We start from the raw sequence: 51,179 nt of genomic DNA, 5'->3' as shown, positions 1-51,179 counted from the left end.
CCATTTATACATTTTCATGCCTTTCTAGTTGTTTTGTCGTTATTATAATTATAAAGCATGAAATGGAAAACGAGCAAATCCTAATTGGAATTGCTCGTTTTTTTATATGTGAGCGGCTAGTTTTTGCCCAGCCTCATCCCCTGACTGTTTTAATCCACTCCACTGGACCTCGACGCAGTAGGCGTCATCAAATCACTCTTCGCATGGCTTGAGTTCTTTGGACGCCCTTGCGAGGGAAAGACGACGAAATCAAATCAACTTTGTTGATTACTGATTTCTGTCTTTTTCTAACTGTAAACTGACTACCGTCAGTTCCTATTTCCAACTAACAACAGTCCCCCGGACTGTTGTTACATCTTCTCTTCCAACTCCACATCCGGATACTTGTCCGCGAACCAGCGGAGGGCGAAGTCGTTTTCAAAGAGGAAGACGGGTTGGTCAAAGCGGTCTTTGGCTAGGATATTGCGGCTTGAGGACATGCGTTCGTCCAAGTCTTCTGGCTTGATCCAGCGGACTGTCTTTTTACCCATTGGGGTCATGACTACCTCGGCATTGTACTCGCCTTCCATGCGGTGTTTGAAAACTTCAAACTGGAGCTGACCAACAGCACCCAGCATATACTCGCCTGTCTGGTAGTTCTTGTAGAGCTGGATTGCACCTTCTTGCACCAGTTGCTCGATACCCTTGTGGAAGGATTTTTGTTTCATGACGTTTTTAGCAGAAACTTTCATGAAAATTTCAGGGGTAAAGGTCGGTAGCGGTTCGAATTCAAACTTGTTCTTGCCTACGGTCAAGGTATCCCCTACCTGATAGGTCCCTGTATCGTAAACCCCGATAATGTCACCCGCCACTGCATTTTCCACATTCTCACGGGCCTCAGCCATGAACTGGGTCACGTTGGATAACTTGGCTCCCTTACCTGTACGAGGCAGGTTAACCGCCATGCCGCGTTCAAATTCGCCCGAAACCACACGTACAAAGGCGATACGGTCGCGGTGACGAGGGTCCATGTTGGCTTGGATTTTGAAAACAAAACCTGAAAAGTCTTTGTTGAGCGGGTCAATGACGTCACCAGTCGTCGTTTTGTGACCATGTGGCTCTGGAGCAAATTCCAAGAAGGTGTCAAGGAAGGTCTGCACACCAAAGTTTGTCAGGGCTGAGCCGAAGAAGACAGGTGTCAAATCGCCGTCCAGAATCGCCTGCTCTGAAAATTCATTTCCAGCTTCCGCCAAAAGTTCAATATCATCCAGAACTTGTGCATAAAAAGGGTTAGAACCAAAGAGCTTGTCACCCTCGTCCAAGCTTGCAAAACGTTCCTCGCTTCGGTAGAGTTCCAAGCGTTTGTTATGAAGGTCATAGAGACCCTCGAAAGATTTCCCCATACCGATTGGCCAGTTCATCGGGTAGCTGGCAATGCCCAAGACTTCTTCCAACTCCTGCAACAAGTCCAGTGGCTCACGACCGTCACGGTCCAACTTGTTGATAAAAGTAAAAACAGGAATGTTGCGGTGTTTCACAACCTCAAAAAGTTTTTTGGTCTGGGCCTCGATACCCTTGGCAGAGTCCACCACCATGACAGCCGCATCCACCGCCATCAAGGTCCGATAGGTATCCTCAGAGAAGTCCTCGTGCCCTGGTGTATCTAGGATATTGACCCGCTTGCCTGCATAGTCAAACTGCATAACAGAGGAGGTAACAGAGATACCACGTTGCTTCTCGATATCCATCCAGTCAGACTTGGCAAAGTTACCAGTCTTTTTCCCTTTGACCGTCCCAGCCTCACGAATCTCCCCACCAAAGTAGAGCAGTTGCTCGGTAATAGTAGTCTTACCCGCGTCCGGGTGAGAGATGATGGCAAAGGTGCGGCGTTTCTTGATTTCTTCTTGTAGTGACATGATGTTTATTCCTTTTTCTTTGGTCCATAGCAGAGCTGACTTCAACTTTTTCCTATCATAAAATGAGACAAAAGAAAAAGAGAGTGACTACTGCAACTCTCTTATTATATCGGAAACACGGGAATTTTTCAAACGCTTGAAAAATCAATCTTGGAGTAGGTAAACTCTTTTTTTCCAGTAGACTTGAAAGCCAGCCTGAATAGAACCAATCAAAAAAGATAAAACAAGTGTTAATAAGAAAAAGTTAAACCAGATTAGCTGACTATTAACAATCGGCAAACGAGTTAGAAAACCATAATTTCCCTCTGTCAGCCAGTTAACTACCAGCATGACCAGATGAAGCATGACTGTCAGTGACAAACGCTCCCGTCTTGAAAGACTGAATTGATGTCCCTCTGTCAAAATATAAGACAAACTCAACACTGCTAAAGCATAATGACCAACCACAAAGGTAAAGAAGGTCAGATGTGGAAAAGGAAAGGGATCGAAGACTGGGTAAATGAAAGCCACCAAGGAACCAATAAAACCAAGATAGGAAAAATAGAGTTTCAATTTTCCCTTTCTACCAAAGAGTAAAAATAATATGGCTAGTCGACAATGATAAAAGGGTAAACTTTCAGATAAGGGAAAATCAGCCCAAACATACCAAGTATATAGACTAACCACTTGAAAAAGTAAAATTGTCCAAAACAAACGGTTAAACCAAGTTTTAGTATAATATCGCGTGGTCAAGTAAAGCAAGATAAAAAGCAGTAGCAACAAGCCAAGGTGAGTCAATAACCCTAGATGCGGGCCATGCGAAACTTGATTAGTAAAAAAATCATTCATACTTTCTCCCCCTAAATCCTTTCTAACCATTCAAACCAAAGATAGTATATCAAATTTTATAAATGTTTACAAGCTGGATTAAAAAATTAGGATGTCAACTAGTAGGATAATAATGATCATAACCTGTAAATTCTAATTTCCATGTCTGGCCATCTTTCTATGTTATTAGAAAATACCTTAGGTTCTTGACGAAAAATAAAATATGGCGGAACTTCCCCCTATAAAAAGTAGGAGAAATTCAATCATATTCACTATTTTGCTAATTCTTCCACCACTTTGCCAAGATTCATGGAGTTGGAGCCTTTGAAGAGGATTTGGTCGTCTTTTCCTAGACATTCCCTAACCTGTTTAACCAGTTCTTCAAATTGGTCCTGCTCTGCATTTTTCCTAAAGAAATAGACTTTTCCAATCGGAAACATCTGACTAGCCAGCTGGGCCAGACCTTCAATGTCCTGACCGTAGAAGATGACGGTGTCCAGCACATCAGGCGACAGGGACAGAATTATTTGATTATGAAGATCAACCGACTGGCTGCCCAGTTCTTTCATATCTGCCAAAACCGCGATTTTCTTGCCGCCGTCGTTTGCGGGAATACTAGAAAAAGTTTCCAAAATCAATCGCATAGCGGTTGGATTGGCATTGTATACATCGCTGAGAATATCGGCTCCGTTAGCTGCCTTTTTCCACTCGGTGCGGTTGCGGGTCAAGTTAAGACTGGCTAGGGCTGAGGTGATTGCCTCATCAGACACACCCAAGGTCTTGCCCACATAGCTTGCTACCATGGCATTGGTGGCATTGTACTTGCCTGTTACAGGCAGGAAAATATCGCTGTCCATAAAATTGACGGTGAAAGTCAGGCTGTCCTTGCTCTCAACCAGACTAGTCACCTGCAAATCAGCCTGCTCACCGAAGCGAATGAGTTCTACATGGCTAGGCAAGAGCTTATCCGCAATTGGATCTGCTGGGATCAAGAGTTTACTACCTGGCTCCATTCCATCTGCAATCTGTAATTTTCCCTTGGCAATCTCTTCTCGTGAGCCAAAAAATTCCAGATGGGCTTCTCCAAAAAGGGTAACAACTGATAGGCTTGGTTTAGCAATTTCAGACAAGAGGTGAATATCGCCCAAGTGATCCTGCCCCATTTCCAAGACCAGTTTTTCTGTATCGTCAGGCATATGGAGGACGGTGTATGGCAGACCGATTTCGTTGTTGTAGTTGCCTTGGGTCTTGTAAGTCTTGTAAGTCGTTGCTAGAACATCGTGAATCATGTCCTTGGTGGTCGTTTTACCGTTTGATCCTGTCACGGCAATGACTTCTACCCCTGTTTTCTCTAGGTAGTAGGCCGCTAATTGTTGAAGCGCAGCCAAGCAGTCATCTACTAGGATATGAGGAACATCAAGGCTGACTTCAGACAGGGTTACTGCGCAGCCATTTTCAAAAGCCACAGGAATAAAGTCATGACCGTCACGCGCTCCTTTGAGGGGAACAAAAAGATCCCCTTCTGTAATCAGGCGACTGTCGAACTCCACCTTGTTGAGTGCTCTATCAGGATAAAGACTAATATCATTTTTTGCGCCCAAGACCTGAGCGACTTCGTGTAGGGTTAATTTCATTATTTTCTCCAATATAGTCTTTTAGTTTACTTTTAGTACTCGCTCCAACTATCTGGGAGATAGTTGGAGGTTGGAAATAAAGCGAACAAAGTTCGCATCAACAGCCGCAGGCATAACTCAATGCTTTCTAATTTCTAGGCATTGACTTGAAACAGTCCCCCAGACTGTTTCAATCAGGCAAGGCGAGTTCAAACACTCCAGTGGAGTGTTTGAAGTTGGAAATAAGGAAACAAAGTTTCCTCATTCGTCGACGTAATAAAAGATAAACTAAATGACGATAAACTAAAAAGAGCTTTCGCTCTCTCTATTATATCACTTTTTAGCTCGTGTGGATAAAAGTTCAGCCTCATCTAACAGGTCAAACGCGATATGGTAGCTGATATCATCACGCAAGAGGGCTTTGACCCTGCACTTTTGGTCCACATAGGCCAAGATTGCCGCCTGCTTCTCAGCTGAAACCTGCTCGGCCACGGCAATGCGTAGTTCAAATCTTCTATCCTCCAGCTGACAAGCCACTTGAACTGGCATGGTGTTATTGCCTTCTTGACTGGCATAGTAGCCCTGCACACACATGGTCACACAGGCTGCCAAACCGATATTCACTAGACTAACAGGTGTTTCTCCCTTCTCCGTCACCCCAAAGGTACGAACTGGTTCACCATAGCCTTTAGAGATAGCTTGAAATAGACTTTCTCCACTTACTATCGTTTGATACATAGACACCTCCTGATACTTGTCCTCATTCTATTCCTATTTGACCCCCTTTGCAAGAAAAAGATTGGATTTTCTCCAACCTTTTTCAAACGACTTAAATCAAATGGCTTTCGCGTTTTTCAAACATTTCCTTAGCCAAGCTGACTAACTCTTCAATCAGGTCTGGGTAAGCCAGTCCCATGTTGTCCCAAAGAAGTGGGTACATAGACCACTGGGTAAAACCTGGCATGGTATTGAGCTCGTTGAGGAAGATATCGCCCTCGTCTGTTAAGAAGAAATCACAGCGAGATAGACCACAACCACCGATAGCACGGAAGGCCTTGGCAGCATTGTCACGCATGATATCCATAATCGCCTCGTCAATCTTAGCTGGGATTTCCATAGTAATCTTGTTGTCGATGTATTTGGCGTCGTAGTCATAAAAAGCAACGTCTTTGACTACTTCACCCGGAAGCGTTGTTTTCACGTCAGCATTTCCCAAAAGACCAACCTCAATCTCACGCGCGTTAACCCCTTGCTCAACAAGAACACGGCTGTCATACTTGAAGGCCACATCAAGCGCCGCCTGCAAGCCTGCCAAGTCTTCTGCCTTGGAGATGCCAACGCTGGAGCCCATATTGGCCGGCTTAACAAAGACTGGGTAGGTCAATTTGTTTTCAATTTCAGCAATTTTTGCCTCAATATTCTCGCCCTCAATAACCGCCACATAAGGCACTTGGGCAATGCCAGCTGATTCCAACACACGCTTGGTTGTAATCTTATCCATGGCCACACTAGATGACAAGATATTGGTACCAACGTAAGGCATACGAAGGACTTCCAAGAAACCTTGGATTGAGCCATCTTCCCCCATTGGTCCGTGAAGGACAGCGAAGACAACTGCATTTTCTTCGTAAATATCACTTGGACGCACTTGTTGGTCTACAACAATAGTCGCATTAGTCATCAGTTTTTCATCAGCAGACGGTGTTTGAGAAAATTCCTGCGTCTTGATGAAGTCACCAGTTTGTGTAATGAAATAGGTTTTGACAAAAAATTTATCATAATTGATGGCACGCATGACACTTTCTGCAGACAATACAGACACTTCGCGCTCTGCCGAACGCCCACCATAAAGTAAAATAAGGGTTTCTTTTGACATATACATTCCTCTTCTAATTAGATAATCTACACTTAGTATAGCATAATTTTGAGTTTGAAGCCTTCTCTAATGGATAAAAACTACAATTCTGTCCTGTTCTCAATGGCACGAAGGAGGGTGACTTCATCTGCGTATTCAATGTCACTTCCGACTGCCAATCCTCGTGCCAAGCGAGTAACCTTGATTCCCGCTGGCTTTAGGACACGTGAGATGTACATGGATGTCGCTTCACCATCTGCTGTTGCATTTGTCGCAACAATGACTTCTGTCACTTCGTTTTCCATCAGACGAGTTAGCAAGGTCTTTAAGTTAATATCGTCTGGTCCAATACCATTCATCGGGGAAATCAAGCCATGCAAGACATGGTAAAGACCGTGGTATTCTTGGATATTTTCCAAGGCTGTCACATCTCGACTGTCTTCTACAATTAAAATAGTCGACTGGTCACGACTGCTATCTTGACAAATACCGCAAGGGTCCTGGTCTGTCAGATTGCCACAAACCGAACAATAGGTCAAATCCCTCTTAGCAGCCAATAGATTTTTAGCAAATTCATTGACCACATCATCTTCCATACCGATCGTATAGAAGGCCAGCCGCGTAGCTGTCTTAATACCGATTCCTGGTAATTTGGAGTAACTGTCAATCAACTTGGCAATGGGTGTAGGATATAGCATAATTCTCCTTAGTTCATTGGGTAAAGTGAATTGTATAAATTAATGATTTCTGTTGTAATTGCTTTTGTTGTAGAATTTTCGTTAGTCAAGTTTGGAAGTACGACTGCAACTGCGATTTGTGGATTATCACTAGGTGCATAGGCAACAACGTTGGTATTTACTGCAGTTACTACTTCACCTGAAGGAGTTGTAGTATAAGTTTCGGCAGTACCAGTCTTGGCACTGATGGTCACGGCCGCACCACGACCGATAGCACTACCTGTATTAAATCGTCCTCCACCATTTACAAGTTGATAAAATCCTTGACGAAGGAGAGCCATTTCATCAGCTGAAATATTGACTTGATTCATCTCTTTACCAGAAACTGTTTCAATCAAATCTCCCAATCCACCTTGGGGATTATTTCCATAGATACCTTCTACAAGATGAGGAGAAATCCTTTTTCCATTATTTGCTACTGTCGCTACATATTGAGCCATCTGCATCGGTGTATAGTTATCAAACTGTCCAAATGCATTCATAATAAAGTTTGCGGTGGAATATTCTTCTGGTAAGAAACCTGTTGATTCAAGTGGTAAGTCAATTCCTGTTGACGCACCTAAACCATACTCTGCAAAAGTCGAACGAAGCTTAGTCATGGCATTTGTCAATGTATCGCCATCATTCAAATACATGTTAGCTGAGTAGGTCTGACCAAGTAGTCCCAAAGCAATCTTAACCATGTAGACGTTAGAAGAATATTCCAGAGCCTCTGTCGCATCAATATTAAAACTACCATAGGCCCACCAAGATGTAATTGGTGCTGAACCTGCAAAATAAATCGGTTCATCTAATAATACCTGATTTCCTGAGATAATGCCATTCTCCCAACCAGATGAAATAGTTGCACCCTTGACAATAGAACCTGGTGTAAAGACGCTTGTGATGGTGCCAAGAGCATCTTCGGTAATGGTACTTGAGCCTTTTTCGTGACTATATCCTGACATAGCAAGCACTGCACCTGTAGAAGGATTTAATGCAACTGCATAAACACCTTCTGAATAAAGTGCACTTCCTGTTGACAACTCACTCTCAAAATATTTTTTTAGAATCGCATTGACACCATCTTGAAAGGCCAAATCAATGGTTAGTTTAATATTGTTTCCTTGCTGACCCTCTTGGATGGTCTTAATACTCTCCACATTACCATTTCGGTCCAGATTGATTTCCTTTTTCTCACGTTGTCCTTGTAGGACTTCTTCATACTGCTTTTCGAGGTAGGCAGTTCCCACTCGGTCATTTGGCGAATAGCCTTTAGACAAATAATACTCTGCATCTTCGGCTGGCAAACCTGCCTGTTCACTTGTTACCGTTCCAATAACCGAACTCAAGGAGGTCGGTAGGATATTCCGCTGCCAGTTATTGGTCGTAGAAATACCAGGCAGTTGAGATTCGTTGGCAACAATATGAGCCACCTGCTCTGCGGACAAGGAGTCTGTTACCAGGTTTACTGTTGCGAAGTAAGCAGCACCATTCATTTGCTTAAATAGTTCTATGGCCTGATTTTCCTGTTCCGAATAATTCAACACATCTTCAGACAAACTTTCAACAGCATTGGCATAGATAGTTGCTTCTTCCAGATAATTGCCATCCGAATCATAGAGTTTATCTTTTGGCAGCTTCTCTACAACCTGCTTATAGACCTCTGTATCTGCCAAATAATAATCTGCCTTGTCCCGTTCCGTTACCGAAACATCAGACACCTTGACCCATTGCAAGAGCTTATTTGCTACTTCCTTCATTTCCTGGGCTGACATCTTATTGGAACGGGTAAAGGAAACGACCTGTTGAATCTGATTTTCCACAAGCGGCTTACCTTGCGCATCATAAATCTGCCCACGAACCGATCCATTGCTGATAATCTTTTGGCTAGCAGTTGATAACTTATTGCTATAAAAATCATGATTGACAATCTGCATGTCTGCCAAACGCAAAATCAAGACCAAAAATAAGAAAATAACGATAGAAAATAAAATATTCAAGCGGATGGAAATAAAATTCCCATTATTCTCCACCAAATGTTCCTGTCTTTTTTTCAATTCACCGACCTCATTCTAGAAATATCCTTCTTATTATACCACAGGAAAAAAATATTTTTTAGACCTAGCTTCCTTTTGAGAAATTTTTTCTAGTCTATTAAGCTACCATCCTTTATCCACCACTTACTTCTTGCGACCTTGTCCACAAAGTCTTGATCATGAGAGATTACCAAGACACTTCCCTGATATTCCGTCAAAAATCTTTCCAGAGCTTCAATAGCTGTCAGATCTAAAAAATTTGTCGGCTCATCTAAAATCAAGAGATTAGCATCAGTCAATAATACTTTGGCCAAGGAAAGCCGAACACGTTCACCACCAGATAAATTTGCCATCTTCTGCTGGGCCTTATCATAAGAAAGTCCCAACATGCCTAATAAATTGAGAACCGTTACCCTATCTTGAAGCGACGTCGAGCTAGCATTCACAAAGGCTGTTTCCTCTTCATTGAGACTGGTCAAATCCTGAGAGAAATAGGCAATTTTTAATTTTGGATTGTAATAGCCTTCTAATTCTTTTGAAATCAATTTCCGAACAAAACTTGTTTTCCCACAACCATTTGACCCAACCAAAGCTAGTTTATCCCCAAAAGTCATGCCAAGTTGAGGAAAATCAAATAAATAGGTTTCCTCAATCCAGAGCTGACCAGCCTGCAAGCGAAAGAGACTGTGAAGACCCGTATCCAAGGCACCTTTCGCTTCCATCTTTACCCACCTTTCCTTTCTAGGTTGTTCAACCTTGTCCAAACGCTCTATCCGTTTTTCCAAATGCTTGGCAGTCTTGGCCATAGACTTGGCTTGACTATCATAGGAACCCATCATAGCATTAACCTTCCACTCAGACGATGAAACACCTTTCTTTCTCCTCTCCATCTTCTGAGCCTTTGCCTGACGTTCATGTTGGGCTTTTTTCAGTTGGGCAACTTTTTTCTGATAGGATTCATAGGCCTCCTGCTGCCCTTCTCGCCTAGCCCGGCGACTTTCTACAAACGCCTCGTAATTTCCTAGATAAACCCGAACCTTTCCTTCTTCTAAATGCCAAATATGACTGGCTATTTGATTGAGAAAATGGCGATCATGACTAACAACTAGTAGACTACCTCGATAGCGTTTGATTTGTTTGATTAGCTTTTCCTGGTGTTCTTGATCCAGATTGGCAGTCGGTTCATCCATGATTAACAACTGTGGTCTTTGGGCAAAAGCCTCTTGAATAGACTTCCAAACCTGTTCCCCACCTGAAAGCGAGCTCCTTTCCTGTAACTGGGGTACATAGGCCCAGTCTGCTTTTACCTCAATCTGACCAGCAAAATCCCTATCCAGTCCCAATAAGATTTTCAAAAAAGTAGACTTACCAACACCGTTATTTCCAACCAAACCAACCTTTTGACCAGCTTGAAGGCTCAACTGCTTGATTGTAAACAATCTACGCCCTGCAATTTCCTTCTCTAATTGAATACATTTTATCATTTCCATATAGACCTCTTTTCTTCACAAAAAGGGCTTCTATTCTTCAAAAAATGACACAAGAAAAAAGCCATGCAAAACATGACCTTTTCCAATGGAAAAAGTCACACGAATAGTAAGCCCTTATGAGCAGTCTTATCTCTTGTATCATCGGTTAATACAACCTCCTACAAGTTTTAAGAACGACTAATAAGCATCTTAATTATTCATGTAACTTCACCTCACGTATTTTATATATTTATTCTAAACAAGTTCAATGAATTTGTCAAATCTTGGTCAATGGTGTCGCTGTATCTGGCGAGGTATCATAGACCTGGAAATCCACTCCAACTCCTAAATCAGCCTGCGCCAACTGATTGACCATGGTCATGTGGGCCAATTCCTTGATATTGTTTTCCTTTGACAAATGCCCTAGGTAAATCTTTTTAGTCCGATTTCCCAGCGAGCGAATCATGGCATCTGCACCATCCTCGTTACAAAGGTGCCCCTTATCAGACAAAATCCGTTGCTTGAGGTTCCAAGAATAAGAGCCCGCACGCAAGATTTCAACATCATGATTAGACTCAATCAAATAGGCATCTGCATTGGCTACAATCCCTGCCATCCGATCGCTGACATAGCCAGTATCCGTTAACATAACAAAGGATTTATCATCCTTCATAAAACGATAAAATTGAGGACAGGCCGCATCATGACTGACACCAAATGACTCAATATCTAGGTCACCAAAAGTCTTCATAGCCCCCAATTCGAAGATATGTTTTTGCGCCACATCAATCTTACCCAATTTGCTCTCCATAGCCTGCCAGGTCAATTCATTGGCATAAATATCCATTCCATACTTACGAGCTAACACACCAATACCATGGATGTGATCACTATGTTCATGCGTTACCAGAATGGCATCAATGTCTTCTGGTTTGCGGTCAATTTCAGCCAAAAGACTGGTAATTTTTTTACCTGACAAGCCTGCATCCACCAAGATTTTCTTTTTATCCGTTTCCAGATAAAAGCAATTTCCGCTGGAACCAGAAGCTAAAATACTGTAATTAAAACCTTTTCCGATCATATTCTCCTATTCTTCCCCGTCAGCCTCATCCCACTCATCCATTGTAATATCTTTAGTATATGGCAAAACAATGGTAAAGGTTGAGCCATGCTCATACTCACTTTTAGCCCAGATGAAGCCTTTGTGTTGCTTGACAATTTCCTTAGCAATAGCCAAACCTAAACCAGTGCCCCCTTGAGCACGTGAACGCGCCTTGTCCACACGGTAAAAACGGTCAAAAATCTTAGGTAGGTCAGCCTTTGGAATACCCAGACCCTCATCTGAAATGGAGACAATGAGCTGACTATCCGTCGTTTTCATACTAAAAGTAATAGTTCCACCATCTGGCGAATACTTGATAGCATTGTTTAAGATGTTGTCTAGTACCTGGGTCATCTTATCGGTGTCAATCTCTACCCAAATAGGACTGATTTGATAATCGCGAACAATGGTATAAACCTTGTCCGATTCCGCATTTTTCATCTGGTCAAAACGGTTGAGGATAAAGGTTACAAAGGCTGTAAAGTTAATCAGCTCCACATCTATTTGACCAACCTGGTTATCGATCCTAGACAGACTGAGCAAGTCCGTAATCATCCGCATCATACGGTTGGTTTCATCCAGCGATACCTTGACAAAACTTGGAGCAACCGATTCTGTCAAAGCTCCCTCATCCAAGGCTTCTAAGTAGGATTTGACAGAAGTCAAAGGCGTGCGCAACTCATGGCTAACATTGGACACAAAGAGACGGCGTTCCCGCTCTTCTTTGGCTTGTTCGGTCATATCATGTAAGACAACCACCAGACCCGAAATCAAGCCACTCTCGCTTCGAATAGTCGCAAAATTGGCCCGAAGGGTCAGGAATTCTTGGTTCTCATTGGTATGGTCCAAGACAATTTCAGGTGTTTGTGCCAACAAATCACGGAGACTATAACGATCCTTAATATCCAAAACATCTAATATCTGCAAGGGCTCCTGTTTCTTACCAGACAGCCCCAACTGTTTCTGAGCCATATCATTGATCATGATAATCCGCCCAACCCGATCCGTCGCTATCACACCATCACTCATATAGGAAAGGATAGAACTCAGACGTGTTTTTTCCTGTTCTAAACTATCATGGGTCAGACGGATAACTTCCGAAAGATCATTGAGCGAATTGGCCATGTCCGTAATTTCAGGACTTCCTCGCATATCCAAAATATCTGCATAATTCCCCTCAATCAAGGCCTTGACCCTCTGATTGAGTTGTTTGATTTGCTTATTATCCCTATGGTTTTCAATTAAGAGCACCGTCAAGGCAATCAAGAAACCGATTAAAATAACAACAAACCAAAACTCTACTGTTGTAATTAAATAACGTAATTGATTAATCATTTCCCTTGATAAAGTATCCTACACCACGACGGGTCAAAATATATTCCGGTCGGCTCGGTGTATCTTCAATCTTTTCACGCAAACGGCGAATGGTCACGTCCACCGTACGCACATCTCCAAAATAATCATAGCCCCAAACCGTTTCCAGCAAATGCTCCCGTGTCATCACCTGGCCCAAATGCTTGGCTAAATGATGGAGCAATTCAAACTCACGGTGGGTCAGTTCCAACTCTTTCCCATGCTTCTTCGCAACAAAGGCATCTGGAAGAATGACCAAATCACCAATCACTAGCTCTGGACTGCCAGTATTCTCAACGGACATCTGTGTTTCTGACAACTCACTTCTACGCAATAACGCCTTAACACGGGCCTGTAATTCACGGTTAGAGAAAGGTTTGGTCACATAGTCATCTGCACCGATTTCAAGTCCGATTACCTTATCAAACTCACTATCCTTGGCAGACAACATGATGATAGGAACGTTGCTGGTCTTACGAATAGTCCGGGCCACTTCCAAACCATCCAGCTCTGGCAGCATCAAATCCAAAATGACAATATCTGGAAATTCAGCTTCAAAAACTGCCAAGGCCTCACGACCATCAAAAGCCGTCACGACCTCATAGCCCTCACGGGTCATGTTAAATTTTATAATATCTGAGATTGGTTTCTCATCATCTACAATCAAAATTTTTCTCATGGATTTCTTACCTTATTTATCTTTATTTCTTCTATTATATCAAACTTACTTAAAAAATTCATAACTAGAGCAAGCTAACACTGATATGTTATAACTTCTGACATATACCTCTTTAAATTGTCTGAATTTACTTGACTTTTAATGTTTAGGGTGGTATCATGCTAATATCTTACACCAAAAAAGGAGAATTACTATGGCATTAGTAGAATTTAAAGATGTAAACAAATACTATGGCGACTACCACGCCCTTCGCAATATCAACTTGGAATTCGAACCTGGACAGGTTGTCGTTCTCCTTGGACCATCTGGATCTGGTAAATCAACCCTCATTCGCACCATCAATGGACTTGAAACTGTTGACCAAGGAACACTTGTTGTCAATGGACATACTGTCTCAGGTTCTTCTATTAAAGAATTAGTAGCCCTACGCAAGGAAGTGGGCATGGTCTTCCAGCACTTCAACCTCTATCCACACAAGACTGTGTTAGAAAATGTCACCTTGGCACCTATCAAAGTTTTGGGAATTGATAAGGCTACTGCTGAAAAAACAGCCCAGAAATACCTGGAATTCGTTAACCTCTGGGACCGTAAAGATTCCTACCCAGCCATGTTATCTGGCGGACAGAAACAACGTGTAGCCATCGCCCGCGGTCTGGCTATGCACCCAGAATTGCTCCTATTTGACGAACCAACTTCTGCCCTTGACCCAGAAACCATCGGTGATGTCTTGGCTGTTATGCAAAAATTGGCACGTGACGGGATGAACATGATTGTCGTGACCCACGAAATGGGCTTTGCCCGTGAAGTTGCTGACCGTATCATCTTCATGGCTGAAGGTGAAGTATTGGTTGACACAACCGATGTCAATGGCTTCTTCGACAATCCAACTGAACCTCGCGCCAAACAATTCCTCAGCAAGATTATCAACCACGAATCAGACAAGGTAAAACTCTAGGAGGTTGCTTATGACAGATAAAAAAGTCAATCTATTTTTAGCCGTCAGGCTAGCCATCATCAGCATCTTAACGCTATTCTTTATCCACATGAACCAAACTGTTGTTCAAACAGAAACACCTGCTCCCATCACCAATAGTGATCAGGTTCAAGCCATCATTGATAGGGGCGTGCTCCGCGTCGGAGTGAAACAGGACGTTCCTAACTTTGGCTTTAAAAATCCTGATACAGGTGAATTTGAGGGGATGGAAATCGAGATTGCTCGGAAAATCGCTGATGAATTAGGTGTAGCTATTGAATTTACCCCTGTAACAGCCCAAACCCGAGGTCCTCTCTTGGATAATGGACAAGTGGATATGGTCATCGCTACCTTTACCATTACTGAAGAACGCAAACTCCTCTACAACTTCACAACGCCTTACTACACAGATGCTGTTGGGCTCTTGGTCAACAAAGACAGTGGCATTGAAACCTTTGCCGATTTGGATGGAAAAACAGTTGGGGTTGCACAAGGTTCTATCACCCGCAAATTGATTACTGATTTAGCTGATAAGTATGGTATCGCCGTTTCATTTGCTGAATTGGGTTCCTATCCAGAGCTTTCTGTATCGCTTCGTGCTCATCGTATCGATACCTTCTCTGTAGACCAATCCATTTTATCTGGCTATATTGGTTCCAAGTCTAAGTTGCTAGATTTTAGCTTCTCCGCTTCTGACTATGGTATCGTCACTAAATTATCCAACAAAGACCTGAATGCCTACTTAAACTCTCTCGTTGAAAAATGGCAGGCTGATGGTAGTCTACAGGCTATCTATGATGCCAATGGCTTGAAGCCAGTTACAGAAACTGACGAATAGAAAGGGAATACTTTATGACTATCTTGACTACAAGTCCTTATGCTTGGGAAAACTGGGTTAGTTATTTCAATGACTTCCCTCTCTTCTTCCAAGGCTTCCTCTTTACCCTAGCGATTGCTATCGGTGCTTTTATCTCAGCCATGTTACTAGGCATTCTCTTTGGTAGCCTATCTTCCAGTAAGAACAAGCTCTTAAAGGTACTAGCCCGTGTCTATGTGGAATACTTCCAAAACACTCCGCTCTTGGTTCAGTTCATGATTGTGTATTATGGACTTCCTCTGATTTCTAACTATCTCATCATGCCGTCTATCTACTGGACAGCAGTCATCTGTGTAGGTCTTTACCATGGCGCCTATATCGCAGAGGTCATTCGTGCAGGGATTGAGGCTGTTCCAACTGGTCAAACCGAAGCCGCACTTTCACAAGGTTTTACCCAGGCCGAAACCATGCGGATTATCATCTTGCCACAGGCCATTCCAACAATCTTGCCACCATTGACCAACCAAGTGGTGAACTTGATTAAGAATACGGCGACTGTTGCCATCATTTCTGGCGCTGACATCATGTTTATGACCAAATCTTGGTCTGCCATGAATGCCAACTACATTCCAGCCTTTGCTGGTGCTGCCTTCCTCTACTTCTGTATGTGCTTCCCTGTTGCAAGCTGGGGCCGCCGTATCGAAGAGAAAAACAAGGCTACCTTTTCACACTAAGGAGGTTGAATGATGAATTATGTATTAGAATTACTAAAACCCTCAACCTTCCAACTCTTGTGGAATGGTTTGAAACTGACACTCTATATTTCTAGCATTGCGGTTGTCCTCTCCGTCCTCTTCGGAATGGTCCTAGCCATTATGCGAAACGGAAAAAATCCAATTTTCAAGTGGATTGCAACCATCTATATCGAGTTTGTTCGTAATGTACCTAACTTGCTTTGGATTTTCACAGTCTTCTTGGTTTTCCAAATGAAGTCAACGCCTGCTGGTATCACTGCTTTTACCATTTTTACCACGGCAGCCATGGCCGAGATTATCCGTGGTGGTCTCAACGCCATCGGACCGGGACAGACCGAGGCTGGTTTGTCACAGGGTTTTACCCCAGTACAAATCATGGTCTACATCATCATGCCACAGGCCATTCGTAAGATGCTACCAGCTATCATCTCGCAGATTGTGACGGTTATCAAGGATACCAGCTTCCTCTACTCCGTTATCGCTTTGCAAGAGCTTTTCGGTGCTAGCCAAATCCTCATGGGACGCCATTTTGAAGCTGAACAAGTCTTTGCCCTCTATCTCATGGTTGCTCTCATCTACTTTGTCATCAACTTTGCTATCTCAAGCCTGTCACGTTATGTGGCCAAGTCTTGGGCGAGCAGTATTGAATAATACTCTTCGAAAATCAAACTCAGTCGTTGTTGACTTGATTTTGATTTTCATTGAGTACTACCTAACCTCCCAGCCAATCGGTTGGGAGTTTTTGTGTTTGCAAGAACTATTTTAAGAATGAATGACGATGATCTTTTACCTTGATTGTTACGAAAAAACTTGTCGACTGCACTCCAGGTCTACGAAAACCAATTCTGTAGGTTCCGTCTTCCACATTAGAATAGTCAAATGTTTCGACTTTCTGTTTTAAATCAGCTAGTAATTTATCTTCCTCTAGTAAGTCATTTTCTAAACCAAGGTCCTTCTTATTAAAAAATTCAACTTCAATTACCGCCATTTCTTCCTCCATGAGCCAGTCCAAATTTATATCATAAAAACCTGCAAAAGCCCGACCATTATAGCGATTTTCCTCTACCTTTTTATAAAACTTTATCAGTTTTTCATCCTGAGTTTCAAGCCTACCATCCACTTCAAACAAAGTGAAATCTTTTTCTTCCATCAATTTAAATATCTGCTGTGCCTGATTCAGTAAATATTTACCTCTCGGCTGATGCCACATAGCTTGATCAACGATACCATCAAATTGATACAACATTCCGCTTGGACTATCATCAAAATAGACCGTCATATTTAGTAATCCATTTAATGCCTCCTGTCCTTCAATTCGGTTATTGACCAAAGTATCAGAGGATTGAAGTGTAATTGACTGACCATCTATAACCTCAGTATAATCATACTCTAGAACATCCCATGGGTTACCAATGGTTATAGGACGAAATTTTGTCAACTCCACCTTACCAGTGAAACCATATGACTCCATACCCTGTTCAAGCATCGTCTGATACGATATCAATTCCTCTCGAGTAGCCACTTTGGGACTAAAGAGCAACAATAGACAAAGCAACAAAATGCCAAAGAAACCAATAATTCCTAATATAAGACCTACAATAAACTTCATTATCCTTTTCATTTAAGCACCTCTTTCCTTGACTATTATACCAAAAAAGAAGCCCTTTCGGACTTCTCCTTATAATTATTATTCAGCTGTTTCAGCTGGTCTAGACTTACGGGCAATATCTGCTAGGATATGGTCCACAAATTCTGCCACAGACTGAGTTTGTGTTGCCTTGCTTCCGTAGCGACGAACGTTGACAGCATTATCTTCCATTTCCTTGTCACCAACGATGAGCTGGTATGGAATCTTGCTGGTCTGGCTCTGACGGATCTTGTATTGCATCTTCTCGTTCCGCTCATCCACGTGTACGCGAACGCCACGGTCTTGCAATTCTTTGGCAACCTTCCAAGCGTAGTCCAAATGAGCTTCCACAGAGATCGGAATCATAGTCACTTGGGTTGGAGCCAACCAAGTTGGGAAGGCACCCTTGTAGGTTTCAATCAAGATGGCTGTGAAGCGTTCCATGGTTGAGATAACACCACGGTGAATCATAACTGGGCGATGCTCCTCGCCATCAGCACCGATATAGGTCAAGCCAAAGCGTTCTGGCAAGAGGAAGTCCAACTGAATGGTTGACAGGGTTTCTTCGTTACCAAGGGCAGTTTTCACCTGGATATCCAATTTCGGACCGTAGAAGGCAGCTTCACCCTCTGCTTCGAAGTAGTCCACGCCCATTTCATCCATGGCACCTTTCAACATGCGCTGGGCATTCTCCCACATCTCATCGTTATCATAGTACTTCTCTTTGTCCTCTGGGTCACGATAAGACAGGCGGAAACGGTAGTCGTTGAGGTTGAAATCTGCGTACACATCGATAATCAACTGGAGAGCTTTTTTGAACTCTTCTTGGATTTGCTCAGGTGTCACGAAAATATGACCGTCGTTAAGAGTCATCTCACGCACACGCTGCAAACCAGTAAGAGCACCAGATTTTTCATAGCGGTGCATCATACCAAGTTCAGCAATACGGACTGGCAACTCACGGTATGAACGCACATGGTTTTTGTAAACTTGAATGTGGTGTGGACAGTTCATCGGACGAAGCACGAACTCCTCACCGTCCCCCATGTCCATGGTTGGGAACATATCTTCTGAGTAATGCTCCCAGTGACCTGAAGTCTTGTAGAGCTCAACTGAAGCCAACGGTGGCGTATAGACGTGCTGGTAACCTGAAGCCAATTCTTTGTCTGTGATGTAACGCTCCAAGGTACGACGGATAGTCGCTCCATTTGGCAACCAGAATGGCAAACCTTGACCAACTTCTTGGCTGATCATGAAGAGATCCAATTCCTTACCAAGTTTACGGTGATCACGCTCTTTGGCTTCCTCACGCATTTGAAGGTAAGCCTTGAGGTCTTTCTTGTCAAACCAAGCTGTACCATAAACACGTTGCATCATCGGATTTTCGCTCTTACCACGCCAGTAAGCACCTGCCACATTGAGCAATTCAAAAATCTGGATACGGCCTGTTGATGGAACGTGTGGACCACGGCAGAGGTCAACGTATTCACCCTGAGTATAGATGGTCAAACCGCCTTCATCATCAGAATGTTCTTGAATGAGTTCCAACTTGTAGGGATCATTTTTGAAAATTTCAAGAGCTTCTTCCTTAGTCACCTCACGACGTTCTGAAGGGAAGTTTTCCTTGACAATTTTAGCCATTTCTTCCTGAATACGTGGCAGGTCTTCATTTGAAATCTGACCAGCAGCATTGTCCGTATCATAGTAGAAACCATCCTGAATGGCTGGACCAACGCCCAACTTGATGTCTGGGAAAAGGCGACGAGCCGCTTGGGCAAACAAGTGGGCAGCTGAATGACGCAAGATTGGCAAGGCATCCTCGTGGTCAGGCGTTACGATTTCAAGCGTCCCATCCTCTTCAATGGCACGAGTAGTATCAATCAATTTACCATTAAACTTACCAGCAAGCGCCTTTTTCGCCAAAGACTTGCTGATGCTCTCCGCAATTTCAAAAGTTGTCACACCAGCTTGGTACTCACGAACAGTACCATCTGGGAAAGTAATTTTAATCATAATATAAGATATAAAGGGCGTTAAGCGGACACAGACAAAATAGGAAACAGAACGACGACGCAAGCGTCTAGTTCTCGTTTATCTTTTTGGCCCAGTCCGTAGCCCGTATTCAGTTCAACCAAATACGGAGACCCTAGTCCTTTCTATTTTTTCTTTATTTTTTAATCCCCAATAACTCTTCTTTTTGAGCTAAAAAGGTTTCCATTTCTTTTTGAATATCAATATCCAGGCGGTCGGCCAATTCAATCAACCACCAGATATTTTCAGCCATTTTATGCTCCAAGCTATAAGGTGTTTCATCATAGTAGCGACCCTGTTTGGTCATAATCAGGCGGTTCATATTGCCAATATCGTTAGTCAAAGCTAAGAGGTCCTCTTCAATAGACCATTCTTTATCATGGTGCTTGACTTCCAACTCTCTGTAAGCACGACGCACATCTTGACACCGTCTTAATAAGTCATCAGGTAGCATCATTCCTCCTCTAAAAGAAAACACGACGCCCTCGCAAAAGGACGTCGTAACGTGGTTCCACCTTCATTCGCAGTCACACCGAAAAGCCTGACTACCTCAGATTGGCGATAAGGGAACCACCCTTTTATGTTTGCATAAAATCATACCGAGTAGTGTCAATCCTATCCTCTATGTGCTTGCACCGACCGCACACTCTCTCAAAGATTTCCTAGAATTGATAAATCTCTAAGTGCTATTATACCACCTTTTTCCATTTTTTCAAAGACTTTTATTTTTTATGTGGCATAGCAGAGCACCTAACAACCATCCTACCACCGCACACAGACTATAGATGACCTGATAGTGCCAGATCCACTCTCCAAAACTAAAAATAGTAAGAGGAAAGAGGAGAAAGGCTAGGACAGGAACCCTTATGGAAAAACCATGACCACGACCATCAATCAGGCCTAAGATGAATAAGCCTAGTGGAGTATAAAAAAGAATATTGTTGACAATCAAGGCCTTGGCAAGATAAGTATCCAAAAAAGAAGCAAGACCATAGATACCAACATAAAAGAATAAAATAATCAACGTATAAAGCAAGCCTATTTTCATCTTTTTATTCATAAGAAACCTCTTTTTGACTAGCAAATGAAGGATGGAACTACCCAGGTAATCTCTTTAGAATAAACTATCCCAAGCATCCAATCAGTCAAAGAAATTCCGAATGGATTTGACCTGTTCAACAGATTTTTTCAAGATTTTGACAGTCGTATCCGTTGACTTGACAACAATTTTTTGGGGTAAATATATAGTTTCCTTCAAAATTGCTTCTGCTACTGTATCCTGATTGGTATGCTCCCTACGGAAATCATAGGAAATTTTCAAATCTAAATAATATTCGTAGACACGACGACCAAAATTTGTTGAGGAAATTTCATATAACTTCTTATTCAAAACATGCGCATTCATTGGCGGTGTTGCAACAATGGCTTCTACTACTGCATCAGCCAATTCCTGCTCACGAACAAAGAGGGTTCCAAACATCTTATCCGTTACCACATTCTTCAAATAGGGATTGACATGGGCTAAAATCGGAGTTCCTGAAGCCAGGCTTTCCAAGAAGGTCAAGCCCTGTGTTTCACTAGTCGAGGCGGAGATAAAGAAATCTGCAGCCTTGTAGTAAAGGGCTGTATCACTTGGCGCAATCATCCCTGTTAACTGAACATGTTCTTCCAAAGCCAGTTCAGCAATCAAGTCCTCCAAAGTAGCTGCATAGGGCCCACCACCAACAATGACCAATTTGACCTTGGGATTTTCCGAAAGAATTTTCGGCATAGCCTTAATAATGGCCTGAATATTTTTTTCATGGGAAATCCGCGACAGACTGAGCAACATAGTTTCATCGGTCTCAATTCCCAGTTGTGACCGCAATTCAGCCGTATCCTCTTCCGAAATCTCTGGTCGTTCAAACTTAGCCAAATCAATGCCCGTAGGAATGACCCGTTTGGAGATAGGAATATCATAGCCCGTCAGCAAATCCTCTACAATTTCACTGGGACAGATGACCCCATCCAAATCACGCAAATAGGCTCTCGCAAAATACTTAATCATACTCGGACGAATAATCCGCCCCTTAGCAATATAATGGACATAGTCTTCATACTGAGTATGGTAGGTATGGACAACTGGAATGCCCAGCTCCCTCGCCACCATCTTCCCCAAAATCCCCAAGGCAAACTCTGTATGGGTGTGAATCATGTCCAATTTGTAACGACTAGCAATCTTCAAGGCATCCGTAAAGCCAGCATAGGCTACTCGACGGTCCTTAAACGCAAAGAAAGGAACGCTAGGAATACGAATAATATCCCAATCTTCGTAGCGATTGACATCTTCATCTGTCGTTGTAAAAATAAATACCGTGTGCCCTAACTTTTCCAGCTCCGTTTTCAAGGTACGAATAGAAGTCGCAACTCCTGAAACCTGTGGAAAATAGGTATCTGTAAATAGTCCAATCCTCATCTACATCTCCAATACTTGACGATAGGCCTCTACCAACTGATGACCAACTTGGTCAATGGAACGACTGACAGCGACTTGATAACCCGCCTCTCGTTTATCTACTTTCTTATCTAATATTTTTTGAATGGAGGCAACAAAATCATCTACCGTATGCCCTAGCTCTGCACTGCTTTCGTCAATCCATCCCTCATAGACAGGAATATCTCGCAGAACGACATGCTGGTGACTGGCAAGAGCCTCTAAAACCACAATTCCTTCCGTTTCTTCATAGGAAGGGAAGAAAAAGGCATCCGCTCCGCTCATTGCTCCCTGAAAAACAGCCCCCTTAAAATAGCCAGGAAAGGCAACATTGGCTGGATGATCCCCCTCTACAATCTTGCGGATATAAGATGGAATAATCCATTTATTGATGGAACCCAGCCAAATAAAGCGAACGTGGGGCATTTTTTCGGCAACTTTCACAAAATCCTCAATCCCTTTTCTGCGGAAATAAAGTCCTGCACAGACAACAACAGGTTGCCCCTCCTCTATGCCAAAATACTCCCTAAATACAGCTTCTTTTCTTTCGTCTTTTTTGTACTTTGCCAAATCTATGCCGTTTGAAACAGCAATGATAGGCGTTGTGACACCGTAACCTTGTATGAGTTTCTTCGAATATTCTGAGGGTGTTATGACAAAATCTGCTTTTTGATACATGGAAGCCAGGTATTTTCCTACAAATGGTGCAAAGAAATTGGAACCAATAAAGGAATTTTGAAAATCTTCCTTGGTCGAATGTCCATGCAGGATCACCTTTTTCCCCCTACGCTTAGCTGCGTGCAGAAGCAACCAGGAGCGAGGACCGTAGGTATTGATATGGACAACATCATAGTCACCCAGTAAATCTGTCGTATAGGGAATACCGGCCATATCCAAAGCCTCCATCTGATGATGCAGAGCACGGCCGATTCCTGATTTTTCTAAAACTGTTTTTCCTTCAAGATACAATAGAACTTTCATACTCTATATTATATCCCTTTTTACCTGTTTTTCCTATACAAAACTGAATATTAGGAAAAAAGACCATCAAACTGGATGGATGGCTAGGCCGTCACTCCAGAATGATTGTCTTTCGTCTGTTTATTACTTGGTCGATTGACGGACCTTAATGCCGTGGTTGAGAATGACCTCACGGTTCTCCAAGTCTTCCTTGTGCATGATTTTGGTCAACATCCGCATGGCAATGGCGCCAATATCATAGAGGGGTTGGTTGATAGAAGTCAGATTTGGACGAGTAAATTTGGTCACCAGAGAATCATCACTGGTCACAATTTCAAATTCCTCTGGCACCTTGATTCCCTTATCGCTGATACCATTTAACAAACCAGCCGCAATCTCATCTTCTGCTACGTATGCAGCCGTAGCTCCTGCATTCAATAAACGTTCAGCTAGTGCATAGCCTTCTTCGTATTTATATTTAGACTCGAAAACAAGACCTTCGTTAAATTCGATACCATTATCCTTCAAGCCTTGCTTGTAGCCCGCCAGACGAACCTTCCCATTGATGTCATCCACCAATGGACCTGAAACAAAGGCAATTTTTTTGTTGTTCTTAGCCAGCAGATTCACAGCATCTACACTGGCTGCAGCGTAATCAATGTTGACACTTGGCAATTGGTGTTCTAAATCCACTGTACCTGCTAAAACGATCGGTGTCCGAGAACGTGAAAACTCAGCACGAATCTTGTCTGTCAAATGATAGCCCATGAAAATGATACCATCCACCTGTTTAGAGAAGAGGGTATTGACTACGTTAATCTCCTTCTCATCATTTTCATCGCTATTGGCAAGGACAATATTGTACTTATACATATCCGCAATATCATCAATACCTTTAGCCAAGGTCGCAAAATAAGCATTAGCAATATTTGGAATGACAACCCCCACTGTTGTCGTTTTCTTACTTGCTAATCCTCTAGCTACCGCATTTGGACGATAGTCCAAGCGGTCAATCACTTCCAATACTTTCTTACGAGTATTTTCCTTGACATTTTTATTCCCATTCACAACACGCGATACTGTTGCCATGGATACGCCTGCTTCACGGGCCACGTCATAAATCGTTACCGTATCATCAGTATTCATCATAGACGTTACTTCCTTTCTTTTTCTTTTCTATTTTATGAAAATTACGCTTTCACCCAATTCTAGTGTATCACTTTTTGAAACCACTTTCAAGAGAAAAAGGGGATTTTTTTGATAATACTTGCAATTTTTTTCATTTTTTGAAACAATAGTCTATATAGTAAACGAAAATTTCAACACAATTTCCCAAAAATAGAAAGGTGCCCACATGTCAAAACTCAATCATGTAACATCCTACCTTGAAACCAACAAATTGGACCTGGCTATCTTTTCAGATCCAGTCAGCATCTACTACCTGACTGGCTACCACAGTGATCCACATGAACGCCACATGATGCTCTTTGTCATGCCCGACCACGACCCTCTCCTCTTCCTTCCAGCCTTGGATGTGGAGCGTGCAGTAGCGACCGTTGACTTCCCTGTGGCTGGCTATATGGATTCTGAAAATCCGTGGCAGGTTATCAAGAGCAAGCTACCGCAGAAAACATTCTCTGCCATCGGTTCTGAGTTTGACAATTTGAACCTGACCCGTTACCACGGTTTGCAGTCCATTTTCAATCAAGCCTTTACGGACATTACTCCGCTTATCAATACCATGAAATTGATCAAGTCCCGTGATGAGATTGAAAAAATGTTGGTGGCTGGTGAGTTTGCGGACAAGGCCATGCAGGTTGGTTTTAACAATATTTCCCTCGATGTGACGGAAACAGACATCATTGCTCAGATTGAATTTGAGATGAAAAAACAGGGCATTTCAAAGATGAGTTTTGATACCATGGTCTTGACAGGTAACAATGCTGCAAACCCACACGGTATTCCATCGACAAATAAAATCGAAAATAACGCTCTGCTATTGTTCGACCTAGGTGTCGAAACCCTCGGCTATACCTCTGATATGACACGGACAGTAGCTGTCGGTCAACCTGACCAGTTTAAAAAAGATATTTATAACTTGACACTTGAAGCCCACATGGCTGCGGTCAATATGATCAAGCCGGGTGTGACGGCTGGCGAGATTGACTACGCTGCTCGTTCAGTCATTGAAAAGGCTGGTTATGGTGACTACTTCAACCACCGTCTTGGACATGGTTTGGGCATGAGTGTCCACGAGTTCCCATCTATTATGGAAGGAAATGACTTGGTTATCGAAGAAGGCATGTGCTTCTCTGTTGAGCCTGGTATCTATATTCCTGGAAAAGTCGGTGTACGCATTGAAGACTGTGGCTATGTGACTAAAAACGGCTTCGAAGTCTTTACCAAGACGCCGAAAGAACTTTTGTATTTTGTTTAGAAATTTCGACCGTTTTTCCCATAACCGTACCGTTCCATAAAGTCTTGACGGAACTCTAGCAGGTTATCATCCATGATGGCCTGACGGACATTTTTCATCAGGTTGATTAGGAAGAAGAGGTTGTGGTAGCTGGTCAAACGGATACCAAAGGTTTCATCTGCCTTGAGCAAGTGACGGAGATAGGCACGAGTGTAGTTTTTACATGTGTAGCAATCACAGTTTGGATCAAGCGGTGTAAAGTCTTCTGCAAACTGGGCATTTTTCACTACCAAACGACCTTGGCTGGTCATGCAGGTACCGTTACGTGCGATACGGGTTGGCAAAACACAGTCAAACATATCGACACCACGGATGACAGCATCAATCAAACTGTCTGGTGCTCCCACTCCCATCAAATAACGAGGCTTGTTCTCAGGCAGAAGCGGGGTTGTGAAGTCCAGTACGGCATTCATTTCGTCATGGGTTTCACCAACAGCTAGACCACCGATTGAATAACCTGGGAAATCCATGCTGACCAAATCATGGGCTGATTGGCGACGAAGGTCTTCAAAGCCTGCACCTTGCACGATACCAAATAATCCTTGGTCATGCGGACGACGGTGGGCCTTAAGTCCACGCTCTGCCCAACGGCTAGTACGTTCGATGGATTTTTTCACATAATCATAAGGCTGATAGAACTGCGGACACTCATCAAAACTCATCATGATGTCTGAACCCAAATTGTTTTGAATAGAAATAGCCTTCTCAGGCGATAGGAACATCTTGCTGCCGTTGAGGTGGTTTTTGAAGGTCACCCCTTCTTCAGAGATATTGCGGCTGTCTGCCAGGGAATAAACCTGGAAACCACCTGAGTCTGTCAGGATTGGCTGGTCCCAGTTCATGAACTTGTGCAGACCACCTGCCTGGGCAATCAATTCATCGCCTGGGCGGAGCCAAAGATGATAGGTATTTGATAAGATAATGCCTGAGCCCATTTCTTTCAACTCCTCAGGTGACATGGTTTTAACCGTTGCCTGAGTTCCTACGGGCATAAACATAGGGGTTGGGAAGGTCCCGTGGGGTGTGATAATCTCCCCTAAACGAGCACCTGTGTGCTTTTCTTTCTTAATCAAGCGGTACTTGATTGGTACATCTGTCATGCTTACCTCCAACTAGGAAAAACAGTCCTAGGAATTTAATCTTGTATGGTCAATCAGTCAAACTTCCATAAAGTTCGCCAATTTCCACAGCACTTTCCAGTCTATCAAAAAAATACTTTCTTGTCACTTAGAATTATGTTACAATATTCAGCAAGGAGGTTATGTAGATGTTTACAGTTTCTGAGATTCGGGAAAAGGCGAGGCATACTTTAAATGATACAACAGGCATTTATCAAGTAGCAGCAATTCCCGTCGCCATATCTGTTATCGTTCAATTATTTTCTGCTTCTCGCAATAGTCTTGCAGGCCTGACACCTGAGGAAATCCTTAGTCCAGGTTACCTTATTTCTACCTCCTTGTTTCCTTTATTCTATGGTTTATTACTAGGCTTGCTTCAGTTATCGGTCATTTGGACCTTGTTTCAAGTCGCAAAAAATACCAAGCAAGCAGTGTCATATAAGGACTGCGTCAGTATCTTTTACCACAAGGATTTTGGAAAGATCATTAGGACCTATATCTTAAAGAGTTTCCTTATCTTTCTTTGGGGGTTTCTCTTCTATTTTGGGATTGGTCTAGTGATTGGAGCTACCATTGTTTCAGCCAGCATAGTCGTTTCAACAGGTCTAACCGACCCAAACCTTATTCCTCAGGATATTCTAGCCCTACTAGGGAGTTTCCTGATTGTCGGTCTTTTCCTCACCATCATTGGATTTGCTATTTATATTCCACAAATCTATGCCTACTCTCAGGTAGAATTTATCTTATTTGAGCAATTAGAGCGTGAGGAATATACCGGTGCCTATTCGATTATCAAGAGCAGCCGAAAATTGATGAAAGGCTATAAGTTCAAACGCTTCACCTTGGATTTGTCCTTTGTCGGTTGGTATGTGCTGAGCATCATCACCTTTGGTCTAGCCGGTCTGTATGTTTTGCCCTACCACTACCTAGCACAGTCTTACTTCCATGAGGGAATTTTAGACGATCAAGCTAAAAAAATGAACTACGTTTATGAATAATCCAACGATAACATAATCTATTTTCGTATAATATTCATCTATATGTGGAAAGAGTTTACTATTCTTTTTCTATAAAAAAATATTTTATGAATACTAGTGAAGAAGTTGACTGAAATCAGCTTCTTTTCTTTTATTCAAAAAATGCATAAAATCGACCTTTTTTCAATTTGTGTCGATATTTAAAATAAAATAATAGTTAATAATTGAAATTCTATATAGTTTTATGTTATACTATCAACTGAGGAATGGTAAATGTATATTCTTACATCTTTAGAATTGAAATAGGTTTCTTCCTTTCTATTTTTTACGCCATGTGTAGTAGCTTATTCCAATTCTAACATTCCTCTTCTTCAGTCACCACAGGGTCCAACGTCAAACGCTGGGCTTTTTTTGTCCATAAAAAAAGTCAGTTTCAATAGAAACCAACTTTAACAGGGTAGGTGGAAGAGGTTTAGCATCAGTCAGCTAGAAGCATTACCATCCAAATTCTTCATAGAAAATATGCGTCTTTGGTACTCCGTTTTTGGCCAAGGTCTTGATCCAGTGACGGGCCATTGCCGGAGGTCCTGACACCAAGACTGTCAATGCATCAAAGTCATGTGGCAGTGCAGACAAGACTTCTGCTTCTTCAAAGGCACCGATTTTGCGGATAGCTCTAAAATTATCCCTTTCTGCTTCCCAAGATGTGAATTTTTCTTCGTAAATCAAGGCTGCCTCAGTTGTGGCACCGTGAAAGACCGTGGTATCAATTTCTGGGAATTGATCAATGAGCGAAAGTAAGGGCGTAATACCGATACCACCTGAAATCATGATAATGTTCTTTGGTTGCTGGTCCTCTACGACCGTTTGGAACATTCCATAGCCACCATCCACTCGGACACGGGCTGGAGCTGACACTGTTTGTAGGGTGCGGGTAAAATCACCATCTCCACGAATGGCCAAGGTAATCTGGTCATTTCGGTCAGGAGCATTGACAAGGGAGAAGGGATGAGGCTCTGACAAGCCCTTGACACCCGGGAAGGAAATGAAGACAAAATCTCCTGCTCTCAGCTTAGCCGACTTACCTTTAGGTAATTGAATGTGCAATTCATAAATATTGTCAGCAATTTCACGATTTTCGACTAATTTAGCTGCATACCCCTTTGCATTTGGCTTGAACTTGGCCCATAAATACGATAGAAAAACAAAACCAGACGCTAGGTAAAAAACGACCATAAAGCCAGTATTTGCCCGAATATACTCAATCAACTGAACATGGATAAAGATTAAGAAGGTCGCCAAAAGGTTCAAACGATGGAGCCAAACAGACACTTCATGTTTGAATGTTGTCTCCAGTTTGCGCTTCAAGATCGCTAGGAAACGAATTCTCGATGTCAACCAACCTGCCATAAACACCATTGAATAAATGGCTAAGGATAGGAAGATGAGAAAAGCAATATCCCCTGTCTGCTCAATCAAGCCATAAGATGGCAGGAGATTCTTATGCATAAATGAAAAATAGATGGCCACCAGGCTGAGAATTCCATGAATCATATAGGCTGCTGGCAAGCCAATCAATCGATCCAACCACTTGGGCTTGGTTCCAATATAAATCGCTAGGAGCATCCATACGTATGCCACAATCCCTAAAGCGATACTAACCTTCATTTGACCGTAGCCCGCAGGCATTCCCGTCACGAAGGTATAGATAAATGGAAATGGTAGGATGAATAGGGCAACCATCCAGGCCAATCCTAAAGCATAGTTATTTTTCTTAATCACGAAATAAATTCTCCTTTTTGAAAAAATTGTAGCTGTTGCGGTTTGATATACAAACCACTGAGTTGGTGGTGAGCGATGGCTTGGACCAATTTGTTTTCTGGCATGCTTAATCCAGCTGTAGCCCATACATCGGCTCTTGTTAGACTAGTGTCCATAAAGGTTATCTGTTGGAGGTCATTCTTGGATTGAATATGTTGCCCTCGTTTGCTATAACCAGATGTGGCGATGGCTCCATTCTTGGCTGTAAAGACGGCCAGCATTTCCTGGAGGTTTTCAGGATTTTCAATACCGATTTTCCAGACAAAAGCACTTGCTTCCTTGGTCGCAAACTGCATATCTCCACCACCATTTAGGCAGACTACTTCAACATCTGGGTGTTGAAGATAGGGAAGCAATGTTGTTTTAAAAAGCTCTTCAATCACCCAACCCTTGACCAGACCTATCGGATCATAGACCCCCTTGTAGTAGGGATCAAATGCGCCATCTGTTTCTTGATAGGCCATCTCTGCCAAGGCAAAAACTGCTTGGAATTCATTGTCTAGTAAGACGCTTTTATCCCCATTTTGAAACCGACAGACCATCGATGTCGAGCGAAAGGCTGAAAATTTTTCCTCCAAACGCTCTAGCTCGCTCAGTATTGTCGAACTCAGTCCTTCCAACTCATCTTCTAGTTGACGGGTTTGGGTCGTTGCCAGGCTAATAGTAAAGGGCAGGGTCATGGCTTCAACTGTTCGGCTGATAATCTGTATCATGAGGCTTGGTTAAGGGCATCTTGCAAGGAACCTGTAAAGCCTTTATAGGCTTCTGTTGCACCCGAAATTTGGTTGACTTGGGCTGATTGATTAGAGATAGCTTCTGCAACATAGGTTGGTAGGGCACCGTCATTGATTTCTTGAGATTGTGGGTTATCATTTGGATATTGCAAGATGCTAATATCGCTGATACTTCCACCTGAAACGGTTAACTGAACCTGGTAGTCTCCTCGATTGGTCGATGTTACCGCACCTGTATAGGTACCGTCTGTCAAGCCTGTTGATTGACTGGATGCAGTTGCAGAGCTGGATTCACCAGTTCCTGTCGCTTGACTACTTGAGCTAACTTGACTAGTACTACTTGCCAGCTGGCTGGTAGTGGTTTCTGTTGCTGTATCCTTTTGGAAAAAGAGCAAGAAGCCATTATAGGCTGCTGCCGCCAAGGCAAGTAGGGCAATCAAGGCTGCTGTTAGTTTTTTCTTCATGATTTCCTCATTTCTAATTTTAAAAACATACGTTTTCAATTAATTTTCAAATAGTGATTTCCAATTATAGCATGCTAAAACTTGGAAAGGCAAGTAAAAAATCTCCAATTATGGCTATTTTAAAAATGGTTTAAGAAAACGTTAAGAAAAGGCCCCAGAACATTCTGGGTGCCTATTTTATTTATTGAAACAATTGCCAATTCAAACTATCTTGAATGGCGCTACTTCTGTCTGGCAAAAGTTCTGGTCCATCAGAAGTAACTAGACCCGTTTGGGTGTGTAAGCGAAAAGTGCCAACGGTATAGACCTGACTGCCATCCCCAGCAATTCTATAAATACTGCCTTCACTGTCTGGTCGATAGCCATCCAAGAAGAAACTGCTGATTAAGCCATTCTCGAAAATATCTACATATACCCGTACATTTTCTGATGAAACCAAGCGGGTTGGATAGGCTTCATTTCCCCAGATGGAAAATACAAACATGTGCTCCCCACCAGTCGCAAGCAAGAGTTCTGCCTGACCATTTCCATCAATATCATAGAGGGCATAGTAAAATGAAGCCTGGGGATTTATATTCTTTAAATAGCCTTCTTCCACAGTCGGATCGTCAAAGGTTCCGCCGCTTCTCAAAACGTTTATCCACTTGCTGTAGGTATTCAAGATAGCTTGGTAATTGGGATGTAGCGCTGGTTGGCTAGGAACAAGAACCTGGCTATTCTCCTCTGACTGACTAGTCTGGGTTTGACTGGAACTCTCATCAGCCAGGCTTGAGCTAGGGCTACTACTTGTACTTGAAACCGTGGATGATGAGCCAGTCGTCTCTACCTGCTTGTTCGTTGAAGTGCTGCTTGAGGAACTGGTTTTGGTAGAACTGCTCGAACTTGTTGAACTCCTATCTACTGATGAGGTCTGGCTAGAACAGGCTAGTAGTATGACCAACATGATAGCAGATAGGCTCAAATACATAAGATATTTGGCAAGCAATTTCATCAATACCACCTCGACTATCCGATCATGAAGCTTCCTGCATATCTAAGTATTCAATCTTGATACACTTGTTCATGACAAGGTCATTGCGACCAGCCTGACGCAATATTTCTTCTGCTTCTTGGCTTTCCAATCCAAGCTGAGACCAGAAAACCTTGGCTTCTGTCTGGACAAACTCACGCGCCACATCTGCCAAAAACTCAGAGCGACGGAAAACATTGACAATATCAATCGGCTGGTCAATGTCCAAAAGGCTAGCATAAACCTTTTCTCCGAGGATGGTCTCACCTGCTGCTCTTGGGTTGACTGGAATGATTTTGTAGCCTGCTTCTTGCATGAGCTTGGACACCCGATAGGCTGCTGTTTCTTCACGGCTAGATAAGCCAACGACTGCAATGGTCTTGGCATTCTTCAGGTAAGTAAAAATTTGTTCTTGACTGGGATTTTGAAATGAATAAGTCATAGGTTCCTCCATTAGGATAGTTCAAATCGAAAGACAACTAGAAATAAAACAAGTGCAAGGATGGCAACCAAGCGGACGGTCTTTTCTTCTTTATCTGTCAACCGTTTCCGGTTAGGTATTTTTGGAAAAGCTAATATCAATAAAGCATAAGAGGCACAGCCGAGGTTTGCCAAATAATTGATTTTGGTCAGCCAAGCTAAAAACATACTTAGTAGGACACAAGTAAACCCTAACCAAAACTGCTCCCCATAGCTTCTTGTCTTCAACCAGTCTATCATTTGCTCCTCTTTCTAATTAGATTTATTTTTTAGAAATATTGTAGAGAACATCCTTGAGCTGACCGATGGTCTGCTTAAGGTTAGTCCGATCCTTATCTAATCCTGGATCCAGAGAATAATAGACCGATCCTACTACAACAGAATCATCATAAGCACCTGTTGATTCCATGCGATAGAAGGTAATGCGTCCCATTTTTCTATCTGTCATCAATTGACGACCGACCTGCCATTCTTGACCATTTATGGTAACAATCGTTTTTTCAATGAAAGAGTGATTGGTTTCAGCCATGCGAGCTTCCAATTCCTCGGGGGTCATATTGCGACCTTCTTCAAGGGGTGATTTATTGAAGGCATTGATGTTATAAAGCTGAACCATAAAATTGCTAGAATCAACTTTAACATCGTAGACTGCAGCTACCGTCTCATCTTCCGTGTTCTCTGTATTGATAGTCCAGTTGGTCGGCACATCATAATAACGAAAATTTTCCTTGATATTGCCTGCCTCATCCTTTTCTGCAACACCATTGTTAGCCGCGTGGATTTTGTGGCCTTTTTGTGTCTCATCTGCTGGTGGGTTGGCATTAACAACCACCACAGGTGCATTAGCAAGAACGTTCATCGATTCATTGATCGTGTCTTGCTTTTCTTTTAAAATCGGCAATGTTGTAGAAAAATCATCTCCAGAAGGATTGGTGCCCTTATTTTCTGTCTTTTCTCCACAGCCTACCAAAAAACAGGAAGCCAGTCCTAGCATGATTAGTGTCTTCTTCATTATTTCATCCTTTATCTTTTAATTAAAATATAGCAAATTCTTCTCTATTTTTCACCGATAAAATTGGTTCATCCCGTTCAAATAGCAAAACTTTGACAGGATACCGCTGGTAAAAATGACTTTGCCATAGTACTTTTCCCGCTTCATAGAGTAGCCCTACTAGTAAAAACGTTAGTAAAGCTAGGACACCCATTAAGAATGGTACTATTTCTTCAATTCCTCCAGATAATTGGTACAAGGTATTTTCCTGAGAGGAGACTGGAAAACCTTCTTCTCCTATATAAACCAAGAAGGAGAGAAACACAAACAAAAAGGAGAAGTAACATGTTCGATAAATAATCTTATAGGTATTGTACATTATTTGATATTTTAGCGACTGTTGCTGGCGAATCTGTTTATATTCCTCTGTATTTTTTGTAAATACAGGCAAGTGAATTCCACCTTTTGGTCCTCTTTGATATCGCCGCTCTGGTAAGGGATGATAGCCCATACGATACCATAGTTTGTATAAGAAAAGTCTAATTGAAAAATAGAGATGGGGTAAAGCAAAAACTAAAAAAGTGTTGATTTTACTCAAAGGAGTAAAGGCGAAAAAGCAGAAAAGAAAATTAGAAAAGTTACATATGTAAAATAGCCAAGTGGCTAGCCTCTGCTCCTCACCTTTCAACACGTTTTCTGCCTTTACAGGTATCCGTGTAGCTCTCTTCCTATTTGGCTTCATACCAAGTCTCACCTGCATTTTCATCCGCAATCAATGGGACAGACAGGGAAATGGCTGATTCCATTGTTTCTTTTACTAATTTTTTTACCGTTTCCAATTCTGCTTTTGGTACTTCCAGAACTATCTCATCGTGTACCTGCAAGAGCATGCGAGTAGATAAGCCAGCTTCTTCAATGGCCTTGTCCAAGTTAATCATAGCCACTTTGAGAATATCTGCGGCCGAACCCTGAATAGGAGAGTTGATGGCTGTCCGTTCCGCAAAATTACGGATATTGAAATTACGGGAATTGATTTCTGGCAATTCACGGCGGCGTTTGTAAATAGTTTCTACATAGCCCTTATCACGCGCCTCACGAACAATGGTTTCCATGTAGTTCTTAATACCTGGGAAACGTTCAAAGTAGGTGTCAATGTAGTCCTTGGCTTCCTTACGGCTAATGCACAAGTTATTGGACAAGCCAAAGTCTGAAATCCCGTAAACCACTCCAAAGTTGACTGCCTTGGCATTGCGGCGGTCATTTGCTGTCACATCTTCTGCTTTTTCAATACCAAAGACCCGCATGGCTGTAGAGGTATGGATGTCTACACCTTTCTGAAAGGCTTCAATCAAATGCTCATCCTTAGAAATATGGGCCAAGACCCGCAATTCAATCTGTGAATAATCCGATGCCAAGAGAACACTGTCCTCAAGCGATGGGACAAAGGCCTTGCGAATCAGGCGACCTTGTTCCAGACGGACTGGGATATTTTGCAGGTTCGGATCTGTAGAAGACAGACGACCTGTCTGAGTCAAATCCTGAACATAACGGGTATGAATCTTGCCGTCTTCCAAAATCGCATCCTGCAAGCCGATCACATAAGTTGACTGGAGCTTGGTAATCTGACGGTAGTCCAAAATCTTGGAAACAACTGGGGCAATTGGGGCCAAGCGTTCTAGAACATCCACTGCAGTTGAGTAGCCTGTCTTGGTTTTCTTGGTGTATTCCAAAGGCAAGCCCATGTCTTCAAAAAGAATAGTTCCCAGTTGTTTCGGCGAATTGATATTAAACTCCTGACCTGCCAACTCATAGATTTCCTTGGTTAGCTGTTCAATCAAGACTTCATTTTCAGCCTGCATGGTCTGCAAGGTTTCTTTTTGAACCTTGATTCCTGTGATTTCCATCTTGGCTAGGACATTTGCCAGAGGCAATTCCATGTCAAAAAGAAGGGAAATTTGCTGGTTTTCTTCCAGTTTTTCGAGCATGACTGCTTCGGTTTCAATAAGGACTTGTAGTTTATTGGCAAGATGAGGGAAGAAATCTTCTCGGGCAGGCAGAGCCAATTTTGCCCCCTTGCCATAGACTACTTCGTCGGGAACTAAACGAGTTTGACCATAAAGGTTGGCAATAGTGGTGATGGCATTGTCTTCGACTGTTGACAGGAGGTACTTTGCCAGACGGCTGTCAAAGCTAGCCAATGGCAAGTCCAAACCCTGGCGGGCTAAGAGGACTTTTCCACGCTTGAAGTCATAGGTCTTGATAGTCTGTTTTTCCAAGAACTGGCGTAAAATTGGGTTATCGAGGAGTTCTGGTCCTCCAACATAAATCTGCTCCTTATCTCCCCAGGCCAGTCCCACCAAGTCTTCTCGGTGGTAGTTTTCGCCCAAGATTTCAAAATAGAAAAATTGATCCGCGCGCAGCATATCCTCAGTCAATTCGGTGACTGTTTGAAACTCGACTGCAGAAACTTCTTCCTCAGCGCTAGTTCCCAACTGAGCCCGCAACTGCTTGAAGCCCATGTCATCGTAGAATTGACCCAGTTCTTCTACCTTGGGACCTTCATAAATCAGGTCATCCAGACCGATTTCAATAGGGGCATTGGTGTCAATGGTGGCAAGGGTTCGAGAGAGAAAGGCCTGTTCCTTATCCGCAATCAGGTTTTCCTTCATCTTGGATGCCTTCATGCTGTCGATGTTTTCGTAAATGCCGTCTAGTGACCCGTGTTCCATCAGGAGTTTGAGACCTGTTTTCTCACCAATCTTGGTCACTCCAGGGATGTTATCGGACTTATCCCCCATGAGAGCCTTGAGGTCGATAAACTGAGCAGGAGTGATACCCATTTTTTCCATGAGGTAGGCTGGGGTGAATTCTTCGAATTCTGCAACGCCTTTCTTGGAAATCTCGACTACGGTGTTCTCATCAGTCAGCTGGATCAAGTCCTTGTCACCGCTGACAATGGTCACATCGAAAGGAATGTCTGTCCGCTCTGCCATTTTGTCCAAGGTACCAATAATATCGTCTGCCTCGTACTGAGCTAGCTCATAGTGCTTGACCCCCATAGCATCCAGCATCTGACGGATGAAAGGAAACTGCTCGCGGAACTCGTCGGGGGTCTTGGCACGGCCTGCCTTGTAATCGGCGTACATCTCGGTACGGAAGGTGGTCTTGCCGGCGTCAAAAGCCACCAGGATGTGGGTCGGCTCAATCCGCTTCATCATGTGGTCCAGCATGAGGTTGAAGCCGTAAATGGCGTTGGTATGCAGACCGTTGGCATTCTTGAATCGGTCAATTTGGTTATAAAGTGCAAAGAAGGCACGGAAGGCTACCGAAGAGCCATCAATGAGTAATAATTTATTTTTTTTCATGACTCTATTATAGCATGCTTTATCTGTTTTGGTATCCGAGAGTATTGGGAATGAAAAAAGAGCAGGAAATTTCCTACTCTTTGATAGAATTTTCTCGTCTTTCATGCCACAGTCGTGCTGCATTGAAAAGAAATGAAATCGTCGCCACTACTAAAAAGAGAATAATTGACCCGATGACATGATAGGTAATGTAAAGAGGCAAGGCGTGGGTATCTCCAGTAAAATCCGTTCGCCCTCTCAGAGGAAGACCGTCTGCCAGAGCAACTTGGAGAAAATAAACTGCTGGACAAGCTGATAAATAAGAAAGGCAGAGGATAATCCATTTTTTTGTAGAAAACATCACCCCTCCAACAAAGGGTAGAAAAAATGCAATCAAGGGAATTCCAAATAATACTATCGTGATAAACGCTATCATTCTCCCTTCCCACTCTAAAAAAGCAAAAAGGACTAAAACATAGGATACATAATACAGTATCATCAATATAGTGTTCAATAGTGTAAATAGTGTATTATTTTTCATTTTGTCCTTTCTATTCGTTAGACTTGAGTGCTTCTAGCATATCCACCTTTCTTAGATGATGGTTGACATAGATGCCAAGGGCTGCCAAAATACCAACAATAGCTATCACTGGAATGGCATAAACTTCCAGACCGACTGCTGGATTGAAACGAATGCTATCCGAACCAATCATGGCAAGAAGAATCTTGTGAAGGTAGATTCCTCCAATCAGTCCAACCCCCATACCAATCAAGGAAAGGACAATAGTTTCCCGATAAATATAGAGGGTCACTTCCTTATTATGAAAGCCCAGAACTTTTATGGTCGAAAGTTCTCGAATCCGTTCTGACATATTGATAATGGTCAGGTTGTAGAGGATAACCAGACCGAGCAGGATAGACAGGACCACCAAGATAGTCATAATGGTCTGTAGTGAGCCTGCAATAGTGGTCAGCATGGACATGAGGGAGGTATTTTGCACCAGACTTCTGACTGCTGGCATGGCTAATAACTGGCTAGAAATCGTTTGAACATGGCTGGTCTGGTCATTTTTTAACTGCACCAGATAGGCATTTGCAGTCTTTTGCTTGCCCGTCACTTGCTCATAATAGCCTCTAGTCATATAGATAAAGTGTCCTGCATACATATCCGCCACAGCAGCAACCCTGACCTGAACTTCCTTATCCTCCAAGGTCAGCGATAGCTTGTCTCCGACTGTCACATCGTAGATAGCTGCGAGTTTTTCCGTGAGGACAATACCCCTGCCACTCAGTTGAATAGGCTGACCAGATGACGTTTCAAGACTGACTAGATTTCCTAGATCCTGACGGTCTGAAATAAAGAGGCTGATTGATACATTCTTTCTTTGCCCATTTGTCTCCACTGTTTGACGGAGTTGTTCAAAAGCCACTGGCAAGGATTGACCAACTTGATTTGACTGGAGAAAGTCTGTTAATTTGTCTAAGTCCTGCTCCTCTGCTCTGCTATTTTCCACTACCAACATATCATAATGGATCAGCTCCCCAAACTGCCGTTGAACAACCCCTGAGATAGAGGAACGAATGCCTAGACCGCCAAAGAGGAGGGCGACTGTCCCTGCCACACCAAAGATGGTCATGAGCATGCGGAGCTTGTAGCGGAAGATATTGCGGGCAGTCACCTTGTGGGTAAAGCTCAAGCGGGACCAGATGGCTGACCATTTTTCCAGCCAAATACTGGAGCCAGCAGCGGGAGGTTTTGGAAGGAGGAGCTGGGCAGGCTTCTCTGTCAATTCTCTCCGAGCTACCAGATAGGCAGGGAGGACGGATGAAATCAGAGAAAGCAAGAGGGCCAGACCTGTCCAAAGTGGATAAAAATGAAGCTGGGCAGACCCGATGACCGTCGTCTGCGTGATAATGCTCGAAATGATAGGTGATAGGACAAGATTTCCAGCAAGAATGCCGACAAGAGTACCAACTAGGCCAGCTGCTAGTCCATACAAAATGAATTTGGCCATGATTTGCCTATTGGTATAGCCAAGGGCCTTGAAAATGCCTGACTGGGTCCGCTCTTCATCGACAAAACGAGCCATGGTGGTAAAGGTGACTAGAGCAGCGACTAAGTAGAGAACTACCGGGAAAACATTGCCTACGGCCGCGATGGACTTGGTCGCATTGCTATAGGTCGTGTAGCCATCCCCACCTGGTAGGCTGGACCTGGTGTAAATCTGATAGGGAGATTTTTCCAACTTGCTCAGGTCGGACTTGGCCTGGGCAAGCTCTGTTTTGGCTTGACCTATTTCTTGATTGGCTTCTGCCTGTTTTTCTGTCAATTGACTTTGAGCCTGGGACAGTTCTTCATCAGCCTGCTCCAAGCGGAGTTCCTCTTGACGAAGTTTCAAGTCAGAAGATTCCAATTGACTGACACCCCATTCGTAATCAGAAACACCCTTATGATAGGCCGCAAGTCCTTGCTCATATTGAGCAAAACCAGCTTGGTACTGAGCTAGTCCAGTTTGGTATTCCTGGTTCCAGGTTTGATAATCAGCTAAACTAGTTTCATATTCTATAACCTTGGATTGGTAGTAGTCATAGTTATTGATATAGGATTGGTGAGCTTGCTCATAGTCAGCTTCAAGTTGGTCTAGACGAGCTTTTTCAGTATCCAAGGCTTCCTGCCTAGACAATAAATCTGGATAGTCAGATAAGGTCTGTCCAGCCTGAACCTGACTTTCAATTTGCTGGTTGAGTGCTTCTTGTCCTTGGTACCAATTGGAACGACCGGTTGATATTTCTGAAGCGGTTTGACTGAGTTGTGTATTCTGCATATCTAGTTCTTGTTTTGCGCTCTCCAATTGTTGCGCCCTTTGAAGCAGTTCGGTATGACTTCCGTCCAAAAAGGATTTTGTTTGGTCCAGTTTAGCCTTCTGGCTGTCCAATTCTTTCTTGCTTTCTTCCAATTGAAACTTGGTTTGCAACAACTGGGCCTGGGCAGTCCGCAATTCCATCTCTGACTGAACCAATTTAGCCCTGCCACGCGCAAACTCACTGCGACCACTTGCGACTTGTTCCTGACCAGTCGCCAGGTCTTCTGCTGCTTGATCCAGCTGAGATTGAGCCTGAGCAATATCTTCTTCCCCCTTAGCAATCTCCGTTTGCCCTTCTGCTTGAATGGTTTCCAACCGTTGTTCATCGTTGTTTGCTAATAAGGTTTCTAATGCTTCTTGATGGTCATCTAGTTTGTCTTGGTAGGCTTGACTAGAATAGGGCAGGTCTTTCAAATCATCATAAGCAAGCCGAGCGATTGTGTAGGCTTCTGATTGGAAGCTGTCCTTGCTCACCACCCCATAGCCAGCCAGTTGTCCATTACCACTTGTGGCCAGTCCCATGGTTTCATTGTCCCAGATTTCTGCAGAAGCCACAAAACCAACAACTGTAAAGGTGGTTTGCGTCAGAATAGTCCCATCCTTATTTGGCTCAGTCACCTGAAAGGTGTCACCCATTTTGTAACTTGCTTGTAGGGAGGGAGAGAGTGCTATCTGGTCCTTCTTGCTAGGGAGTTTACCTTCTAATAATTTATAGGTGGAAATAGATTTTGGCGCTGAAAATAGCCGAATGGCAGTCTGATTTTTCTTGTCTACTACATCCTTAAAATGGCCAGCCTCTACTGTCACACCTTTAATGGATGCCAATTCATCCAGGTCAGCCTGACTGATTCCCAGACCTGAAATGACAGCCAAATCCATTGTCCTATGGTCGGCAACAAAGGATTGGGCAGTTTTTTCCATATTGGGAGCTGTTACTTTCAGACCTGTCAAAGCTAGAGCTCCTAGCATCATCAGGCTAAAGATGGACAAAAAACGCCCCTTGGAAGAAAGCAGAGATTGCCTCATATCCTTCCAGTAGATTTTCTTTTTCATCATATCACCCACTAATATTCTAGACTAGCAATATCCTGCGGTTCTGCATTCAGCTCAACTGAATGCACACGGGCATCCCGCATCCGAATGACCCTATCTGCAATAGGAGCCAGAGAGCTATTGTGGGTCACGATAATTACCGTTGCCCCTTGTGTGCGGGACATATTTTGCAGGATTTGCAAGACCTGCTTACCTGTTTGGTAGTCCAGAGCGCCAGTTGGTTCATCGCAAAGCAAAATTTTAGGCTTTTTGGCAACCGCACGGGCAATGGCCACCCGTTGCTGCTCACCACCTGAAAGCTGAGCAGGGAAATTATTGATACGATGGCCAAGTCCGACCTCTTCCAAGACCTCCTCGGCATCCAAGGCATCCTTGACGATTTCTGCTGCCAGTTCCACATTTTCCTTAGCGGTCAGATTGGCAACCAAGTTATAAAATTGAAAGACAAAGCCTACATCATCTCTACGATAGTTGGTCAGTTCATGACTGGACAGCTTGGAGATATCCACACCGTCAATCCAAACTTCCCCCTCATCATTGCTATCCATGCCTCCTAAAATGTTGAGAAGGGTGGATTTGCCTGCACCAGACGAACCCAAAATGATGACCAGCTCCCCCTGTTCAATCTCAAAGGACACGCTGTCATTGGCCACAATGGTTGCATCCCCCATTTGGTAGTATTTTGACAAATTGATTACTTGGATATAGGACATGGTACACCTCGCTTTTCTTAGTAATATTATAACATAAAGAGGCTGGGACAAAAGTCCTGGCCTCCTTAGTTTTTTTCAATAGTTAAACTTGATGCAGTGGTTGAGTGGGCTCTAATTAGCTGATTTTATCAGCTTTTACAGCCCTACTCAACTGTGCGGGGGTGGGCTAACGACTCATCGAACCCTGCGGGTTACCGATTTTTGTCCCACTCCCTTAACATCTATTACACTTGGGCAATAGCAGAGCCGCCATAGAGTTTGAGTTCTTCTCTGATGGTTTGGTAGTAATAGCGATCAAAGGACCGCCAAGCCTGCCTGCTGGTTTCACTCAATCGCAGGTCGCCTAGTCCAACCAAAAAACTGGTCGAACGGTAGAATTTCTCAATCGCAATCAGTTCTGTATTGGTGACAGACTCAGCCTCCGACAATATGCGTGTCGTCTCTATCAGATTATGTTGCAATCGCTGTTCATCAGCTGTCCCCCGCTTATCTGCTTGGAAGGCCCGATTCAAGTCTTGAATGAGGGCCAAAACGTCTTGAATAATCTGTGTCTTTTCCATAAAAGACCCTCCTTGTTTTTGATGGATTTAGTATATCAAATTAGACAAAGATATTCAAGTTGTTTGTGCAATCTCTTGATTTATATTTATGTTAACATTATAATTATAGATAATAACACATTTATTCATCTATCCCTTCACCATTTCTCCCCTGGAGGTATCTATGTTTCAAATTGAAGGAAAGCTATTTTTCCGTAGCAAGAAAAACTTGTTCGCTATCTTGGTCATGCTGATGACTATCCTGTCTACTTCCTTTCTAGCTGGCTACCACAATCGCCAGGCCAAATTAAAGGTCATCCAGAACCATGAACAATACATTCAAAAATTTGAAAATATCATACAAGATTTAGAAACACAGTATCAGAATCAAGCCCTCAGCCAAGAAGATTATCAGGCTGAAAAGGACTTCTTTATAGACTATATTGCCAACTACCAAAAGGAGATTGAGGCGGTCAAGAAGGAGGACTGGACCTATTTTTATGAGAAAAATATCCAGCACTATCAGAAGGATGGTCAATACATCAGCCTTTCCTACCAAAGCTATGATTTTACCCCACAAACCATCGAAAATACCTTCTTGATGTCCAAGTATCTGCTTGAAAAGGAGATACCCTCAGCCTTTCCAACTGAGCTTTACCTAACAGCCTTTGAGAATCCCCAAACACCAACAGATAGAGAAATCGTCAAGAGCCTGGGCCAGCAGGCCTTAAAGGGAACCAGTCATGAAATCTGGCAGGGTCAAAAACAGCTAGGCCTGGTCATCACCCTTCCTCTCTTTCTCTTAACTTTCACCAATTTTTTCATCAAAGACCAGCAGGGAACTAGCCGGCAGATTCGCCTTTTACAGACCCTAGGGCTGACTAGAATCCGAATTACAACCAATAAATACCTAGCCTTCCTAACACTCTATACTGCCCTCTTTCTAACCCTCTATCTGAGCCATTTGCTCATCGCTTTTTTGCTAAATGGCAATAGTAGCTGGATTTATCCCGTCACCACCTATAGCAGTAAGGGAATTGATTTCAGTCTAATCCAAACAGCTATCAAACCTATTTACCAGGTCATCTTGCTGGCCTGTGGCATGCACTATCTCTACCTGCTATTTTTGCTGGGAGTGGCACAGACCTTGGCTAGAGTCTTAAAAAATGGACTGGCTGGACTGGTTGTCACACTGGGACTTCTCATCTCTGCCAACTTCTTTCCCCATATCTTCAATCCATTCAGCCTTTGGAACGCAGGCAATCTGGCGGACGGAAGTGCTATCATCTACCAACAATTAACAGGATACAGCATTCCAAAAGTCTTTACGGTTCTTCTCATCAGTAACCTGCTCATCTATATCCTGCAATTCTATCTCCTGACAAGAAAAAGTGAGGTCTAACCATGCGATTATCCATTCACAATTTGTGCAAATCCTACGGAAAAAAGAAAATACTAGACCAGCTAAACCTAGAACTGGTGGAACCTGGAATCTGGGCCTTGATTGGACCAAACGGTTCTGGAAAGACAACCCTCCTAGACTGCATTGCCAACCTGCAAACCTTTGATTCGGGAGAGATTTCTATAAACGGCAAGAAGCACGATAATCCAAATGTCTACCAAACCTTTTCCTACCTGCAGGACAACCGTGTCCTCTACCCTGAATTGACTGGACTGGAACACTTGCGATTGGTCCAAACTATCCAAGGGTTACCCAAAGAGCGGATTGAGGAAGTCATCCAAGAAATCGGCATCCGTGATTACGTGAACATTCCTGTCAAAAATTATTCACTGGGGATGAAACAACATCTCCTGCTGGCAATCGGTATTATGAACAAGCCCCAGGTCATGCTCTTGGATGAACCCTTGAACGGCTTGGACCCGACCAGCTACATCCAGACCAGAAAATTGCTCCAGAAACTAGCCAAAAATGGTTCAACCATTATCGTGTCTTCCCACCAATTAAACGAGGTGGACCAACTAACCGACCAACTGCTCTTTCTTAAACAGGGAAAAATCATTGAGTGGAAACTGGAACAGGTTGGGCGACAATATGCCATTCAGACTAGTGACAATCAGACAGTGTATCAGAAACTTGGGCAAATGAAGGGACTGACTTTGGCCAATGATAGCATTCAGCTAGACACCAGTGTTCACAGTCTGCATTTCTACCTAGACCAAGTCATGGCGTGTCAGGTGGAAATTCTAGATATTAGCATTCAGGAGCACCAGTCCGAAGAAATCTATAAAGAACTATTTGAATAGGGAGGCTTGACCATGAATCTATTGTCCCTTTTCATTCTACGACTGAAACGCAATGCTATTTTTCTAGCCCTCATGACTGCTGTGGCTCTTATCCCGCTTGCTCTGTCCTATCGGAATGTTCTAGAGGCCGAAAACTTGCGCTTTGAGGACCGAACCCGTATCATACAAGTCAAAAAAGAAGCTGAAACCTTCTTGTATGCTGACGATAAGGAAGCCCAAGCCTTAGACCAGGAAAGCATGGATTATTATAAAAAACTCTTGGAACTGACGACCACCTACTTAGAAAAGGAACATATCCAAGGAAAAAGTCAGGAGGTCTTGGAAACGGAGTTAGAGCTCTACCAGACCTTGCAAAACTGGGAGGCAAAGGGGCATAATATCAACCATTTTACGAACAGCGAACTGGCAGAACGTATCACAGTCAATAAAAACGTTCTAGAGCAAGCTCTTACTTTTCACTACTCTACTGCTCCCAAGGACTTTTATATGACCTTCTTGCAACTTCTTCCTACCAGTATCTATATCATCCCCCTTGTCATCTGCTCTTTGATAGTCTGGCTCCTCATGACTGACCTTTCTAAACATCGTGGTCTCCTCTTTATCAACGGACTATCCCCTGGTCAATATGCCACTAGCCTGACCTTACTTGCTCTTCTCCTCCAAGTTGCTATCTATGCTCTCATCCTGTTCATGCTGCTTCTATTGGCACATCAGTTCCAATTTACCTTCCAAGAAGACTATCCTCTACTAGTCGGCACAAATACTCTATCTACCATATCTATCAGGGAACAATTACAGAAACTCCTGCTGGAAATGGCTGGTGTGACAGGTTTCTATCTGACCTTTATCCGATTAGCAACTGCTAAAGTCCTACAAACATACAAGCGAAAATAGGCCACCTCGAAAATGGTGGCTTTTTGAACGCAAAAAACGATGCCCGTTCAGACACCGTTATATTCTTTTATTTGACAGCCTCCAAAGCCGCAGCATAGTCTGGATGTTCGTTGACATTGTCCAAGTATTCTACATAGGTGATTTGGTTGTCGGCATTGAGGACAAAGACCGCACGTGCCAGCAAATTCCACTCTCGCATGAGCACACCGTAGGATTTTCCAAAGGCATGATCGTAGTAATCAGACAGGGTCACTGCATCTTCCAAACCTGCGGCCCCACACCAGCGTTTTTGGGCAAACGGCAGGTCTGCTGAGATAGTGATGACAACTGTATTGTCACGGTCAGCCAGTTCTTGATTGAAGCGACGGGTCTGGGTATCGCAAATCCCTGTATCAATAGAAGGCACAACACTGATAACCTTGGTCTGCTTGCCAAAGTCTTTCAGACTTTTCAAACTCAGGTCATTGGCCATGAGGACAAAGTCAGGAGCCGTATCTCCCACTCGTAACTGCGGACCTACCAAGGTCACTGGTTTTCCAATAAAGGTTGTCATAAAACATCTCCCTTGCATTTATTACTCAATGAAAATCAAAAGTAGTCTAGGAAACGAAGCCGAAGATAGAACTGGAGTTCATCAAGGCGAGTTGACAACGGATAATTTTGATTTTCGAAGAGTAGAATATATTTATTGTAAGCGTTTATAAGCAAAAATACCAGTTTTTTGACTGGTATTTATATTTTCAGGCTCTTTTCATCTTCCAAGCGTCCTCATACCCACCAATCAAACATGTTGTCATTCGTCGCATTGGATGCACCGTTCTGACAATGCTAAGAGGAGGTACTTTCTCTATTAAACACAACAAGTCGCTTATTCAGACTAGGTAATTGATTGAAAAAATTTATCCCTCTTTGGCCAATCACAATGTAAACGCTTAATAACAAAGTATATTGGGCGGTTACTTTGTACATTCAATTTGTATACTCAAAAAGCTCTATTATCTCTGCGCTGGGAGTACCTATTGCAGAAATTATAGAGCCAGAAATATAGGGATAAAATTACACATTTTAAAAATTAAATTCACTCTTTATTTAAAAGTCTATTATTTTTTAAGATATACCATAACGACAAAAGCGAAATTAGGATTAAACAAATTCTCCCCAGGTAATAGGTAGACTTGACCAAAATATTACTAAGAACCTCTAAAGATAGGAAGGTATATAATACTACTCCAGAAATTACAATTAAGTATTTCAAACTGTACTCACTAATTACATATTCAACGTTTCTAAAATTTATTTTTAAACTTGAATTGATTTTTTTTATAACATAACTCAATAGAAACATACCTGCAACAATGATACTAACTGATAATATTATATGATTTATAATTGGTTCAGAATAGAATGGATTAATTTCCTTTAATAGATTCTCAAGCATTTTTATTTACCTCCTTAATTTGAATTATTTGATCACAGCTTTTAATCACCTCATCATCATGAGATATTAGCATAACAATACTTCTTTTCTTCAAAAACTTTATGGAATTTAGAAACCAATCCTTTCTAATACTATCTAAATTTGAAGTAGGTTCATCATAGACCAGAACATCTTTTCCAGATATAAAACTAGCAATTATTGCTGCTGTCTGTAAATCACCGCCGGATAAATTGTCTTGTGGTATATCCCACTTACTATCTAGAAAAGAAGAAATATCATGGTTTAATAACATATTTTTAGACAAAATATTTTCCAAAAAGTCTTTTTCACTAATATCGAAATATTCCTTAAAATAATTCTTTATAGATAAATCCATCAGATACGGCCTTTGCGTAACAAAGAAATATTTTTTTTGTCTTAAATTTACACTATCAATTAGGCTTAAAGATTTACCATTATAGTAAATCATATTTTTACTACAATGTATTATCCCAGATAGAAGTTTATATAATGTACTTTTTCCTGAACCATTCTGTCCAACTATTGAATAACTTTTACCTCTTTCAAAGTGAATAAAAAAATCTTCATATAAAATTTCATCGTAAGCATAAGTTAAGTTTCCATAAATTTCATGAATTTCCTCTTCAAATGCATCTGTTCCATCTAAAGATTGTTCAATGCCTAGTAACAAAGAAATATTTTCTATTGAGGCTTTTGTCAATTGATAGGAGTTACCAAAATCAAAAAAGTACTCTGTATTACCAAGAACTAAAGAAAAATACGACATAAGAATAGTCACTTTGCCAATATCCATTGTACCACTAAAAATATGCAAAGCAACTACTCTAAACATAATTACATTTAATATTAATGCAATCACTCCTTGAAGAAAACTCTGTAAATTTGTAATATTCATGAATCTTTTTAAGATCGAAAAATAATTATTGAATCCCTTTACAAATCGTTCGTTCTCTACTTCATAATAGCCTTGGTGAACTATGTAGTCTAAGTTAGCAACTTGAGAATAAAAATCTCCATAAAAGTTTGAAGTTGATTCTTTAACTCTATCTCCCATCAAATAAACTTTGCTTTTAAATATATAGTAAACAATAGAGTATATTAGAAGTGCAGCAACGGTCAAAAAGCCTAAAGAAACATCCGATACATATATGTATATTATAATGATTACTGTTTGAAAAAATTTAAATATAGTGGTAAATAAATTATTCAACAAAAACGACGATACTTGTGTCAAATCCAAATTAAATCGCTGAGTGATTGAACCTGCTGAAATTTTTGATAAGTCTTTATAAGAAATGTTTCTGAGTATCTTAATGAACTGAAACCTTTTTTTTTGATTAATTAATTCAGAAAAAATTAAACCTAAATATTTTACAATTGGAGATATTGATTGATTTGCTAGACCAACTATTGCAATACTTAGCAATACAAAATTTAGAGAATTCGATTTTTTAGAAACTAAATTATTCATAAACTCACCTGTTAATACAGGAAATGCCATTTCCAATGAAAATGCTATGAACAAGCAAATAGCGTATAAAACAAATTTTTTATACTCTTCGTGTATGAAAACATATAACTTTTTTATAACTGTCATCGAAAGTTCTCCAATAAAACAGAAAGTCCAGGATAACTAGCCACAATTATCATCCCAGACCTCCTTTGTCAATCAACTAAACTACCATTTTTTACAATGATTACTCACTGTTGACCAAGCGCTAGTAATAATTGTAATGGTAACCGTGGTAGCTACAGCGGCTGCTTCAACCTGTGTAGATGGAAGAGTCTGTAAACCCAAAACCTTATCCATTGAATTTGTTTTAGTTTCCATGGTTGTATCTCCTTTCTAGTAAATCCTAAAAATATTATAAATTCTAAAATTCTAATATAAAAAGTATTTACATATTAGTATCCTAAGCTATCTTTAGTGGCAACCATAGCAAGGGATCCTTTGATAACAAAGATTGAATAGACAAAATTGCACCTGCATTTCCCGACTGCACATCACATGAGCGGCGCATTGATAATTGTCCAGGTAAAAATAATTGACTATCGTTTTTTATCAAATATAAATTCAATAACCGCATTAAGTGAGGATTGCTCAAATCATCCGAACCCAGAATAGATTCTAATATAACTTGACTAAAAGCTCCTGTAAGCAACCCAGAATCATAAAACAATCCTAAGCTTCTATTATTGCTCAATTCATCAAAATACTGAATGTAATTTTTATTTAGCTTATATTTCATATAATACCAAACAAGTGAGACACCGATGATTCCATTTCCCAAATACGGCATCAATCTTCCGTCACTTGTTACAAGTTGAACAACACTACTTTTTTCTGAAATATTAATACACCCATGAACTTTGTCCAGATGAGATACTGCTAAATCATAGATTTCTTCTTTACTTGTTAATTTATAATATACTAGTAAGGCAAAAATATAGCCAGATAGCCCATCCAAAAAATCTTTTTTTTCATAATCGAAATCAAAGTCACTCTCTATTTTCTTGATAATGTCTTCTACCATAGATAGTATTTTATGATTGTCTTCAGCAACTCCCAAGTATACTAAACTTAATAGACCTAGAATTACCCCTGATAAGCCGGATCTAACTGATATATTTGTGAAATGCTGTAAACTAAATTTCGAACAATAAAATTCCAGCAGTTCGTCAGCCAACTCCACTTCTCCAATAATATACAGTACATTTATTATTCCCAATTGCCCAGATAATAGTCCAAAATCACATTCTTTGAAACGCTCTTTTTGATTTGCAATCCAAATTTTATAGCTTGAAAGATCCTCTCCGGCTCTATATAAGGCATAAATCATACCAAATGCACCATTTAAATAATTTATAGTCCCACCGACAGTTAAGTATGAATTTAAATCACCATACGAGAATAAATTAGTTAAAATAACATTTTCTTTCAATCCCTTTATTAACCCTTGTTTAATATGTAATAAATCATTACATACTTTAGGCTCCTTTATAGTATCATTATTAAAGTATTTTGGAAATTTTTCAATTATTTTCTCTCGTCCAAATCGGTAAAATATATAGTTTTCTTGAATAGGTACTAGTTTTTTATCTAAATCCGATACAGAAGAAATTGGAAGCAATAAATACTTTACTAAATTTAACAAAGCAGACTCATCATTGCTTTTTCTATCAAATTTATACCCAGAAAATCCCTTAGTGGCTAATCCAGTATATTCCTCATATAAATCACCCGCTGTCTCAAAATCGATTACTTTACAGACTAAATGTATGTCAACCATAATATTATTAGGCTGTAAATCGGACATACCTATTCCTTTGGAGTGAATATCTTCCATAATTTCTTCTATTTGATCAATAATAGTCTTCAACTTTACCAGATATTCATTGACATCATCGTCACTCGAAATTACAAAAGGATAATTTTTCGCAAGCCAATTTGCTAATGTCATTCCGTCAACAAACTCTTCAACTAGGTATTCATTTTCCCATACTTTAAAGTATTCAATAACATTTACAACCGCATCATTTTCTCTTAATTTATTTAATACGTTATATTCTTGACGTAAGCGAGTAATTGCTGATTTATCGTCGGCATCAAACCCTACGTTTGCCCTTGCCTCCTTTATTACTACTCTTCTGCCATCAGAAATATTTTTTGCTAAATAGATACCTCCAGAAGTTGTATATTTAAGCGACTCTGTAATCTCATAGTTATCTAGACCATTACTATCTTCATCGCAAGATATCACATTAACGCTAGATTTCAAACAATCCGGAACATCTACAAAATTAGGTATACTGAAAAATGGTTCTCTTTTATCTGGAATCAGATTTCCTGAATTATCAAAAAGACATAGAACTCCATTAGATAACATCTCTTGAAATGCACCATACCGAAAATAGATATTAGAATCCAAATATCTCCTGTCTGTTAATATATATGTAGCCTGGTTATATTTTTTTAGTTTCTCATATAATCTTTCAAGTACCAATTCCAAAAATTTATCCGGAGGATAAATTGTAATGAACTTCCCTGAAGTTCTTCTATCAGCGTTTTTCGAATGCATTGCTATAAACTGAGGTTTTGTATATATATGTTTAAACGAGATTTTTAAATCAAATAATATTTTAGCAACATCCTCTAAAACCTGAGAAGCATCCTCTTTTTTTGAACTAACATGGAGTTTCCAACCTTGTATTGGCACATCATCTTGCTTATTTTGATAATAACACCAAACTTTATCTTTACTTACTATAACTTCATAATCAGATGGAATGTCATCAATTATGAACATATCAGATTCCTCTAGTTTTTCAAAAGAATCTTCAAAAAAATCTGAGTTATCAACTAAATATCTCATTAAATTTTCCATAGAAACCTCACTATAAAAAAATAAAATTGAGAAACTGACATCAAACAAACTGTTTAGACTGTCACTAATAATCTACTGCAATATGTCACTTTGCAACCTAGTCTGCTTTCCCCACATCAAGCCCTCCAGAATTATTCTGTGTTCTCACCTGTACTTCATATCTATGATTTAAACATTTTAGGGGAATCGACTGTCTGCAAGTAACAGAATTGTTTAAAACAATGCTCCCTAATAACAAAAATGCTAGCAACGCATGAACACCACGATTTTTCTTCATCTTAATGAAACCCCTTTCTTTTTCCTTACCTTAATTCTAAAATATATATTTTATTTAGTCAAGTATTTTTATTGTTTTTTGAACTTTTTTTTTTTTTTATCACAATATGTAATTTTTTATTCTTGTAACTTGCCATTTTGAACTAAAAGAAA

Annotated in this window: 46 protein-coding genes; 9 read left to right on the top strand and 37 right to left on the bottom strand. The window is 41.6% G+C overall.

What is annotated here, in order from left to right; translation table 11 throughout:
- Positions 1-350: 350 nt before the first annotated feature.
- From C1E58_RS08555 to yycF, 11 genes are all read right to left on the bottom strand, one after another.
- Positions 351-1,895: a peptide chain release factor 3 gene (locus tag C1E58_RS08555; RefSeq protein ID WP_105125606.1), complete on the bottom strand. Its 1,545-nt coding sequence runs from the start codon at positions 1,893-1,895 to the stop codon at positions 351-353.
- Positions 1,896-2,039: 144 nt separating this feature from the next.
- The gene (locus C1E58_RS08550; protein ID WP_161951293.1) at positions 2,040-2,723 is read right to left on the bottom strand and encodes a TIGR02206 family membrane protein; all 684 of its coding nucleotides are present in this window, start codon (positions 2,721-2,723) and stop codon (positions 2,040-2,042) included.
- A 251-nt stretch (positions 2,724-2,974) separates the two neighbouring features.
- The gene (locus C1E58_RS08545) at positions 2,975-4,336 is read right to left on the bottom strand and encodes a UDP-N-acetylmuramoyl-tripeptide--D-alanyl-D-alanine ligase (protein ID WP_105210056.1); all 1,362 of its coding nucleotides are present in this window, start codon (positions 4,334-4,336) and stop codon (positions 2,975-2,977) included.
- Between the two features lie 312 nt (positions 4,337-4,648).
- Positions 4,649-5,053 (bottom strand): OsmC family protein, encoded by a 405-nt coding sequence (locus C1E58_RS08540; RefSeq protein WP_105210055.1) that lies wholly within the window; start codon positions 5,051-5,053, stop codon positions 4,649-4,651.
- A gap of 91 nt (positions 5,054-5,144) precedes the next feature.
- On the bottom strand, positions 5,145-6,191 hold the full coding sequence (locus tag C1E58_RS08535; protein WP_105210054.1) for a D-alanine--D-alanine ligase: 1,047 nt from the start codon (positions 6,189-6,191) through the stop codon (positions 5,145-5,147).
- A gap of 80 nt (positions 6,192-6,271) precedes the next feature.
- Entirely contained in the window at positions 6,272-6,868 is a 597-nt protein-coding gene (gene recR, locus C1E58_RS08530) for a recombination mediator RecR (protein WP_024404490.1), read from the bottom strand.
- Between the two features lie 8 nt (positions 6,869-6,876).
- Positions 6,877-8,922: a penicillin-binding protein PBP2B gene (pbp2b, locus tag C1E58_RS08525; RefSeq protein ID WP_419579959.1), complete on the bottom strand. Its 2,046-nt coding sequence runs from the start codon at positions 8,920-8,922 to the stop codon at positions 6,877-6,879.
- 113 nt (positions 8,923-9,035) lie between these two features.
- Positions 9,036-10,415 carry an ABC-F type ribosomal protection protein Vga(F) gene (gene vga(F) / locus C1E58_RS08520; protein WP_238142259.1) on the bottom strand — a complete coding sequence of 460 codons (1,380 nt, stop codon included), beginning with the start codon at positions 10,413-10,415 and terminating at the stop codon, positions 9,036-9,038.
- Between the two features lie 256 nt (positions 10,416-10,671).
- Positions 10,672-11,475 carry an MBL fold metallo-hydrolase gene (locus C1E58_RS08515; protein WP_004298858.1) on the bottom strand — a complete coding sequence of 268 codons (804 nt, stop codon included), beginning with the start codon at positions 11,473-11,475 and terminating at the stop codon, positions 10,672-10,674.
- A 6-nt stretch (positions 11,476-11,481) separates the two neighbouring features.
- On the bottom strand, positions 11,482-12,831 hold the full coding sequence (gene vicK, locus C1E58_RS08510; RefSeq protein ID WP_105210052.1) for a cell wall metabolism sensor histidine kinase VicK: 1,350 nt from the start codon (positions 12,829-12,831) through the stop codon (positions 11,482-11,484).
- Positions 12,824-13,528, bottom strand: coding sequence for a response regulator YycF (gene yycF, locus C1E58_RS08505; protein WP_105114647.1), 705 nt, complete (start codon positions 13,526-13,528; stop codon positions 12,824-12,826). The genes vicK and yycF overlap by 8 nt, the downstream gene beginning before the upstream one ends.
- Before the next feature lie 193 nt (positions 13,529-13,721).
- Between yycF and C1E58_RS08500 the strand changes: the two genes are divergently transcribed.
- The 4 genes from C1E58_RS08500 to C1E58_RS08485 are packed head-to-tail and all read left to right on the top strand — an operon-like array spanning position 13,722 to position 16,724.
- On the top strand, positions 13,722-14,483 hold the full coding sequence (locus tag C1E58_RS08500; RefSeq protein ID WP_105210051.1) for an amino acid ABC transporter ATP-binding protein: 762 nt from the start codon (positions 13,722-13,724) through the stop codon (positions 14,481-14,483).
- A 10-nt stretch (positions 14,484-14,493) separates the two neighbouring features.
- A complete protein-coding gene (locus C1E58_RS08495; protein WP_105210050.1) occupies positions 14,494-15,339 on the top strand; it encodes a transporter substrate-binding domain-containing protein in 846 nt (281 codons plus the stop codon).
- 14 nt (positions 15,340-15,353) lie between these two features.
- On the top strand, positions 15,354-16,052 hold the full coding sequence (locus tag C1E58_RS08490; RefSeq protein ID WP_105117133.1) for an amino acid ABC transporter permease: 699 nt from the start codon (positions 15,354-15,356) through the stop codon (positions 16,050-16,052).
- A gap of 12 nt (positions 16,053-16,064) precedes the next feature.
- Positions 16,065-16,724 carry an amino acid ABC transporter permease gene (locus tag C1E58_RS08485; RefSeq protein WP_105210061.1) on the top strand — a complete coding sequence of 220 codons (660 nt, stop codon included), beginning with the start codon at positions 16,065-16,067 and terminating at the stop codon, positions 16,722-16,724.
- A gap of 106 nt (positions 16,725-16,830) precedes the next feature.
- Here C1E58_RS08485 and C1E58_RS08480 read toward each other — a convergent pair whose 3' ends face one another.
- The 7 genes from C1E58_RS08480 to ccpA form a co-directional block, all read right to left on the bottom strand.
- Positions 16,831-17,694 (bottom strand): hypothetical protein, encoded by an 864-nt coding sequence (locus C1E58_RS08480; protein WP_105210049.1) that lies wholly within the window; start codon positions 17,692-17,694, stop codon positions 16,831-16,833.
- Between the two features lie 66 nt (positions 17,695-17,760).
- On the bottom strand, positions 17,761-19,713 hold the full coding sequence (gene thrS, locus C1E58_RS08475) for a threonine--tRNA ligase (protein ID WP_105210060.1): 1,953 nt from the start codon (positions 19,711-19,713) through the stop codon (positions 17,761-17,763).
- Positions 19,714-19,867: 154 nt separating this feature from the next.
- Positions 19,868-20,185, bottom strand: coding sequence for a MazG-like protein (locus C1E58_RS08470; protein ID WP_105210048.1), 318 nt, complete (start codon positions 20,183-20,185; stop codon positions 19,868-19,870).
- Positions 20,186-20,443: 258 nt separating this feature from the next.
- Positions 20,444-20,791, bottom strand: a complete 348-nt coding sequence (locus C1E58_RS08465; RefSeq protein WP_105210047.1) for a hypothetical protein — start codon at positions 20,789-20,791, stop codon at positions 20,444-20,446.
- 81 nt (positions 20,792-20,872) lie between these two features.
- Positions 20,873-22,186 (bottom strand): glycosyltransferase family 4 protein, encoded by a 1,314-nt coding sequence (locus tag C1E58_RS08460; RefSeq protein ID WP_105210046.1) that lies wholly within the window; start codon positions 22,184-22,186, stop codon positions 20,873-20,875.
- Positions 22,187-23,185 (bottom strand): glycosyltransferase family 4 protein, encoded by a 999-nt coding sequence (locus C1E58_RS08455; protein WP_105210045.1) that lies wholly within the window; start codon positions 23,183-23,185, stop codon positions 22,187-22,189.
- Between the two features lie 123 nt (positions 23,186-23,308).
- Positions 23,309-24,310 (bottom strand): catabolite control protein A, encoded by a 1,002-nt coding sequence (gene ccpA, locus C1E58_RS08450; protein ID WP_105210059.1) that lies wholly within the window; start codon positions 24,308-24,310, stop codon positions 23,309-23,311.
- 208 nt (positions 24,311-24,518) lie between these two features.
- Between ccpA and C1E58_RS08445 the strand changes: the two genes are divergently transcribed.
- Positions 24,519-25,601: a M24 family metallopeptidase gene (locus C1E58_RS08445; protein ID WP_105210044.1), complete on the top strand. Its 1,083-nt coding sequence runs from the start codon at positions 24,519-24,521 to the stop codon at positions 25,599-25,601.
- On the opposite strand, the gene tgt is transcribed toward C1E58_RS08445, so the two are convergent.
- Positions 25,598-26,740: a tRNA guanosine(34) transglycosylase Tgt gene (tgt, locus tag C1E58_RS08440; protein ID WP_105210043.1), complete on the bottom strand. Its 1,143-nt coding sequence runs from the start codon at positions 26,738-26,740 to the stop codon at positions 25,598-25,600. The genes C1E58_RS08445 and tgt overlap by 4 nt on opposite strands.
- A 167-nt stretch (positions 26,741-26,907) precedes the next feature.
- Here tgt and C1E58_RS08435 point away from each other — a divergent pair, with 167 nt between their 5' ends.
- Positions 26,908-27,756, top strand: coding sequence for a DUF975 family protein (locus C1E58_RS08435; RefSeq protein WP_105210042.1), 849 nt, complete (start codon positions 26,908-26,910; stop codon positions 27,754-27,756).
- A 474-nt stretch (positions 27,757-28,230) separates the two neighbouring features.
- Here the strand turns inward: C1E58_RS08435 and C1E58_RS08430 are convergent, their stop codons facing one another.
- The 13 genes from C1E58_RS08430 to C1E58_RS08370 all read right to left on the bottom strand — a co-directional run bounded on the left by C1E58_RS08430 (position 28,231) and on the right by C1E58_RS08370 (position 41,768).
- Positions 28,231-29,517 (bottom strand): FAD-binding oxidoreductase, encoded by a 1,287-nt coding sequence (locus C1E58_RS08430; protein WP_105210041.1) that lies wholly within the window; start codon positions 29,515-29,517, stop codon positions 28,231-28,233.
- Positions 29,514-30,269, bottom strand: coding sequence for an FAD:protein FMN transferase (locus C1E58_RS08425; protein ID WP_105210040.1), 756 nt, complete (start codon positions 30,267-30,269; stop codon positions 29,514-29,516). Before C1E58_RS08425 ends, C1E58_RS08430 begins: the two co-directional genes overlap by 4 nt.
- Positions 30,266-30,754, bottom strand: a complete 489-nt coding sequence (locus tag C1E58_RS08420) for an FMN-binding protein (RefSeq protein ID WP_105210039.1) — start codon at positions 30,752-30,754, stop codon at positions 30,266-30,268. Before C1E58_RS08420 ends, C1E58_RS08425 begins: the two co-directional genes overlap by 4 nt.
- 181 nt (positions 30,755-30,935) lie before the next feature.
- Complete coding sequence (locus C1E58_RS08415; protein ID WP_105210038.1) at positions 30,936-31,745, bottom strand: hypothetical protein; 810 nt, start codon at positions 31,743-31,745, stop codon at positions 30,936-30,938.
- A 22-nt stretch (positions 31,746-31,767) separates the two neighbouring features.
- Entirely contained in the window at positions 31,768-32,205 is a 438-nt protein-coding gene (locus C1E58_RS08410; RefSeq protein ID WP_105210037.1) for a CoA-binding protein, read from the bottom strand.
- 11 nt (positions 32,206-32,216) lie between these two features.
- Positions 32,217-32,483: a hypothetical protein gene (locus C1E58_RS08405; protein WP_105210036.1), complete on the bottom strand. Its 267-nt coding sequence runs from the start codon at positions 32,481-32,483 to the stop codon at positions 32,217-32,219.
- Between the two features lie 22 nt (positions 32,484-32,505).
- Entirely contained in the window at positions 32,506-33,255 is a 750-nt protein-coding gene (locus C1E58_RS08400) for a glucose-6-phosphate isomerase (protein WP_105210035.1), read from the bottom strand.
- Between the two features lie 22 nt (positions 33,256-33,277).
- Positions 33,278-33,976 carry a hypothetical protein gene (locus tag C1E58_RS08395; protein ID WP_105210034.1) on the bottom strand — a complete coding sequence of 233 codons (699 nt, stop codon included), beginning with the start codon at positions 33,974-33,976 and terminating at the stop codon, positions 33,278-33,280.
- The gene (gene polA / locus C1E58_RS08390; protein ID WP_105210033.1) at positions 33,963-36,599 is read right to left on the bottom strand and encodes a DNA polymerase I; all 2,637 of its coding nucleotides are present in this window, start codon (positions 36,597-36,599) and stop codon (positions 33,963-33,965) included. Before polA ends, C1E58_RS08395 begins: the two co-directional genes overlap by 14 nt.
- Before the next feature lie 73 nt (positions 36,600-36,672).
- Positions 36,673-36,939, bottom strand: a complete 267-nt coding sequence (locus C1E58_RS12015; protein ID WP_153055829.1) for a hypothetical protein — start codon at positions 36,937-36,939, stop codon at positions 36,673-36,675.
- 190 nt (positions 36,940-37,129) lie between these two features.
- Positions 37,130-40,495 carry an FtsX-like permease family protein gene (locus tag C1E58_RS08380; protein ID WP_105210058.1) on the bottom strand — a complete coding sequence of 1,122 codons (3,366 nt, stop codon included), beginning with the start codon at positions 40,493-40,495 and terminating at the stop codon, positions 37,130-37,132.
- A gap of 11 nt (positions 40,496-40,506) precedes the next feature.
- Complete coding sequence (locus C1E58_RS08375; protein ID WP_105210031.1) at positions 40,507-41,208, bottom strand: ABC transporter ATP-binding protein; 702 nt, start codon at positions 41,206-41,208, stop codon at positions 40,507-40,509.
- A 224-nt stretch (positions 41,209-41,432) separates the two neighbouring features.
- On the bottom strand, positions 41,433-41,768 hold the full coding sequence (locus C1E58_RS08370; RefSeq protein WP_105210030.1) for a helicase BlpT: 336 nt from the start codon (positions 41,766-41,768) through the stop codon (positions 41,433-41,435).
- A gap of 163 nt (positions 41,769-41,931) precedes the next feature.
- Here C1E58_RS08370 and C1E58_RS08365 point away from each other — a divergent pair, with 163 nt between their 5' ends.
- From C1E58_RS08365 to C1E58_RS08355, 3 genes are read left to right on the top strand one after another with little or no spacing between them, the layout of a single operon-like run.
- The gene (locus tag C1E58_RS08365; protein ID WP_105210029.1) at positions 41,932-43,149 is read left to right on the top strand and encodes a hypothetical protein; all 1,218 of its coding nucleotides are present in this window, start codon (positions 41,932-41,934) and stop codon (positions 43,147-43,149) included.
- 2 nt (positions 43,150-43,151) lie between these two features.
- On the top strand, positions 43,152-44,012 hold the full coding sequence (locus C1E58_RS08360; protein WP_105210028.1) for an ABC transporter ATP-binding protein: 861 nt from the start codon (positions 43,152-43,154) through the stop codon (positions 44,010-44,012).
- A 12-nt stretch (positions 44,013-44,024) separates the two neighbouring features.
- Positions 44,025-44,906 (top strand): hypothetical protein, encoded by an 882-nt coding sequence (locus C1E58_RS08355; RefSeq protein ID WP_105210027.1) that lies wholly within the window; start codon positions 44,025-44,027, stop codon positions 44,904-44,906.
- A 67-nt stretch (positions 44,907-44,973) separates the two neighbouring features.
- On the opposite strand, the gene tpx is transcribed toward C1E58_RS08355, so the two are convergent.
- From tpx to C1E58_RS12625, 5 genes are all read right to left on the bottom strand, one after another.
- Positions 44,974-45,459, bottom strand: coding sequence for a thiol peroxidase (gene tpx / locus C1E58_RS08350; RefSeq protein ID WP_105210026.1), 486 nt, complete (start codon positions 45,457-45,459; stop codon positions 44,974-44,976).
- An 877-nt stretch (positions 45,460-46,336) separates the two neighbouring features.
- Positions 46,337-47,962, bottom strand: coding sequence for an ABC transporter transmembrane domain-containing protein (locus tag C1E58_RS08340; protein ID WP_105124793.1), 1,626 nt, complete (start codon positions 47,960-47,962; stop codon positions 46,337-46,339).
- An 81-nt stretch (positions 47,963-48,043) separates the two neighbouring features.
- Complete coding sequence (locus C1E58_RS12095) at positions 48,044-48,196, bottom strand: class III lanthipeptide (protein ID WP_161942083.1); 153 nt, start codon at positions 48,194-48,196, stop codon at positions 48,044-48,046.
- A gap of 82 nt (positions 48,197-48,278) precedes the next feature.
- The gene (gene lanKC, locus C1E58_RS08335; protein ID WP_105124792.1) at positions 48,279-50,750 is read right to left on the bottom strand and encodes a class III lanthionine synthetase LanKC; all 2,472 of its coding nucleotides are present in this window, start codon (positions 50,748-50,750) and stop codon (positions 48,279-48,281) included.
- A 97-nt stretch (positions 50,751-50,847) separates the two neighbouring features.
- On the bottom strand, positions 50,848-51,027 hold the full coding sequence (locus C1E58_RS12625) for a PhrA family quorum-sensing system peptide (protein WP_419153288.1): 180 nt from the start codon (positions 51,025-51,027) through the stop codon (positions 50,848-50,850).
- Positions 51,028-51,179 lie beyond the last annotated feature (152 nt).

The organism is Streptococcus suis (assembly GCF_002964575.1).
Lineage (GTDB): Bacteria > Bacillota > Bacilli > Lactobacillales > Streptococcaceae > Streptococcus > Streptococcus suis_R.
The sequence above is the reverse complement of the archived record's forward strand: the minus strand, read 5'-3'. Positions and strand labels throughout refer to the sequence as shown.

What these genes read in the sequence shown, in the direction of transcription:
- recR (WP_024404490.1), bottom strand. Translation starts at nt 6,868, where the DNA reads ATGCTATATCCTACACCCATTGCCAAGTTGATTGACAGTTACTCCAAA.
- C1E58_RS08360 (WP_105210028.1), top strand. Translation starts at nt 43,152, where the DNA reads ATGCGATTATCCATTCACAATTTGTGCAAATCCTACGGAAAAAAGAAA.
- C1E58_RS08435 (WP_105210042.1), top strand. Translation starts at nt 26,908, where the DNA reads ATGTTTACAGTTTCTGAGATTCGGGAAAAGGCGAGGCATACTTTAAAT.
- C1E58_RS08460 (WP_105210046.1), bottom strand. Translation starts at nt 22,186, where the DNA reads ATGAGGATTGGACTATTTACAGATACCTATTTTCCACAGGTTTCAGGA.
- C1E58_RS08365 (WP_105210029.1), top strand. Translation starts at nt 41,932, where the DNA reads ATGTTTCAAATTGAAGGAAAGCTATTTTTCCGTAGCAAGAAAAACTTG.
- tpx (WP_105210026.1), bottom strand. Translation starts at nt 45,459, where the DNA reads ATGACAACCTTTATTGGAAAACCAGTGACCTTGGTAGGTCCGCAGTTA.
- C1E58_RS08540 (WP_105210055.1), bottom strand. Translation starts at nt 5,053, where the DNA reads ATGTATCAAACGATAGTAAGTGGAGAAAGTCTATTTCAAGCTATCTCT.
- C1E58_RS12625 (WP_419153288.1), bottom strand. Translation starts at nt 51,027, where the DNA reads ATGAAGAAAAATCGTGGTGTTCATGCGTTGCTAGCATTTTTGTTATTA.
- C1E58_RS08445 (WP_105210044.1), top strand. Translation starts at nt 24,519, where the DNA reads ATGTCAAAACTCAATCATGTAACATCCTACCTTGAAACCAACAAATTG.
- C1E58_RS08380 (WP_105210058.1), bottom strand. Translation starts at nt 40,495, where the DNA reads ATGAAAAAGAAAATCTACTGGAAGGATATGAGGCAATCTCTGCTTTCT.
- C1E58_RS08420 (WP_105210039.1), bottom strand. Translation starts at nt 30,754, where the DNA reads ATGAAGAAAAAACTAACAGCAGCCTTGATTGCCCTACTTGCCTTGGCG.
- thrS (WP_105210060.1), bottom strand. Translation starts at nt 19,713, where the DNA reads ATGATTAAAATTACTTTCCCAGATGGTACTGTTCGTGAGTACCAAGCT.
- C1E58_RS08465 (WP_105210047.1), bottom strand. Translation starts at nt 20,791, where the DNA reads ATGAATAAAAAGATGAAAATAGGCTTGCTTTATACGTTGATTATTTTA.
- C1E58_RS08535 (WP_105210054.1), bottom strand. Translation starts at nt 6,191, where the DNA reads ATGTCAAAAGAAACCCTTATTTTACTTTATGGTGGGCGTTCGGCAGAG.
- C1E58_RS08550 (WP_161951293.1), bottom strand. Translation starts at nt 2,723, where the DNA reads ATGAATGATTTTTTTACTAATCAAGTTTCGCATGGCCCGCATCTAGGG.
- C1E58_RS08455 (WP_105210045.1), bottom strand. Translation starts at nt 23,185, where the DNA reads ATGAAAGTTCTATTGTATCTTGAAGGAAAAACAGTTTTAGAAAAATCA.
- C1E58_RS08340 (WP_105124793.1), bottom strand. Translation starts at nt 47,962, where the DNA reads ATGACAGTTATAAAAAAGTTATATGTTTTCATACACGAAGAGTATAAA.
- C1E58_RS08400 (WP_105210035.1), bottom strand. Translation starts at nt 33,255, where the DNA reads ATGAAGAAGACACTAATCATGCTAGGACTGGCTTCCTGTTTTTTGGTA.
- C1E58_RS08375 (WP_105210031.1), bottom strand. Translation starts at nt 41,208, where the DNA reads ATGTCCTATATCCAAGTAATCAATTTGTCAAAATACTACCAAATGGGG.
- C1E58_RS08470 (WP_105210048.1), bottom strand. Translation starts at nt 20,185, where the DNA reads ATGCTACCTGATGACTTATTAAGACGGTGTCAAGATGTGCGTCGTGCT.
- C1E58_RS08495 (WP_105210050.1), top strand. Translation starts at nt 14,494, where the DNA reads ATGACAGATAAAAAAGTCAATCTATTTTTAGCCGTCAGGCTAGCCATC.
- C1E58_RS08425 (WP_105210040.1), bottom strand. Translation starts at nt 30,269, where the DNA reads ATGATACAGATTATCAGCCGAACAGTTGAAGCCATGACCCTGCCCTTT.
- C1E58_RS08545 (WP_105210056.1), bottom strand. Translation starts at nt 4,336, where the DNA reads ATGAAATTAACCCTACACGAAGTCGCTCAGGTCTTGGGCGCAAAAAAT.
- C1E58_RS08515 (WP_004298858.1), bottom strand. Translation starts at nt 11,475, where the DNA reads ATGATCGGAAAAGGTTTTAATTACAGTATTTTAGCTTCTGGTTCCAGC.
- tgt (WP_105210043.1), bottom strand. Translation starts at nt 26,740, where the DNA reads ATGACAGATGTACCAATCAAGTACCGCTTGATTAAGAAAGAAAAGCAC.
- C1E58_RS08405 (WP_105210036.1), bottom strand. Translation starts at nt 32,483, where the DNA reads ATGATAGACTGGTTGAAGACAAGAAGCTATGGGGAGCAGTTTTGGTTA.
- C1E58_RS08485 (WP_105210061.1), top strand. Translation starts at nt 16,065, where the DNA reads ATGAATTATGTATTAGAATTACTAAAACCCTCAACCTTCCAACTCTTG.
- C1E58_RS08415 (WP_105210038.1), bottom strand. Translation starts at nt 31,745, where the DNA reads ATGAAATTGCTTGCCAAATATCTTATGTATTTGAGCCTATCTGCTATC.
- C1E58_RS12015 (WP_153055829.1), bottom strand. Translation starts at nt 36,939, where the DNA reads ATGTTTTCTACAAAAAAATGGATTATCCTCTGCCTTTCTTATTTATCA.
- C1E58_RS08480 (WP_105210049.1), bottom strand. Translation starts at nt 17,694, where the DNA reads ATGAAAAGGATAATGAAGTTTATTGTAGGTCTTATATTAGGAATTATT.
- yycF (WP_105114647.1), bottom strand. Translation starts at nt 13,528, where the DNA reads ATGAGAAAAATTTTGATTGTAGATGATGAGAAACCAATCTCAGATATT.
- C1E58_RS08555 (WP_105125606.1), bottom strand. Translation starts at nt 1,895, where the DNA reads ATGTCACTACAAGAAGAAATCAAGAAACGCCGCACCTTTGCCATCATC.
- C1E58_RS08370 (WP_105210030.1), bottom strand. Translation starts at nt 41,768, where the DNA reads ATGGAAAAGACACAGATTATTCAAGACGTTTTGGCCCTCATTCAAGAC.
- C1E58_RS08395 (WP_105210034.1), bottom strand. Translation starts at nt 33,976, where the DNA reads ATGAAGCCAAATAGGAAGAGAGCTACACGGATACCTGTAAAGGCAGAA.
- ccpA (WP_105210059.1), bottom strand. Translation starts at nt 24,310, where the DNA reads ATGAATACTGATGATACGGTAACGATTTATGACGTGGCCCGTGAAGCA.
- vicK (WP_105210052.1), bottom strand. Translation starts at nt 12,831, where the DNA reads ATGATTAATCAATTACGTTATTTAATTACAACAGTAGAGTTTTGGTTT.
- C1E58_RS08500 (WP_105210051.1), top strand. Translation starts at nt 13,722, where the DNA reads ATGGCATTAGTAGAATTTAAAGATGTAAACAAATACTATGGCGACTAC.
- C1E58_RS12095 (WP_161942083.1), bottom strand. Translation starts at nt 48,196, where the DNA reads ATGGAAACTAAAACAAATTCAATGGATAAGGTTTTGGGTTTACAGACT.
- C1E58_RS08410 (WP_105210037.1), bottom strand. Translation starts at nt 32,205, where the DNA reads ATGACTTATTCATTTCAAAATCCCAGTCAAGAACAAATTTTTACTTAC.
- polA (WP_105210033.1), bottom strand. Translation starts at nt 36,599, where the DNA reads ATGAAAAAAAATAAATTATTACTCATTGATGGCTCTTCGGTAGCCTTC.
- C1E58_RS08490 (WP_105117133.1), top strand. Translation starts at nt 15,354, where the DNA reads ATGACTATCTTGACTACAAGTCCTTATGCTTGGGAAAACTGGGTTAGT.
- C1E58_RS08355 (WP_105210027.1), top strand. Translation starts at nt 44,025, where the DNA reads ATGAATCTATTGTCCCTTTTCATTCTACGACTGAAACGCAATGCTATT.
- lanKC (WP_105124792.1), bottom strand. Translation starts at nt 50,750, where the DNA reads ATGGAAAATTTAATGAGATATTTAGTTGATAACTCAGATTTTTTTGAA.